The 57,671-nt window shown below is 54.1% G+C and carries 49 protein-coding genes, 8 tRNA genes, 3 rRNA genes and 1 pseudogene (2 of these 61 only partly in view); 49 read left to right on the forward strand and 12 right to left on the reverse strand.

All coding sequences use genetic code 11. The features are described 5' to 3' along the window. The 8 genes from murI to B1H58_RS08375 all read left to right on the forward strand — a co-directional run. Positions 1–524, forward strand: the 3' portion of a protein-coding gene (gene murI, locus B1H58_RS08340; protein WP_085069411.1) for a glutamate racemase. Its footprint begins 328 nt before the window's first position; only the last 524 of its 852 coding nucleotides appear in the window; its start codon lies off the left edge, out of view; it ends in the stop codon at positions 522–524. A gap of 328 nt (positions 525–852) precedes the next feature. Continuing rightward, a 16S ribosomal RNA gene (locus B1H58_RS08345) occupies positions 853–2,394 on the forward strand. A 72-nt stretch (positions 2,395–2,466) separates the two neighbouring features. Continuing rightward, positions 2,467–2,543 (forward strand) — tRNA-Ile (locus B1H58_RS08350). Between the two features lie 112 nt (positions 2,544–2,655). Beyond that, positions 2,656–2,731: transfer RNA gene (locus tag B1H58_RS08355), tRNA-Ala, on the forward strand. A 172-nt stretch (positions 2,732–2,903) separates the two neighbouring features. Then, a 23S ribosomal RNA gene (locus B1H58_RS08360) occupies positions 2,904–5,809 on the forward strand. A gap of 97 nt (positions 5,810–5,906) precedes the next feature. After that, positions 5,907–6,022, forward strand: a 5S ribosomal RNA gene (rrf, locus tag B1H58_RS08365). The 16S, 23S and 5S rRNA genes sit together here with 4 tRNA genes alongside, the layout of an rRNA operon. A 73-nt stretch (positions 6,023–6,095) precedes the next feature. Continuing rightward, positions 6,096–6,172 (forward strand) — tRNA-Asp (locus B1H58_RS08370). A 9-nt stretch (positions 6,173–6,181) separates the two neighbouring features. Next, a tRNA-Trp gene (locus tag B1H58_RS08375) sits at positions 6,182–6,257 on the forward strand. A gap of 139 nt (positions 6,258–6,396) precedes the next feature. Here the strand turns inward: B1H58_RS08375 and hdfR are convergent. Beyond that, positions 6,397–7,224, reverse strand: coding sequence for an HTH-type transcriptional regulator HdfR (hdfR, locus tag B1H58_RS08380; RefSeq protein WP_085069413.1), 828 nt, complete (start codon positions 7,222–7,224; stop codon positions 6,397–6,399). A 122-nt stretch (positions 7,225–7,346) separates the two neighbouring features. Between hdfR and B1H58_RS08385 the strand changes: the two genes are divergently transcribed. Beyond that, positions 7,347–7,685 (forward strand): MaoP family protein, encoded by a 339-nt coding sequence (locus tag B1H58_RS08385; protein WP_085069415.1) that lies wholly within the window; start codon positions 7,347–7,349, stop codon positions 7,683–7,685. Between the two features lie 63 nt (positions 7,686–7,748). Here the strand turns inward: B1H58_RS08385 and B1H58_RS08390 are convergent, their stop codons facing one another. Continuing rightward, a complete protein-coding gene (locus tag B1H58_RS08390; protein WP_085069417.1) occupies positions 7,749–9,269 on the reverse strand; it encodes a YifB family Mg chelatase-like AAA ATPase in 1,521 nt (506 codons plus the stop codon). Positions 9,270–9,607: 338 nt separating this feature from the next. Between B1H58_RS08390 and ilvL the strand changes: the two genes are divergently transcribed. The 6 genes from ilvL (at position 9,608) to ilvA (ending at position 16,165) form a co-directional block, all read left to right on the forward strand. Then, positions 9,608–9,706: an ilv operon leader peptide gene (gene ilvL / locus B1H58_RS08395; RefSeq protein ID WP_071883719.1), complete on the forward strand. Its 99-nt coding sequence runs from the start codon at positions 9,608–9,610 to the stop codon at positions 9,704–9,706. Between the two features lie 149 nt (positions 9,707–9,855). Further along, positions 9,856–11,502 carry an acetolactate synthase 2 catalytic subunit gene (gene ilvG / locus B1H58_RS08400; RefSeq protein ID WP_085069419.1) on the forward strand — a complete coding sequence of 549 codons (1,647 nt, stop codon included), beginning with the start codon at positions 9,856–9,858 and terminating at the stop codon, positions 11,500–11,502. Next, the gene (ilvM, locus tag B1H58_RS08405) at positions 11,499–11,756 is read left to right on the forward strand and encodes an acetolactate synthase 2 small subunit (RefSeq protein ID WP_085069421.1); all 258 of its coding nucleotides are present in this window, start codon (positions 11,499–11,501) and stop codon (positions 11,754–11,756) included. The genes ilvG and ilvM overlap by 4 nt, the downstream gene beginning before the upstream one ends. Positions 11,757–11,774: 18 nt before the next feature. Continuing rightward, positions 11,775–12,704, forward strand: coding sequence for a branched-chain-amino-acid transaminase (ilvE, locus tag B1H58_RS08410; RefSeq protein WP_085069423.1), 930 nt, complete (start codon positions 11,775–11,777; stop codon positions 12,702–12,704). 63 nt (positions 12,705–12,767) lie between these two features. Further along, positions 12,768–14,618: a dihydroxy-acid dehydratase gene (ilvD, locus tag B1H58_RS08415; RefSeq protein WP_085069426.1), complete on the forward strand. Its 1,851-nt coding sequence runs from the start codon at positions 12,768–12,770 to the stop codon at positions 14,616–14,618. Between the two features lie 2 nt (positions 14,619–14,620). Continuing rightward, on the forward strand, positions 14,621–16,165 hold the full coding sequence (gene ilvA, locus B1H58_RS08420) for a threonine ammonia-lyase, biosynthetic (RefSeq protein WP_085069428.1): 1,545 nt from the start codon (positions 14,621–14,623) through the stop codon (positions 16,163–16,165). Here the strand turns inward: ilvA and ilvY are convergent, their stop codons facing one another. Then, positions 16,166–17,047 (reverse strand): HTH-type transcriptional activator IlvY, encoded by an 882-nt coding sequence (gene ilvY, locus B1H58_RS08425; RefSeq protein WP_085069429.1) that lies wholly within the window; start codon positions 17,045–17,047, stop codon positions 16,166–16,168. Between the two features lie 165 nt (positions 17,048–17,212). Between ilvY and ilvC the strand changes: the two genes are divergently transcribed. Continuing rightward, the gene (gene ilvC, locus B1H58_RS08430) at positions 17,213–18,688 is read left to right on the forward strand and encodes a ketol-acid reductoisomerase (RefSeq protein WP_085069431.1); all 1,476 of its coding nucleotides are present in this window, start codon (positions 17,213–17,215) and stop codon (positions 18,686–18,688) included. A 189-nt stretch (positions 18,689–18,877) separates the two neighbouring features. Here ilvC and ppiC read toward each other — a convergent pair whose 3' ends face one another. Further along, the gene (ppiC, locus tag B1H58_RS08435; protein WP_038628993.1) at positions 18,878–19,159 is read right to left on the reverse strand and encodes a peptidylprolyl isomerase PpiC; all 282 of its coding nucleotides are present in this window, start codon (positions 19,157–19,159) and stop codon (positions 18,878–18,880) included. 83 nt (positions 19,160–19,242) lie between these two features. On the opposite strand from ppiC, the gene rep reads away from it, so the two are divergent. Next, positions 19,243–21,267: a DNA helicase Rep gene (gene rep / locus B1H58_RS08440; protein WP_085069433.1), complete on the forward strand. Its 2,025-nt coding sequence runs from the start codon at positions 19,243–19,245 to the stop codon at positions 21,265–21,267. 37 nt (positions 21,268–21,304) lie between these two features. On the opposite strand, the gene ppx is transcribed toward rep, so the two are convergent. Then, complete coding sequence (gene ppx, locus B1H58_RS08445) at positions 21,305–22,789, reverse strand: exopolyphosphatase (protein ID WP_085069434.1); 1,485 nt, start codon at positions 22,787–22,789, stop codon at positions 21,305–21,307. Positions 22,790–22,796: 7 nt separating this feature from the next. Continuing rightward, positions 22,797–24,089, reverse strand: coding sequence for an ATP-dependent RNA helicase RhlB (gene rhlB / locus B1H58_RS08450; protein ID WP_085069435.1), 1,293 nt, complete (start codon positions 24,087–24,089; stop codon positions 22,797–22,799). A 117-nt stretch (positions 24,090–24,206) separates the two neighbouring features. Here rhlB and trxA point away from each other — a divergent pair, with 117 nt between their 5' ends. The 18 genes from trxA to B1H58_RS08540 all read left to right on the forward strand — a co-directional run bounded on the left by trxA (position 24,207) and on the right by B1H58_RS08540 (position 39,822). Continuing rightward, positions 24,207–24,539, forward strand: coding sequence for a thioredoxin TrxA (trxA, locus tag B1H58_RS08455; protein ID WP_085069436.1), 333 nt, complete (start codon positions 24,207–24,209; stop codon positions 24,537–24,539). Positions 24,540–24,878: 339 nt separating this feature from the next. After that, the gene (rho, locus tag B1H58_RS08460; RefSeq protein WP_038628983.1) at positions 24,879–26,138 is read left to right on the forward strand and encodes a transcription termination factor Rho; all 1,260 of its coding nucleotides are present in this window, start codon (positions 24,879–24,881) and stop codon (positions 26,136–26,138) included. Between the two features lie 288 nt (positions 26,139–26,426). Continuing rightward, positions 26,427–27,509 carry a UDP-N-acetylglucosamine--undecaprenyl-phosphate N-acetylglucosaminephosphotransferase gene (wecA, locus tag B1H58_RS08465; RefSeq protein WP_085069437.1) on the forward strand — a complete coding sequence of 361 codons (1,083 nt, stop codon included), beginning with the start codon at positions 26,427–26,429 and terminating at the stop codon, positions 27,507–27,509. A gap of 28 nt (positions 27,510–27,537) precedes the next feature. After that, positions 27,538–28,569: an ECA polysaccharide chain length modulation protein gene (wzzE, locus tag B1H58_RS08470; RefSeq protein ID WP_085069438.1), complete on the forward strand. Its 1,032-nt coding sequence runs from the start codon at positions 27,538–27,540 to the stop codon at positions 28,567–28,569. A 57-nt stretch (positions 28,570–28,626) separates the two neighbouring features. Further along, positions 28,627–29,757 (forward strand): non-hydrolyzing UDP-N-acetylglucosamine 2-epimerase, encoded by a 1,131-nt coding sequence (gene wecB / locus B1H58_RS08475; RefSeq protein WP_085069439.1) that lies wholly within the window; start codon positions 28,627–28,629, stop codon positions 29,755–29,757. Beyond that, the gene (wecC, locus tag B1H58_RS08480; protein ID WP_085069440.1) at positions 29,754–31,016 is read left to right on the forward strand and encodes a UDP-N-acetyl-D-mannosamine dehydrogenase; all 1,263 of its coding nucleotides are present in this window, start codon (positions 29,754–29,756) and stop codon (positions 31,014–31,016) included. Before wecB ends, wecC begins: the two co-directional genes overlap by 4 nt. Next, entirely contained in the window at positions 31,013–32,086 is a 1,074-nt protein-coding gene (gene rfbB, locus B1H58_RS08485) for a dTDP-glucose 4,6-dehydratase (protein WP_085069441.1), read from the forward strand. Before wecC ends, rfbB begins: the two co-directional genes overlap by 4 nt. An 11-nt stretch (positions 32,087–32,097) precedes the next feature. After that, positions 32,098–32,979, forward strand: coding sequence for a glucose-1-phosphate thymidylyltransferase RfbA (gene rfbA / locus B1H58_RS08490; RefSeq protein ID WP_085069442.1), 882 nt, complete (start codon positions 32,098–32,100; stop codon positions 32,977–32,979). Continuing rightward, positions 32,957–33,649, forward strand: a complete 693-nt coding sequence (rffC, locus tag B1H58_RS08495; RefSeq protein ID WP_085069443.1) for a dTDP-4-amino-4,6-dideoxy-D-galactose acyltransferase — start codon at positions 32,957–32,959, stop codon at positions 33,647–33,649. The genes rfbA and rffC overlap by 23 nt, the downstream gene beginning before the upstream one ends. A gap of 4 nt (positions 33,650–33,653) precedes the next feature. Further along, positions 33,654–34,784, forward strand: a complete 1,131-nt coding sequence (rffA, locus tag B1H58_RS08500; RefSeq protein WP_085069444.1) for a dTDP-4-amino-4,6-dideoxygalactose transaminase — start codon at positions 33,654–33,656, stop codon at positions 34,782–34,784. A gap of 1 nt (position 34,785) precedes the next feature. Continuing rightward, positions 34,786–36,036 carry a lipid III flippase WzxE gene (wzxE, locus tag B1H58_RS08505; RefSeq protein ID WP_085069445.1) on the forward strand — a complete coding sequence of 417 codons (1,251 nt, stop codon included), beginning with the start codon at positions 34,786–34,788 and terminating at the stop codon, positions 36,034–36,036. After that, the gene (gene wecF / locus B1H58_RS08510; protein ID WP_085069447.1) at positions 36,033–37,106 is read left to right on the forward strand and encodes a TDP-N-acetylfucosamine:lipid II N-acetylfucosaminyltransferase; all 1,074 of its coding nucleotides are present in this window, start codon (positions 36,033–36,035) and stop codon (positions 37,104–37,106) included. Before wzxE ends, wecF begins: the two co-directional genes overlap by 4 nt. Then, a complete protein-coding gene (gene wzyE / locus B1H58_RS08515) occupies positions 37,103–38,479 on the forward strand; it encodes an ECA oligosaccharide polymerase (RefSeq protein WP_085069448.1) in 1,377 nt (458 codons plus the stop codon). Before wecF ends, wzyE begins: the two co-directional genes overlap by 4 nt. 1 nt (position 38,480) lies before the next feature. Then, the gene (gene wecG / locus B1H58_RS08520) at positions 38,481–39,221 is read left to right on the forward strand and encodes a lipopolysaccharide N-acetylmannosaminouronosyltransferase (RefSeq protein ID WP_085069449.1); all 741 of its coding nucleotides are present in this window, start codon (positions 38,481–38,483) and stop codon (positions 39,219–39,221) included. Positions 39,222–39,399: 178 nt separating this feature from the next. Continuing rightward, positions 39,400–39,476, forward strand: a tRNA-Arg gene (locus tag B1H58_RS08525). Positions 39,477–39,535: 59 nt separating this feature from the next. Next, positions 39,536–39,611: transfer RNA gene (locus B1H58_RS08530), tRNA-His, on the forward strand. Between the two features lie 16 nt (positions 39,612–39,627). Next, positions 39,628–39,714, forward strand: a tRNA-Leu gene (locus tag B1H58_RS08535). Positions 39,715–39,745: 31 nt separating this feature from the next. Further along, a tRNA-Pro gene (locus B1H58_RS08540) sits at positions 39,746–39,822 on the forward strand. A 929-nt stretch (positions 39,823–40,751) separates the two neighbouring features. On the opposite strand, the gene hemY is transcribed toward B1H58_RS08540, so the two are convergent. Genes hemY through hemC form a run of 4 tightly spaced genes read right to left on the reverse strand, consistent with a single transcriptional unit; the run spans position 40,752 to position 44,789 of the window. Then, entirely contained in the window at positions 40,752–41,942 is a 1,191-nt protein-coding gene (hemY, locus tag B1H58_RS08550) for a protoheme IX biogenesis protein HemY (protein WP_085069451.1), read from the reverse strand. A gap of 2 nt (positions 41,943–41,944) precedes the next feature. Next, a complete protein-coding gene (gene hemX, locus B1H58_RS08555) occupies positions 41,945–43,087 on the reverse strand; it encodes a uroporphyrinogen-III C-methyltransferase (protein ID WP_085069452.1) in 1,143 nt (380 codons plus the stop codon). Positions 43,088–43,104: 17 nt separating this feature from the next. Beyond that, positions 43,105–43,851 carry a uroporphyrinogen-III synthase gene (gene hemD, locus B1H58_RS08560; protein WP_085069453.1) on the reverse strand — a complete coding sequence of 249 codons (747 nt, stop codon included), beginning with the start codon at positions 43,849–43,851 and terminating at the stop codon, positions 43,105–43,107. Then, entirely contained in the window at positions 43,848–44,789 is a 942-nt protein-coding gene (gene hemC, locus B1H58_RS08565) for a hydroxymethylbilane synthase (RefSeq protein ID WP_085069454.1), read from the reverse strand. Before hemC ends, hemD begins: the two co-directional genes overlap by 4 nt. Positions 44,790–45,079: 290 nt before the next feature. On the opposite strand from hemC, the gene B1H58_RS08570 reads away from it, so the two are divergent. After that, entirely contained in the window at positions 45,080–47,632 is a 2,553-nt protein-coding gene (locus B1H58_RS08570) for a class I adenylate cyclase (protein WP_085069455.1), read from the forward strand. Here the strand turns inward: B1H58_RS08570 and B1H58_RS20590 are convergent. Next, positions 47,629–47,775: a hypothetical protein gene (locus B1H58_RS20590; RefSeq protein ID WP_157130158.1), complete on the reverse strand. Its 147-nt coding sequence runs from the start codon at positions 47,773–47,775 to the stop codon at positions 47,629–47,631. The two genes, B1H58_RS08570 and B1H58_RS20590, sit on opposite strands and share 4 nt — an antisense overlap. Positions 47,776–47,828: 53 nt before the next feature. Here B1H58_RS20590 and B1H58_RS08575 point away from each other — a divergent pair, with 53 nt between their 5' ends. From B1H58_RS08575 to B1H58_RS08590, 4 genes and pseudogenes are all read left to right on the forward strand, one after another. Then, entirely contained in the window at positions 47,829–48,521 is a 693-nt protein-coding gene (locus B1H58_RS08575; RefSeq protein ID WP_085069456.1) for a hypothetical protein, read from the forward strand. Then, complete coding sequence (locus B1H58_RS08580) at positions 48,518–48,946, forward strand: hypothetical protein (RefSeq protein ID WP_085069457.1); 429 nt, start codon at positions 48,518–48,520, stop codon at positions 48,944–48,946. The genes B1H58_RS08575 and B1H58_RS08580 overlap by 4 nt, the downstream gene beginning before the upstream one ends. A gap of 124 nt (positions 48,947–49,070) precedes the next feature. Continuing rightward, positions 49,071–49,481: pseudogene (locus tag B1H58_RS08585) on the forward strand (hypothetical protein); the annotation flags it as partial. A gap of 41 nt (positions 49,482–49,522) precedes the next feature. After that, positions 49,523–49,900, forward strand: a complete 378-nt coding sequence (locus B1H58_RS08590) for a hypothetical protein (protein ID WP_157130159.1) — start codon at positions 49,523–49,525, stop codon at positions 49,898–49,900. A 61-nt stretch (positions 49,901–49,961) separates the two neighbouring features. Here B1H58_RS08590 and cyaY read toward each other — a convergent pair whose 3' ends face one another. Further along, positions 49,962–50,282, reverse strand: coding sequence for an iron donor protein CyaY (gene cyaY, locus B1H58_RS08595; protein ID WP_085069461.1), 321 nt, complete (start codon positions 50,280–50,282; stop codon positions 49,962–49,964). Positions 50,283–50,450: 168 nt separating this feature from the next. On the opposite strand from cyaY, the gene lptM reads away from it, so the two are divergent. From lptM to B1H58_RS08635, 9 genes are all read left to right on the forward strand, one after another. Next, positions 50,451–50,675 carry an LPS translocon maturation chaperone LptM gene (lptM, locus tag B1H58_RS08600; protein ID WP_085069463.1) on the forward strand — a complete coding sequence of 75 codons (225 nt, stop codon included), beginning with the start codon at positions 50,451–50,453 and terminating at the stop codon, positions 50,673–50,675. 29 nt (positions 50,676–50,704) lie between these two features. After that, complete coding sequence (dapF, locus tag B1H58_RS08605) at positions 50,705–51,529, forward strand: diaminopimelate epimerase (RefSeq protein WP_085072262.1); 825 nt, start codon at positions 50,705–50,707, stop codon at positions 51,527–51,529. Then, positions 51,526–52,227 (forward strand): DUF484 domain-containing protein, encoded by a 702-nt coding sequence (locus B1H58_RS08610; RefSeq protein WP_085069465.1) that lies wholly within the window; start codon positions 51,526–51,528, stop codon positions 52,225–52,227. The genes dapF and B1H58_RS08610 overlap by 4 nt, the downstream gene beginning before the upstream one ends. After that, the gene (gene xerC, locus B1H58_RS08615) at positions 52,224–53,132 is read left to right on the forward strand and encodes a tyrosine recombinase XerC (protein WP_085069467.1); all 909 of its coding nucleotides are present in this window, start codon (positions 52,224–52,226) and stop codon (positions 53,130–53,132) included. The genes B1H58_RS08610 and xerC overlap by 4 nt, the downstream gene beginning before the upstream one ends. Beyond that, positions 53,132–53,848: a 5-amino-6-(5-phospho-D-ribitylamino)uracil phosphatase YigB gene (yigB, locus tag B1H58_RS08620; protein WP_085069469.1), complete on the forward strand. Its 717-nt coding sequence runs from the start codon at positions 53,132–53,134 to the stop codon at positions 53,846–53,848. The genes xerC and yigB overlap by 1 nt, the downstream gene beginning before the upstream one ends. Positions 53,849–53,906: 58 nt before the next feature. Next, positions 53,907–56,069: a DNA helicase II gene (gene uvrD / locus B1H58_RS08625; protein WP_085069471.1), complete on the forward strand. Its 2,163-nt coding sequence runs from the start codon at positions 53,907–53,909 to the stop codon at positions 56,067–56,069. 181 nt (positions 56,070–56,250) lie between these two features. After that, a complete protein-coding gene (ysgD, locus tag B1H58_RS21290) occupies positions 56,251–56,307 on the forward strand; it encodes a YsgD/CorL family protein (RefSeq protein ID WP_418304150.1) in 57 nt (18 codons plus the stop codon). A gap of 144 nt (positions 56,308–56,451) precedes the next feature. After that, positions 56,452–57,405, forward strand: a complete 954-nt coding sequence (corA, locus tag B1H58_RS08630; RefSeq protein ID WP_085069473.1) for a magnesium/cobalt transporter CorA — start codon at positions 56,452–56,454, stop codon at positions 57,403–57,405. Positions 57,406–57,506: 101 nt separating this feature from the next. Next, a protein-coding gene (locus B1H58_RS08635) for an AbrB family transcriptional regulator (RefSeq protein ID WP_085069475.1) crosses the window boundary here: on the forward strand, positions 57,507–57,671 show its beginning. Its footprint extends 882 nt past the window's final position; 165 of the gene's 1,047 nt are visible here — the first part of the coding sequence; it begins with the start codon at positions 57,507–57,509; its stop codon lies off the right edge, out of view.

Raw genomic sequence — 57,671 nt, forward strand, 5'->3', positions numbered from 1 at the left:
CGGTTGTCGGCGTCGTACCTGCCATCAAGCCTGCCGCCAGGCTAACCCGAAACGGTATTGTTGGGCTGTTGGCTACGCGTGCAACAGTACGCCGTTCTTATACGCGCGAGCTGGTTGCGCAGTTTGCCAGCGAGTGTAAAACCGAGATGCTGGGTTCAGCGGAGCTGGTGGAACTGGCAGAGATGAAACTCCACGGGCAAACCATCCCTCTTGAAACTATTCGTCGGATTTTACAGCCCTGGCTGCGTATGTCTGAACCGCCCGATACCGTTGTGCTGGGATGTACCCACTTTCCTTTGTTAGCGGAAGAGCTTCAGGCGGTATTGCCTGAAGGCACCCGACTGATTGATTCAGGGGCGGCTATTGCACGGCGTACCGTATGGCTGCTTGAGCATGAAGCGCCAAACGCCTGCTCTTCAGATGCCAATCTGGCTTTTTGCATGGAAATGAAGCCGGAAACTGTACAACTAACACCCGTTTTACAGCGTTACGGCTTCGAAAAGCTGGAAAAACTCGCACTTTGATGAAAAAAACAACATCCGAATTTATTTTTGAAATTAGTACTTGTCAGGCAAAAAGAACTCCCTATAATGCGCCTCCACTGACACGGAACAACGGCTTCTTAGTCGGCCTTGTCAGGAAGGGAAAAGAAAATAAACTCTTGACTCTTCAGCGGGAAAGCGTAGTATACGCAGCCCGCGCCACTGAAGAATGTGGCGCCGCTCTTTAACAATTTATCAGACAATCTGTGTGGGCACTCACGGACGGGATATCGCAAAAACTATTGCAGTATCAAGTCTCAGAGTGAACACGTAATTCATTACGACGTTTTTCTTTGAGCATCAGACTTTTAAATTGAAGAGTTTGATCATGGCTCAGATTGAACGCTGGCGGCAGGCCTAACACATGCAAGTCGAACGGTAACAGGGAGCAGCTTGCTGCTCTGCTGACGAGTGGCGGACGGGTGAGTAATGTCTGGGGATCTGCCCGATGGAGGGGGATAACCACTGGAAACGGTGGCTAATACCGCATAACGTCGCAAGACCAAAGTGGGGGACCTTCGGGCCTCACACCATCGGATGAACCCAGATGGGATTAGCTAGTAGGTGGGGTAACGGCTCACCTAGGCGACGATCCCTAGCTGGTCTGAGAGGATGACCAGCCACACTGGAACTGAGACACGGTCCAGACTCCTACGGGAGGCAGCAGTGGGGAATATTGCACAATGGGCGCAAGCCTGATGCAGCCATGCCGCGTGTATGAAGAAGGCCTTCGGGTTGTAAAGTACTTTCAGCGGGGAGGAAGGGAGCAAGGTTAATAACCTGGTTCATTGACGTTACCCGCAGAAGAAGCACCGGCTAACTCCGTGCCAGCAGCCGCGGTAATACGGAGGGTGCAAGCGTTAATCGGAATTACTGGGCGTAAAGCGCACGCAGGCGGTCTGTCAAGTCGGATGTGAAATCCCCGGGCTCAACCCGGGAACTGCATTCGAAACTGGCAGGCTAGAGTCTTGTAGAGGGGGGTAGAATTCCAGGTGTAGCGGTGAAATGCGTAGAGATCTGGAGGAATACCGGTGGCGAAGGCGGCCCCCTGGACAAAGACTGACGCTCAGGTGCGAAAGCGTGGGGAGCAAACAGGATTAGATACCCTGGTAGTCCACGCCGTAAACGATGTCGACTTGGAGGCTGTGAGCTTGACTCGTGGCTTCCGGAGCTAACGCGTTAAGTCGACCGCCTGGGGAGTACGGCCGCAAGGTTAAAACTCAAATGAATTGACGGGGGCCCGCACAAGCGGTGGAGCATGTGGTTTAATTCGATGCAACGCGAAGAACCTTACCTGGCCTTGACATCCACGGAATTCTGCAGAGATGCGGAAGTGCCTTCGGGAACCGTGAGACAGGTGCTGCATGGCTGTCGTCAGCTCGTGTTGTGAAATGTTGGGTTAAGTCCCGCAACGAGCGCAACCCTTATCCTTTGTTGCCAGCGATTCGGTCGGGAACTCAAGGGAGACTGCCGGTGATAAACCGGAGGAAGGTGGGGATGACGTCAAGTCATCATGGCCCTTACGGCCAGGGCTACACACGTGCTACAATGGCGCATACAAAGAGAAGCGACCTCGCGAGAGCAAGCGGACCTCATAAAGTGCGTCGTAGTCCGGATCGGAGTCTGCAACTCGACTCCGTGAAGTCGGAATCGCTAGTAATCGTGGATCAGAATGCCACGGTGAATACGTTCCCGGGCCTTGTACACACCGCCCGTCACACCATGGGAGTGGGTTGCAAAAGAAGTAGGTAGCTTAACCTTCGGGAGGGCGCTTACCACTTTGTGATTCATGACTGGGGTGAAGTCGTAACAAGGTAACCGTAGGGGAACCTGCGGTTGGATCACCTCCTTACCATGCTGAATCCTGCCCGTGAAGTGCTCACACAGATTGTCTGATAGAAGTAATGAGCAGTAAAACCCCGGCAGGCTTGTAGCTCAGGTGGTTAGAGCGCACCCCTGATAAGGGTGAGGTCGGTGGTTCAAGTCCACTCAGGCCTACCAAATTCTTTCTCAAGCTGCGTTATACGCCCGGTCGTTTACCACAGTAAACTTCCCGAACGTACGCCTTGCCTGAAAAAGAATTTCGGTTCTTCGCGGGTTTTACAACACATCTGGGGCTATAGCTCAGCTGGGAGAGCGCCTGCCTTGCACGCAGGAGGTCAGCGGTTCGATCCCGCTTAGCTCCACCATCAACCGCTGGTTGATGAACACTCCAGAGTGCATTTGCGAATGTACTGTGAAGTTTTGCTCTTTAACAATCCGGAAACAAGCTGAAAATTGAAAACGGAACAACTTTATTGTTGTTCACGATTCTCTCAATTCTCGCACTCACGAGTGTCGCAAGACGCTTGCGGGTTGTGAGGTTAAGCGAATAAGCGTACACGGTGGATGCCCTGGCAGTCAGAGGCGATGAAGGGCGTGCTAATCTGCGATAAGCGCCGGTAAGGTGATATGAACCGCTATTAACCGGCGATACCCGAATGGGGAAACCCAGTGCAATCCGTTGCACTATCATGTCATGAATACATAGTGGCATGAGGCGAACCGGGGGAACTGAAACATCTAAGTACCCCGAGGAAAAGAAATCAACCGAGATTCCCTGAGTAGCGGCGAGCGAACGGGGAACAGCCCAGAGCCTGAATCAGCATGTGTGTCAGTGGAAGCGTCTGGAAAGGCGCACGGTACAGGGTGACAGTCCCGTACACGAAGATGCATGTGCTGTGAGCTCGATGAGTAGGGCGGGACACGTGGTATCCTGTCTGAATATGGGGGGACCATCCTCCAAGGCTAAATACTCCTGACTGACCGATAGTGAACCAGTACCGTGAGGGAAAGGCGAAAAGAACCCCGGCGAGGGGAGTGAAACAGAACCTGAAACCGTGTACGTACAAGCAGTGGGAGCCTCTTTATGGGGTGACTGCGTACCTTTTGTATAATGGGTCAGCGACTTATATTCTGTAGCAAGGTTAACCGTATAGGGGAGCCGTAGGGAAACCGAGTCTTAACCGGGCGTTAAGTTGCAGGGTATAGACCCGAAACCCGGTGATCTAGCCATGGGCAGGTTGAAGGTTGGGTAACACTAACTGGAGGACCGAACCGACTAATGTTGAAAAATTAGCGGATGACCTGTGGCTGGGGGTGAAAGGCCAATCAAACCGGGAGATAGCTGGTTCTCCCCGAAAGCTATTTAGGTAGCGCCTCGTGAACTCATCTCCGGGGGTAGAGCACTGTTTCGGCTAGGGGGCCATCCCGGCTTACCAACCCGATGCAAACTGCGAATACCGGAGAATGTTATCACGGGAGACACACGGCGGGTGCTAACGTCCGTCGTGAAGAGGGAAACAACCCAGACCGCCAGCTAAGGTCCCAAAGTCATGGTTAAGTGGGAAACGATGTGGGAAGGCCCAGACAGCCAGGATGTTGGCTTAGAAGCAGCCATCATTTAAAGAAAGCGTAATAGCTCACTGGTCGAGTCGGCCTGCGCGGAAGATGTAACGGGGCTAAACCATGCACCGAAGCTGCGGCAGCGACACGTAAGTGTTGTTGGGTAGGGGAGCGTTCTGTAAGCCGCTGAAGGTGGACTGTGAGGTCTGCTGGAGGTATCAGAAGTGCGAATGCTGACATAAGTAACGATAAAGCGGGTGAAAAGCCCGCTCGCCGGAAGACCAAGGGTTCCTGTCCAACGTTAATCGGGGCAGGGTGAGTCGACCCCTAAGGCGAGGCCGAAAGGCGTAGTCGATGGGAAACGGGTTAATATTCCCGTACTCGGTGTTACTGCGAAGGGGGGACGGAGAAGGCTATGTTGGCCGGGCGACGGTTGTCCCGGTTTAAGCGTGTAGGCTGACTTTCCAGGCAAATCCGGAAAGTTAAGGCTGAGGCGTGATGACGAGGCACCACGGTGCTGAAGCAACAAATGCCCTGCTTCCAGGAAAAGCCTCTAAGCATCAGGTAACAACGAATCGTACCCCAAACCGACACAGGTGGTCAGGTAGAGAATACCAAGGCGCTTGAGAGAACTCGGGTGAAGGAACTAGGCAAAATGGTGCCGTAACTTCGGGAGAAGGCACGCTGGCGCGTAGGTGGAGGGACTTGCTCCCCGAGCCGAAGCCAGTCGAAGATACCAGCTGGCTGCAACTGTTTATTAAAAACACAGCACTGTGCAAACACGAAAGTGGACGTATACGGTGTGACGCCTGCCCGGTGCCGGAAGGTTAATTGATGGGGTTAAGGGCAACCTGAAGCTCCTGATCGAAGCCCCGGTAAACGGCGGCCGTAACTATAACGGTCCTAAGGTAGCGAAATTCCTTGTCGGGTAAGTTCCGACCTGCACGAATGGCGTAATGATGGCCAGGCTGTCTCCACCCGAGACTCAGTGAAATTGAACTCGCTGTGAAGATGCAGTGTACCCGCGGCAAGACGGAAAGACCCCGTGAACCTTTACTACAGCTTGACACTGAACATTGAGCCTTGATGTGCAGGATAGGTGGGAGGCAGTGAAGTGCGGACGCCAGTTCGCACGGAGCCATCCTTGAAATACCACCCTTTAATGTTTGATGTTCTAACCTGGCGCCATAATCTGGCGTGGGGACAGTGTCTGGTGGGTAGTTTGACTGGGGCGGTCTCCTCCCAAAGTGTAACGGAGGAGTACGAAGGTCAGCTAATCACGGTCGGACATCGTGAGGTTAGTGCAATGGCATAAGCTGGCTTGACTGCGAGAGTGACGGTTCGAGCAGGTGCGAAAGCAGGTCATAGTGATCCGGTGGTTCTGAATGGAAGGGCCATCGCTCAACGGATAAAAGGTACTCCGGGGATAACAGGCTGATACCGCCCAAGAGTTCATATCGACGGCGGTGTTTGGCACCTCGATGTCGGCTCATCACATCCTGGGGCTGAAGTAGGTCCCAAGGGTATGGCTGTTCGCCATTTAAAGTGGTACGCGAGCTGGGTTTAGAACGTCGTGAGACAGTTCGGTCCCTATCTGCCGTGGGCGCTGGAAGACTGAGAGGGGTTGCTCCTAGTACGAGAGGACCGGAGTGAACGCACCGCTGGTGTTCGGGTTGTCATGCCAATGGCACTGCCCGGTAGCTAAGTGCGGAAGAGATAAGTGCTGAAAGCATCTAAGCACGAAACTTGCCTCGAGATGAGTCTTCCCTGGGGCCCTGAGCCCCCTGAAGGGACGTTGAAGACGACGACGTTGATAGGCCGGGTGTGTAAGCGCAGCGATGCGTTGAGCTAACCGGTACTAATGACCCGTGAGGCTTAACCTTACAACGCCGGAAGCGTTTTGGGAACTGAGAGTATTTTCAGCCTTGTTGACGGATATGCGTGCGTGGCCCTGCGGGCGGCGTGCGGAAACAGAATTTGCCTGGCGGCGAGAGCGCGGTGGTCCCACCTGACCCCATGCCGAACTCAGAAGTGAAACGCCGCAGCGCCGATGGTAGTGTGGGGCCTCCCCATGCGAGAGTAGGGAACTGCCAGGCATCAAATTAAGGTAATACCTGAAAAGGTAACACCGGTTATCAGCGAGACCCCGCTGGTAATGCAGTATTCGGTGGTGCGGTAGTTCAGTCGGTTAGAATACCGGCCTGTCACGCCGGGGGTCGCGGGTTCGAGTCCCGTCCGCACCGCCACCCTTATTTAGGGGCGTAGTTCAATTGGTAGAGCACCGGTCTCCAAAACCGGGTGTTGGGGGTTCGAGTCCCTCCGCCCCTGCCAGATAAATAATCCTTTGCTAACGCAAAGGATTTTTTTTTGCTTTCCGTTAGCCAGTCACCGCTTTTATGATGGCAGGATGAACGGAATATTCCCCTCATCCCTCTTCTGTTATAACTTCCGCTTTACTGTTTTTAATAAATTATGCTGGCACCAGTACCGGAAACTTCAGTAACTGACGAATATGAGACTGCTGATCGCTGTTTTGTAGCCAAACCGCGTATAACGGCCTGACGGCCACGGGCGTGTCAGGGATAACCGTTAGATCAGGATACAGTTGTATCCAGTTATCCGGTAGAAAGGCGCAGGCGCCTGTAGTATGGAGTAACTGACGGGTTAAATGCGCTGATGTCGTTGTCAGTACGGGAACATCATCCGCACCGGCCAGATAGCTTTCATGCTGATGGAAATCCGCTCCCCACTCCAGTTTGATATAGTCATATTTTTCCCGCTTTTCACTTTTGCGCGAGCGAAATAGCGTTAGTGAAATATGTCCGATTTGCTGGCTGGTCAGCTCATCCATTTTAGGTGCTTCGGTGGTAATCAGTAGATCAAGTTGACGTTCGTGCAGTTGTTTAACCAGTAAGTGCCGCTGTGCAACGCGTGCCTCAAGGTGCAGGCTTTCACGGTTTTCGTACAGCGTTTGCAGCCATGGCGTAAGGTAAGCCTCCCAAAGGGATGCGCTGGCACCTATCGACAGCTCATGATGCTGCTGAGTGTGCGCGACTTCCTTTTTTGCCATCATCCAGGTACTCATCAGGCTTTCAGCATAGGGGAGCAGACGCTCGCCGGCAGAAGTGAGTCGAATATTATTACGATGACGGGTAAAAAGATTAACACCCAGCTGATTTTCCAGCTGTCTGATGCGAAAACTCACTGCAGATTGCGTAAGGTAGAGGGCTTCTGCTGCGCGGCCAAAATGGCGCGTTCTGCTTACCTCAAGAAAGGTCTTTAATAATTCCGTATCCACAGCCCACTCCCAAAAATTTGTTTGTCGTAATGATTTAAATGTTTTGTTTTACACTCTGTCAAGCCTAACTAATACTCCGCGCCATAAATCGCACGGCCATAGAAGAGTTAGGAGCGTGTAAAATGGCGGATAGCTTCGCAACAACTAATCGTTTTTTTGATAACAAACACTACCCGCGTGGGTTTTCGCGTCATGGTGACTTTACAATTAAAGAAGCTCAGCTTCTCGAAAGGCACGGTTACGCGTTTAATGAGCTTGATCTGTCCAGACGTGAGCCTGTGACAGAAGAAGAGCGTCAGTTCATAGAAGTATGTCGTGGTTTACGTGAACCACAAACTGAAGCTGAGCGCGTATGGAGTAAGTATATGACGCGTATCAAGCGTCCAAAACGCTTTCATACTCTTTCAGGTGGTAAGCCACAAATGGAAGGCGTTGAAGACTATAGCGATTCTGACGATTAAGCAAAACCTTCTTCAGAAGAGATGACAATCATCTGACGTTAAAATGGGGCTGCGGCCCCATTTCTATTCCAGGCTTTTATGCAAATGCGCCATCATACGATCCATGCCGCGATAGCTTAAAGCTTCCAACAGATGTGCACGACTAAGCTTTTTTTCCCCTGCTAAATCAGCGATGGTACGTGAGACCTTTAACAAGCGTTGCCAGGCTCTGACAGAAAGCCCCAGTTTAACCAATACTGATTCAAGCCATTCTGCATCGGCTTGTTGCAACCCACACCATTGCTGTACTTCTGCATTACTCATTAACGCATTCACTTTCCCCTGGCGCGCCAGCTGACGTTCACGCGCTTCCAGCACCCGTGACCGGACCTCATTACTGCCCTCGGCGTTTTTTTGCGGCTGGCTTAACATTCCTGGCGGCAACAGCGGTATCTCCAGAGAAAGGTCGAAACGATCGAGAAAGGGGCCTGATAAGCGGCTGAGATAACACAGCGTTTGCTGTGGCGTGCTGCGATTATGATTACCCTGATAATGTCCGGTTGGGCTGGGATTCATTGCGGCAACCAGTTGAAAGCGTGCAGGCCAGGTTACCCTGGCCCGTGCACGCGAAATGGTAATTTCACCGGTTTCTAACGGCTCACGTAACGCATCGAGCGTTTTCCGATTGAATTCAGGAAGTTCATCCAGAAACAGTACTCCGTTATGTGCCAGGGTAATTTCGCCGGGCTGCGGAATGCTACCACCGCCGATAAGCGCATAGAGCGTTGAACTATGATGGGGAAGCCGAAACGGTCGCCTGCGCCATTGTTTATGCACATCGCCGCTTTTTACGATACTGGCAATAATGGCGCACTCTAATGCTTCACGTTCGGTAAGGGGAGGTAATAGCCCGGTTAGCCGCATCGCCAGCATAGTTTTTCCTGTTCCCGGCGGGCCAATAAGCAGTAGGTTGTGTCCTCCTGCTGCGGCGATTTCCAGCGCTCGCTTTCCCTGCTGTTGACCGATGATATCGCACAAGTCCTCGCTTTTCTCTTCGTTAACCACCTCATCTGCTTTCCCAGGTGAGAGAGAGTGCTGCTGTAAGAGAAAAGCACAGATCTCCATCAGACTTTCAGCAACCAGTGATTCCCCCTGTTGGACTAAACCCACGTCGGCAGCATTTTCAGCAGGTAAAATTAATCTTCTGCCCGCTTCTTTGGCGGCCATTGCTGCGGGAATCGCGCCCTGTACGCCTCTGAGCGCACCGCTAAGCGCCAGCTCTCCCAGGAATTCAAACTGAGCCAGTTCTACGTCAGGAAGTTGCTCTGAAGCGGCAAGAATGGCAACAGCAATGGGGAGATCAAAGCGGCCGCCTTCTTTTGGCAAATCAGCAGGAGCCAGATTAACCGTGACACGCTTTGCCGGGAAATCAAAGCCGCTATTAATAATCGCGCTACGCACCCTGTCACGCGCTTCTTTCACCGTTTTTTCAGGTAACCCAACCAGCGAAAGGCCAGGTAAACCACGACTTATATGAACTTCCACCGTCACTAGCGGCGCTTCTACGCCCAGTGCCGCACGTGTAATAACGCGGGATAAAGACATACTCGCTCCTTGTGTCATGTTGACAGAAGTATGCAGAGGGTGCGGCAACAAGGCGATGCTGGTTAAATAAAGTTGCGTGCCTTGCCGAAAAGTTTTGCTTCTACGTTCATAAAATTAAAAACCTGCTCAAGCAGGAAAGGATTTCATCCTGGATAACTCATTGCGACAGGTTCGTAATGAATAACTTTCAATGTTAGCTACCCATTTGAAATGAAAGGCTATTTTTAAATATGGCTAAAGCAGATATAAAATTTTGTGATGAAAAAGGTTGTAGAGGCATGCCTGTCTGTGATAACTCTTTAGGCATTACTTCGAATAAGTGAAATTTTGAACAGCATATGAAAGCCCTTCTACGAGTGATTAGCCTAGTCGTGATTAGCGTGGTGGTGATTATTATCACACCGTGCGGGGCTGCGCTCGGAGGAAGAAAGGCTTAAAAATCAAGCCTGAATCTAAAAGAACCCCCGCACCGAAAGGTCCGGGGGTTTTTTTATGGTCAGGTATCGGGATAGTTAATGAAAGAGGAACAAACAATGTACAGTAGCATAAAATACTGTTGTTCCCGGGACCAGGCAGGGGAATAACGATGACAGGTGCTCAGTGGGTGGTTCAAGCGTTGCGTGCGCAAGGGGTAAAAACCGTGTTCGGTTATCCGGGTGGCGCGATTATGCCGGTTTACGATGCGCTGTATGATGGAGGCGTTGAACACCTACTGTGCCGTCATGAGCAGGGCGCTGCCATGGCCGCCATCGGCTATGCCCGTGCAACCGGTAACGTGGGCGTCTGTATAGCGACTTCCGGGCCGGGTGCCACCAATCTGATCACCGGCCTTGCCGATGCCATGATGGATTCTGTACCCGTTGTCGCTATCACCGGCCAGGTTGCCGCCCCGCTTATCGGCACCGATGCCTTCCAGGAAATTGACGTACTGGGTTTATCTCTGGCCTGCACTAAACACAGCTTTCTGGTTGAGTCGTTAGAGACGCTGCCTGAAGTAATGGCAGAAGCTTTTGCGATAGCGCAATCTGGTCGTCCCGGCCCGGTGCTGGTTGATATCCCCAAAAATATTCAGGTAGCCAGCGGCGAGTTAACGCCGCATTTGCTGCCCGTAGCCGAGACGGTTGCGCATCCTCATCATGAGTTACAGCAGGCACGCACGCTGATTGCGCAGGCGAAAAAGCCAGTTTTGTATGTCGGCGGCGGCGTAGGCATTGCCCAGGCCGTACCGGCGTTGCGCGCGTTCGTTCAGCAAACCGGTATTCCAACGGTAGCAACGCTGAAAGGTCTGGGCGCGCCGGATGCCAGCGATGCCTGTTACCTCGGAATGTTGGGGATGCATGGCACGAAAGCGGCGAACCTGGCCGTACAGCAGTGTGATTTGCTGATTGCCGTAGGCGCCCGTTTTGACGACCGGGTGACCGGCAAGCTTGATACTTTTGCACCGCATGCCAGCGTTATCCATATGGATATCGATCCGGCTGAGCTGAACAAGCTGCGTCGGGCGCACGTTGGCTTACAGGGTGATTTTAATGAGCTGTTGCCGGAGCTGGCGCAACCCTGTGATATCGATGAATGGCGCGCTGAGATTATTGCGCTGAAGAGTGAGCACCGCTGGCGTTACGATCATCCGGGCGAGGCCATCTACGCGCCTCTGTTTTTGCGCCAGCTGTCAGATCGCAAAGCTAAAAGCGCGATTGTCACAACTGACGTTGGTCAACATCAAATGTGGACGGCGCAGCATATGTCATTCAGCGCGCCGGAGAATTTTATCACTTCCAGCGGGCTGGGAACCATGGGGTTCGGTTTGCCAGCCGCGGTTGGCGCTCAGGTCGCCCGGCCTGAAGATTGTGTCATCTGCGTATCGGGCGATGGCTCTTTCATGATGAACGTGCAGGAGCTGGGCACCATTAAGCGTAAAAAGCTGCCGATAAAAATCGTACTGATGGATAACCAGCGTTTAGGCATGGTGCGCCAGTGGCAGCAGCTGTTTTTTTCCGAGCGCTACAGTGAAACCAATCTGTCCGATAATCCCGATTTTCTGATGCTGGCACGCGCTTTTGATATTCCTGGCCAGCGTATCACGCGTAAAGATCAGGTCGACGCCGCATTAGATGCGCTGCTGAACAGTGAAGGCCCTTATCTGTTGCATGTGGCTATTGATGAACTTGAGAACGTCTGGCCTCTGGTGCCCCCTGGCGCCAGCAACGCAAATATGATGGAGAAAACCGTATGAACCTGCACCAGTTGTCTATCGAAGCGCGTTTCCGGCCTGAAGTTCTGGAGCGTATTTTGCGCGTTGTTCGTCATCGCGGCTTTCAGGTCTGTGCTATGAATATGGCCAGCGTGGCTAACGCCGAGAATATTAATATCGAAATGACCGTTGCCAGCCAGCGCTCAGTCGATTTACTGTCAACACAGCTGAGCAAACTGATGGATGTCGCTTGCGTCCAGATTCAACAACAGACAACACAACAAATCCGCGCATAGTCGCGAAAGGAAATAAGAATGAGTACGAAGAAAGCAGACTTTATCTGGTTCAACGGTGAGATGGTGAAATGGGAAGAGGCGAAAGTCAGCGTTATGTCTCATGCCCTGCATTACGGCACGTCTGTTTTTGAAGGCGTCCGCTGCTACGACTCCCACAAGGGGCCTGTGGTTTTCCGCCACCGTGAACATATGCAGCGCCTGCACGACTCTGCCAAAATTTATCGATTCCCGCTGAAGCACAGCGTGGATGAGCTGATGGCAGCCTGTCGTGAAGTGCTGCGAGTGAACAAGCTGCAGAGTGCTTATATTCGTCCTTTGGCTTTTGTTGGTGATGTTGGTCTGGGCGTTAACCCACCGGATGGCTACAGCACTGATGTCATCATTGCCGCCTTTCCGTGGGGCGCTTACCTGGGCGCAGAAGCGCTGGAGCAGGGCATCGATGCGATGGTCTCTTCGTGGAATCGCGTAGCGCCTAACACGATCCCTACCGCGGCGAAAGCGGGCGGTAATTACCTCTCCTCACTGCTGGTGGGCAGCGAAGCGCGTCGCCATGGTTACCAGGAAGGCATTGCGCTGGATACCAACGGCTATATTTCTGAAGGTGCGGGCGAAAACCTGTTTGAAGTGAAAGATGGCATCCTGTTTACCCCGCCGTTTACCTCCTCCGCACTGCCTGGCATTACCCGCGATGCCATTATCAAACTGGCGAAAGACGCTGGCATTGAAGTGCGTGAGCAGGTGCTGTCACGTGAGTCTCTCTACCTGGCCGATGAAGTCTTTATGTCCGGCACCGCGGCTGAAATTACGCCAGTGCGTAGCGTCGATGGCATTAAAGTAGGCGAAGGTAAATGCGGTCCGGTGACGAAACGTATCCAGCAGGCCTTCTTTGGCCTGTTCACCGGCGAAACTGAAGATAAATGGGGCTGGCTGGATCCGGTAAACCCATAAATTCATGATTTTGCGGGCGCGATTATCGGCCCGCTTATATATCCAGACTGGAGTAAACAGAGCATGCCTAAGTACCGTTCCGCCACTACTACTCACGGCCGTAATATGGCCGGTGCCCGTGCCCTGTGGCGCGCCACAGGAATGACCGACGCCGATTTTGGCAAACCGATTATCGCTGTCGTTAACTCCTTTACCCAATTTGTGCCGGGCCACGTTCATTTACGCGATCTTGGTAAGCTGGTCGCAGAACAGATCGAAGCGGCGGGCGGCGTAGCAAAAGAATTCAATACCATTGCGGTAGATGATGGTATTGCCATGGGTCATGGCGGCATGCTCTATTCTCTGCCGTCGCGCGAACTCATTGCCGACTCGGTAGAGTACATGGTGAATGCACACTGCGCCGATGCGATGGTGTGTATTTCCAACTGCGATAAAATCACCCCGGGAATGATGATGGCAGCGCTGCGCCTGAATATTCCGGCTATTTTCGTCTCTGGCGGACCGATGGAAGCGGGCAAAACCAAACTGTCCGATAAAATCATCAAGCTGGATCTGGTTGATGCCATGATTCAGGGCGCGAACCCTAATGTCAGCGATGCTGAAAGCGATCAGATCGAACGTTCCGCCTGTCCTACCTGCGGCTCCTGCTCCGGCATGTTTACCGCTAACTCCATGAACTGCCTGACCGAAGCGCTGGGGCTGTCTCAGCCGGGCAATGGTTCATTGCTGGCTACGCATGCCGATCGCAAGGAGTTGTTCATTAATGCCGGTAAGCGCATCGTCAGTCTGGCGAAACGCTATTACGAACAGGATGATGAAACCGCGCTGCCGCGCAATATCGCCAATAAAGCCGCTTTTGAAAATGCGATGACGCTGGATATTGCCATGGGCGGTTCAACCAATACTGTTCTGCACCTGCTGGCAGCAGCGCAAGAGGGTGAAATCGATTTCAATATTTCTGATATTGACCGCCTGTCGCGTGTGGTGCCGCATTTATGCAAAGTGGCACCCAGCACTCCCAAATACCATATGGAAGATGTTCACCGTGCGGGTGGCGTTATCGGCATTCTGGGCGAGCTGGATCGCGCAGGCTTGCTGAATACCAACGTACATAACGTGTTGGGTACGACGCTGCGTGATGCGCTGGATAACTACGACATCATGCTGACGCAGGATGAGGCAGTGAAGAAAATGTTCCGCGCCGGACCGGCAGGTATCCGCACCACCCAGGCATTCTCGCAGAATTGCCGCTGGGACACGCTGGACGATGACCGTAAGGAAGGCTGTATCCGTTCACGCGAATATGCTTACAGTCAGGACGGAGGTCTGGCGGTACTGTACGGCAATATGGCGGAAGATGGCTGTATCGTTAAAACCGCAGGCGTAGACAAAGAGATCCTGACATTCCGTGGCCCGGCGAAAGTGTATGAAAGTCAGGATGATGCGGTTGAGGCGATCCTTGGCGGCAAAGTCGTGGCCGGAGATGTGGTGGTGATTCGCTACGAGGGGCCGAAAGGCGGACCGGGCATGCAAGAGATGCTCTATCCGACCACTTACCTGAAATCCATGGGGCTGGGTAAAAGCTGCGCACTGATCACCGATGGACGTTTTTCTGGTGGTACGTCAGGTCTCTCAATCGGCCATGCCTCGCCGGAAGCGGCCAGCGGCGGCACAATCGCCCTGGTGCGTGATGGCGACATGATTGAAATCGATATTCCAAACCGTGGCATCAGGCTTGATGTACCGGACAATGAATTACATGCGCGTCGTGAACAGGAAGAGGCGCGTGGGGAAGCCGCATATACACCGCATTCGCGTCAGCGTCAGGTTTCGCTGGCCCTGCGCGCCTATGCCTCGCTGGCAACCAGCGCGGATAAAGGTGCAGTACGTGATAAATCGAAGCTTGGAGGCTAAGGATGGCTGAGTCTCAACCGTTACCCGACGCGCCCTGCGGCGCTGAATATCTGCGTGCCGTTCTGCGCTCGCCGGTTTACGAAGTGGCACAGGTGACGCCGCTGCAAAAGATGGAAAAGCTCTCTGCCCGTCTTGGCAATACGGTGCTGGTTAAGCGCGAAGATCGTCAGCCGGTACACAGTTTTAAACTGCGCGGTGCCTACGCGATGATTGCCGGTCTGGATGAAGAGCAAAAGGCGCGAGGCGTGGTCACCGCCTCTGCGGGGAATCATGCGCAGGGCGTTGCGCTTTCTGCCAGCAAACTGGGCATTAAGTCACTGATCGTGATGCCCGTTACCACAGCAGATATTAAAGTTGAGGCGGTACGCGCGTTTGGCGGTGAGGCTTATCTGTTCGGCGCCAACTTTGACGAGGCGAAAGCGAAAGCGATCGAGCTGTCGGAGCGGCAGGGCTATACCTTTGTTCCCCCTTTCGATCATCCTGCGGTCATTGCCGGTCAGGGAACGCTGGCGATGGAGCTGTTGCAGCAGGATGCGCATCTTGATCGTATCTTTGTTCCGGTGGGCGGCGGTGGGTTGGCTGCTGGCGTGGCGGTATTGATTAAACAATTAATGCCACAAATCAAAGTAATAGCGGTAGAGGCAGCCGAGTCAGCCTGTCTGCAGGCTGCGCTGGAAGCGGGTGAGCCGGTAGATTTACCGCGTGTCGGGCTGTTTGCTGAAGGCGTGGCGGTAAGGCGTATTGGCAGCGAAACCTTCCGTCTGTGCCAGGCCTATCTGGATGATATCGTTACCGTTGATAGCGATGCCATCTGTGCGGCGATGAAAGATCTGTTTGAAGATGTGCGCGCCGTAGCGGAACCTTCCGGAGCATTAGCGCTGGCCGGCATGAAAAAGTATATCCAGCAGCATAACCTGCAGGGTGAGCGACTGGCGCATATTCTCTCTGGCGCTAACGTTAACTTTCACGGGCTACGCTATGTTTCCGAGCGTTGTGAGCTTGGCGAGCAGCGCGAGGCGTTGCTGGCTGTCACCATCCCGGAACAGCAGGGTAGTTTCCTGAAGTTCTGTCAGACGCTGGGCGGACGCGCGGTAACAGAATTTAACTATCGCTACGCGGATGCCAGAGATGCCTGCATTTTTGTTGGCGTCCGTTTGACGCGCGGTCGGGAAGAACGGCGGGAAATTATCGACGAGTTAACGGCGGGCGGCTATCAGGTGGTCGATCTTTCTGATGACGAAATGGCCAAACTGCATGTTCGTTACATGGTTGGCGGTCGTCCCTCCAAGCCGCTTCGTGAACGCTTATTCAGTTTTGAATTTCCGGAGGCGCCAGGCGCGCTGTTGAAGTTCCTGCAAACGCTGGGCACTTACTGGAATATTTCACTGTTCCATTATCGTAGCCACGGCACCGATTACGGTCGGGTGCTGGCGGCGTTTGAGCTGGGTGAGAATGAACCCCGTTTCGAAGAGCATCTCACCGCGCTCGGCTACGATTTCCATGATGAAAGCCAGAACCCGGCGTTTCGTTTTTTCCTGGCTGGCTAGTTACAACAGCTGCCAGAACGCTTTGATCAGCGGCTCGCCGAGCCGCTTTTTTTGAACGCAGACGCCCAGTTCAAAAGGCGCGACTGAGTCAATGTCTTCCAGTACCAGAACACGGTTGCGTACCGGTTCCGGGCTATTCTCCAGCACCACGTCCGGCAGCAGGGCGATGCCACAACCCAGCGCCACCATGGAAACAATGGCTTCATGACCGGAAACGGTCGCGTAAATAAGCGGATTGGCAATACGCAGGCGGCGAAACCAGAGGTCGATCCGCCGTCGCGCCGGGCCCTGTTCCGGCAGGATGAAGGGGATCTGCGTCCAGTCGGGTTCAGGCTGCGTCGCCTGGTTGCGTACCGGACAGGGTAAGGCTGGCGCAATCAATACCAGAGGGATATGGCCCAGCGGCGTGAAGTCAATACTGGCATGCAGCGTTTCGGGGCGACCGGCAATGGCCAGCTCGGCTTCGCCAGTCTGGACTTTCTCCACGGCGTCGGCAGCATCACCGGTGGTGAGTTTAATTTCCACCTGCGGATGTTCTGCGCGAAAGCGGTCAAGTATCGGCGGCAGATGACTGTAGGCGGCAGTAACGGAACAGAAGAGTTTCAGCTCGCCACTCAGTGAAGGGCCATGTTGACCCATAGCATGACGCATCTGCTGATATTGCAATAGGGTTTGCTGTGCGAACTGGCGCAGTTGTTCTCCAGCGTCGGTCAACGTAACGGTGCGGTTATCACGCAGAAACAGGGTATGGCCGAGATCCTCTTCCAGTCGCTGTATTTGGCGCGAAAGCGTAGAGGGCGAAACATGCATGGCGCGGGCAGTGCGGCCAAAATGGCGGCTTTCCGCCAGATGTAAAAAAAGCTTCAGGTCTCGTAAATCCATGCGATTCAGGCCTCATTTCTACGTTGCAGTTATTGCAATACGACGTTGTTAATATATCAATTTAAGCAACAGATTTCCTGTCATATGATGGGGCTATAGAAGGCGAGGCTGTAACCGGCTTCGCGTAAAAAATAACGGTAAACACAACCTCAAAACGGAGTGCCCATGGCTAACTATTTCAACACTTTGAACCTGCGTCAGCAGCTGGCGCAATTAGGTAAATGTCGCTTTATGACGCGTGATGAGTTTGCTGACGAAGCAAGTTACCTGAAGGGCAAAAAAGTCGTCATTGTTGGCTGTGGTGCTCAGGGCCTTAACCAGGGCCTTAACATGCGTGATTCTGGTCTTGATGTCTCTTACGCGCTGCGTGCCGAAGCCATTGCTGAAAAGCGTGCTTCCTGGCGCAAGGCCACCGAGAACGGTTTTAAGGTCGGAACTTATGAAGAGCTGATCCCGCAGGCCGATCTGGTGGTTAACCTGACGCCAGACAAACAGCATTCAGCCGTGGTGCAGGCTGTGCAGCCGCTGATGAAAGAAGGGGCGGCGCTGGGATATTCCCACGGTTTTAACATTGTTGAGGTGGGTGAAGAGATCCGTAAAGACATTACCGTGGTGATGGTTGCGCCGAAATGTCCGGGTACTGAAGTGCGTGAAGAGTATAAGCGTGGCTTTGGCGTACCGACGCTGATTGCGGTACACCCGGAAAACGATCCAAAAGGTGAAGGTATGGCGATTGCCAAAGCCTGGGCCGCAGCGACCGGCGGTCACCGTGCGGGCGTGCTGGAATCCTCCTTCGTTGCCGAAGTAAAATCTGACCTGATGGGCGAGCAGACCATTCTCTGCGGCATGCTGCAGGCAGGTTCTATCCTGTGCTACGACAAGCTGGTGGCCGATGGCACCGATCCAGCTTATGCAGGCAAGCTGCTGCAGTACGGCTGGGAGACCATTACCGAATCGCTGAAACATGGCGGTATAACGCTGATGATGGATCGCCTTTCCAACACCGCTAAGCTGCGCGCTTTTGCGCTTTCTGAGCAGCTGAAGACCATTATGGCACCGCTGTTCCAGAAGCATATGGATGACATCATTTCGGGCGAATTCTCTTCCGGCATGATGGCTGACTGGGCAAATGATGATAAGAAACTGCTGACCTGGCGTGAAGAGACGGGCCAGACCGCTTTTGAAAACTCGCCGCAGTATGAGGGTAAGATTTCCGAGCAGGAATATTACGATCGTGGCGTAATCATGGTTGCGATGGTCAAAGCGGGCGTTGAGCTGGCGTTCGAAACCATGGTGGATTCCGGCATTATTGAAGAATCCGCTTATTATGAATCACTGCATGAACTGCCGCTGATCGCCAATACCATTGCCCGTAAGCGTCTGTATGAAATGAACGTGGTAATCTCTGATACCGCTGAATATGGCAATTACCTGTTTGCTAACGCCGCCGTGCCGTTGCTGAAAGAGTTCATGACCACGCTTCAGGCGGGTGACTTAGGCAAAGAGGTTGCGCCAGCCGCAGTAGATAACGCTCAGCTGCGTGACGTTAACGAAGCGGTACGTAATCACCCGATCGAGGCGGTGGGACGTAAACTGCGTGGTTATATGACCGATATGAAACGTATTTCTGTCGCGGGCTGATAGCGTCTTTTAGCTTGCCGCTGTTTTGACCATGTTTGCACGCCCCAGCACACCGTTATCTGTGCTGCTGGGGCTGTTCTTGCCTGCCGCCTTGCTGCAGGACGAACGCCATAGCGGAGGCCCTGTGGCCCGGACTTGATAAGCAAAGTGGAAACAGACAAAAACCGGTGTGTTCAACACCGGTTTTTTTTAATTGCGGTACAGCACCTTGATGATGTGATAGCCAAACTGGGTGTGCAGAGGTCCGTAAGGTGTCAGCAGAGGGCAGGAAAAAACGACTTTATCGAAAGCCGGCACCATTGCCCCTTTTTTAAACTCGCCCAGGTGTCCACCTTTACGTCCGCTCGGACAGGTTGAGTGTTTCTTCGCCAGTTTTTCAAAGTCTGCGCCTTTTTCCAGCTGCGCTAACAACTCCTGAGCCAGTTTCTCTTCTTTTACAAGGATATGCATTGCCGCTGCGGTTTTTGCCATGATCGTGCCTTGAGTCGTATGGATGCTGCTGGATATACTACCACGCTGTTAGTTAACCCTCCTTATTTTCACTGAGTACTTCTATGCGTCTGAATCCCAGCCAACAACAAGCCGTCGAATATGTCACCGGCCCGTGCCTGGTGCTGGCGGGCGCGGGTTCCGGCAAGACGCGCGTCATTACCAATAAAATTGCCCATCTGATCCGTGAGTGCGGCTATCAGGCTCGCCATATTGCGGCGGTCACCTTTACCAATAAAGCCTCACGCGAAATGAAAGAGCGCGTGGCGCAAACCCTGGGCCGAAAAGAAGCGCGCGGGCTGATGATCTCCACCTTCCACACGCTGGGACTGGAAATTATCAAACGCGAATATGCCGCGCTGGGAATGAAATCCAACTTTTCCCTGTTTGATGACCAGGATCAGCTGGCGCTGCTAAAAGATTTAACCGAGCAGTGGCTGGAAAATGATAAAAATCTGCTGCAGCTGCTGGTTTCTACCATTTCCAACTGGAAAAACGATCTGATTGATCCCGCGCATGCTCAGGCGCGGGCGCAGTCAGAGCGGGATCGTATCTTTGCTCACTGTTATGAACTGTACGATCGTCATCTTAAATCCTGTAACGTGCTGGACTTCGATGACTTAATCCTGTTGCCGACGCTATTGTTGCAACGCAATCAGGAGGTACGTGAACGCTGGCAGCAGCGCATTCGCTATCTGCTGGTGGATGAGTATCAGGATACTAACACCAGCCAGTATGAGCTGGTAAAGCTGTTGGTCGGTGCGCGTGCGCGCTTTACCGTGGTCGGTGACGACGATCAGTCGATCTACTCCTGGCGCGGCGCGCGGCCGCAAAACCTGGTGCTGCTGAAAGAGGACTTTCCGGCGCTGCAGGTGATTAAGCTGGAGCAGAACTATCGCTCCACCGAGCGCATCCTGAAAGCGGCGAATATTTTGATCGCCAATAATCCGCACGTGTTTGAAAAGCGTCTGTTTTCACAGCTGGGCTACGGCGCCGAGCTTAAAGTGCTGAGCGCGAATCATGAAGATCATGAGGCGGAGCGCGTGACCGGCGAGCTTATTGCGCACCATTTTATTAACAAAACGCAGTACAAAGATTACGCCATTCTTTATCGCGGCAACCATCAGTCGCGCGTATTTGAAAAGATGCTGATGCAAAATCGCATTCCCTACCGTATTTCGGGCGGGACATCCTTCTTTTCACGTCCTGAAATCAAGGATCTGCTGGCCTACCTGCGCGTATTAACCAATCCGGATGATGACAGCGCTTTTTTACGTATTATCAATACGCCGCGTCGTGAGATTGGCCCGGCAACGCTGCAAAAGCTGGGCGAATGGGCGAATCAGCGTAACAAAAGCCTGTTCAGCGCCAGCTTTGATTTAGGACTCGGCCAAACGCTGACCGGGCGCAACCTGGAAAATCTGCAGCGTTTTACCGGCTGGCTACGGGAAATTGCCCAGCTGGCGGAGCGGGAGCCGATAAATGCGGTACGCGATCTCATTCGCGGCATCGACTACGAAAGCTGGCTGTTTGAAACGTCCGCCAGCCCGAAAGCCGCTGAAATGCGCATGAAAAACGTCAATACACTCTTTCAGTGGATGACGGAAATGCTGGAAGGCAGCGAACTGGATGAGCCAATGACGCTGACGCAGGTGGTAACCCGTTTTACACTGCGCGACATGATGGAGCGCGGCGAAAGCGATGAGGAGTTAGATCAGGTTCAGCTAATGACGCTGCACGCGTCGAAAGGTCTGGAGTTTCCTTATGTCTACCTGGTCGGCATGGAAGAGGGACTGTTGCCGCATCAAAGCAGCATCGATGAAGATAACATCGAGGAAGAGCGGCGGCTGGCCTACGTTGGCATTACCCGCGCGCAAAAAGAGCTTACGTTCACGCTGTGCCGTGAGCGTCGGCAATATGGCGAACTGGTACGTCCGCAGCCCAGCCGTTTTTTGCTGGAATTGCCGCAGGATGATCTGATGTGGGAAACCGAACGTAAAGTTGTCAGTGCGGAAGAGCGCATGAAAACCGGGCAAAGTCGGGTTGCCGGTTTGCGTGCGATGCTGGATAAAGCCAGGAAAGGAACCTGACAGAGACGGCTGCGTCTGTAATGACGCAGCCCAACCGCTAAATTATCCTGAGCGGCCAGTGCACATAGGATTGCCAGCGGCTCTCCTGCTCCAGCATCTCCGCGCCCAGCGGGTGAGCCTGCAACCAGCCTGACGGCAACAGCACCTGTAGCGCCTCGTCTTCACTGTGCAACTGCACCGTTGGCAAGCTGTCATCACGACGACGGCTGGCGAAAATCACCGCCAGACGCAGCAGCCGACACATCCGTTCCGCCATGCGGGGCGGCACAGCGTTTTGCTGGTTCAGCAGCGCCAGGTCGATACCGTTACTTTGATTCTGCAACAGCGTGGCCAACAGCTTTTTCTGCGCGGGCGTAAATCCGGGCAGATCAAGATGGCGCACCAGATAAGCGGCGTGCTGGGTGGCAAGACGGAAATCCACGCTCAGACCGATTTCATGGATCAGACAGGCGTTTTCCAGCAGTTCACGACAGTAAGCATCCAGCTTCCAGTGCGGGCTTACCTGCTGGACAAAGCTCATCGCCAGCTGACGTACGCGCTCCGCCTGTTCAACGTCAATGATAAAACGACGCTGAATATTGTGGATGGTTCGGCTACGAATATCCCGATCGACCGGGTAGTGCAGCATACCGTACAGCAAGCCTTCACGCAGAGCGCCGCCTGCCAAGGTCATGCTTTCAATATTTAATTCTTCAAAGATAGCAATCAGAATAGAGAGGCCGCTGGGGAAAACCAGTGCCCGCTCCAGCGTCAGGCCTTCGATCTCCAGCTCTTCGAGCTTGCCGCATTTGATCGCACGCTGTTTAAGCTGCTGTAGTTTATCCAGCGTAATACGCTCATCCATGCCCTGCGCTACCATGATTTCCTGTAGCGCCTGCACGGTGCCAGAAGCGCCCACGCAAATTTGCCAGCCCTGATCGCGTAATCGTCCCGCGACAGGCTGAATCATGGCGCGAGCGGCCTGTTCCGCCTGCTCAAAGTTCTTTTTACCTAAATGCCGGTCAGCGAAATAACGCTCCAGCCAGGTGACGCAGCCCATAGACAGGCTAAACAGCGCGGTTGTTTGCGCGCCGGTTCCGGTAACCAGTTCGGTGCTACCGCCGCCGATATCTACCACCAGGCGTTCATCAGAACCACCGGTTGTATGCGCTACGCCCTGGTAAATCAGCCGCGCTTCTTCTTCGCCGCTAATAACGTTAACTAAACAGCCAAGAATCGCTTCGGCCTGGGCAAGGAAATGTTTCGCGTTAGTCGCCAGACGCAGCGTTGCGGTGGCAACCACACGAATCTGATCGGCAGGGATATCCTGTAGCTGCTCTGAAAACAGCCTCAGGCACTGTAAGCCTCGCTCCATCGCTTCTTCAGAAAGCTCTCCGGCGCTGTTAAGGCCGGCGGCGAGGCGCACTTTACGCTTGATGCGGGCAACGGTCTGAATATTTCCCGCCACCTCGCGCACCACTAACATATGAAAGCTGTTAGAGCCCAAATCAATCGCAGCATAAAGTGACGACGCGCTGAACATGGTGTGATTAACCTGAACGTTTACGGTTATTGTTACGCGGTGCACCGCTGCGACGGTTGTTGCCCGCAGCACGGCGCGGACCGCTACCCGGACGGTTACGCGTCAGGCGTTTCGGCGGCGGAAGATCGGTCATCAACGCGTCGCTGTTATATTTACTCACCGGGATGCCGTGACCGATATACTCTTCGATGGCAGGCAGGTTCAGCGCGTACTCTTCACAGGCGAGGCTGATAGAGTGACCGCTGGCGCCGGCACGTCCGGTACGACCGATACGGTGAACGTAATCTTCGCAGTCGTCAGGCAGATCGTAGTTAAAGACGTGCGTCACTGCCGGAATATGCAGACCACGTGCGGCAACATCGGTCGCGACCAGAATGTCTACGTCGCCACGGGTAAAGTCTTCCAGGATACGCAGGCGTTTTTTCTGCGCTACGTCGCCGGTCAACAGGCCTACACGATGTCCATCTGCTGCCAGATGGCCCCAGATATCTTCGCAACGATGTTTGGTATTGGCGAAAATAATGGCGCGGTCCGGCCACTCTTCTTCAATAAGCGTTTGCAGCAGGCGCATCTTTTCTTTATTAGAAGGGTAGAACAGCTCCTCCTGAATGCGGTGGCCCGTTTTCTGATCCGGCTCGATTTCGATATGTTCGACGTTGTTCATATGCTCAAACGCCAGCTCGCGTACGCGATAAGAAAGCGTGGCGGAGAACAACATGCTCAGACGCTGATTTGCCGCAGGCATACGGCGGAACAGCCAGCGAATATCTTTAATGAAGCCCAGATCAAACATGCGATCGGCCTCATCCAGCACCACCACCTGAATTGCGCCCAGGTTAATGTGGTTCTGCTTAGCGTAATCGATCAGGCGACCGGTGGTGCCCACCAGGATATCGACGCCTTTTTCCAGCACTTTTAGCTGTTTGTCATAGCCATCGCCGCCATAGGCGAGACCCAGCTTCAGGCCGGTAGACTGCGCCAGTGGTTCAGCATCAGCATGAATCTGTACCGCCAGTTCGCGCGTCGGAGCCATAATCAGCGCGCGTGGCTGATTGATCTGACGGCCTTCGGCTGCAGGGTGAGAAAGCAAATAATGGAACGTTGACGTTAAAAACGCCATCGTTTTGCCGGTTCCGGTTTGCGCCTGGCCCGCGACATCGCGCCCTTCCAGTGTAAGGGGCAATGCTAACGCCTGGATAGGCGTACAATTATGGAAGCCTTTCTTTTCAAGGGCTTCGATAACCTGTGGGTGCAGGGCGAAGTCGGAAAACTTCTGTTCGGTTAAGTGTGTTTTGCTCATAGTGTGGTAGAATATCAGCTTACTATTGCTTTACGAAAGCGTATCCGGTGAAATAAAGTCAACCTACGTTGGCAGATTTTACGCCAACCAGCCAGGCATAATCTTGTGGAGTAAGACATGAGCAGCGATAAAATCGTTCATCTAACCGACAATAGCTTTGAAACCGACGTGCTGAAAGCCGAAGGTTTAACGCTGGTGGACTTCTGGGCAGAATGGTGTGGTCCGTGCAAAATGATCGCCCCGATCCTCGACGAAGTAGCAGAAGAGTATGACGGTAAGCTGACCATTGCCAAACTGAATATCGATGAGAACCCGGAAACGGCGCCGAAATACGGTATTCGCGGCATCCCGACGCTGCTGCTGTTTAAAAATGGTGAAGTTGCAGCGACCAAAGTTGGCGCGCTGTCGAAAGGCCAGCTCAAAGAGTTCCTGAACGCGAACCTGAGCTGATTCATTGCCGGCGCTGGCGGTCAGAGTAATTTTTGTCAGACCGCTAGACGCCCGGCATGAAGCGTGCTAAGTTAAATCTACTGCATTACGAACTTACCTGTAGTTTGTTTCCCTTGTTGAACGCTGGCGTTATCTTCCCAGTGCCTCAACAATCTGACGGTTAGCATCACAATTTCCGGCATCTGTTTTCAACCGTCTCCTCGTTTTCAGATCGGCATTCACGCATAAGATCATCGAGCAGACACGGAAACGGAGCCATTAACGGGCATGGACCTTCTTTTGCCATACCATTCACGACAACCTTTTCGAGATATACCCCGAGTTTAAGAACCCACCATTATGAATCTTACCGAACTAAAAAATACGCCGGTTTCAGAGCTGATTACTCTTGGCGAGAACATGGGGCTGGAAAACCTGGCGCGCATGCGTAAGCAGGACATCATTTTTGCTATCCTCAAACAACACGCGAAAAGCGGTGAGGATATCTTCGGTGATGGCGTACTGGAGATACTGCAGGACGGATTTGGTTTCCTCCGCTCCGCAGACAGCTCCTACCTCGCCGGTCCTGACGACATCTATGTTTCCCCCAGCCAAATTCGCCGCTTTAACCTTCGCACTGGTGATACCATTTCAGGCAAAATTCGTCCGCCGAAAGAGGGCGAGCGTTACTTTGCACTGCTGAAGGTTAACGAGGTCAACTACGACAAACCGGAAAATGCGCGCAGTAAGATTCTGTTTGAAAACCTGACGCCGCTGCATGCGAACTCTCGTTTACGTATGGAGCGCGGTAACGGCTCAACAGAAGACCTGACCGCACGCGTGCTGGATCTGGCTTCACCGATTGGCCGTGGCCAGCGTGGTCTGATTGTTGCACCGCCGAAAGCGGGTAAAACCATGCTGCTGCAGAATATCGCGCAGAGCATTGCCTACAACCATCCTGACTGCGTGCTGATGGTACTGCTGATTGACGAACGTCCTGAAGAAGTGACCGAGATGCAGCGTCTGGTCAAAGGCGAAGTGGTTGCTTCTACCTTTGATGAGCCAGCATCTCGTCACGTTCAGGTTGCCGAAATGGTGATCGAAAAGGCCAAGCGCCTGGTTGAGCATAAAAAAGACGTTATTATTCTGCTCGACTCCATCACGCGTCTGGCGCGTGCTTACAACACCGTCGTGCCGGCTTCCGGTAAGGTTCTGACCGGTGGTGTGGATGCAAACGCCCTGCATCGTCCGAAACGCTTCTTTGGTGCGGCGCGTAACGTGGAAGAGGGCGGCAGCCTGACCATCATCGCTACCGCGCTGGTAGACACCGGTTCGAAGATGGACGAAGTGATTTACGAAGAGTTCAAAGGCACCGGTAACATGGAACTGCATCTCGCACGTAAAATCGCTGAAAAACGCGTCTTCCCGGCTATCGACTACAACCGTTCCGGTACGCGTAAAGAAGAACTGCTCACTTCCCAGGAAGAGCTGCAGAAGATGTGGATCCTGCGCAAGATTATTCACCCGATGGGCGAAATCGACGCGATGGAATTCCTCATCAATAAGTTGGCCATGACCAAGACCAACGATGAATTCTTCGACATGATGAAACGCTCATAATTTTTTAGCCGTTGCGTCAGGGTGAGTTCAAAGCCCTTTAGCACGGTAAGAAAACTCGGGTAACGCCACGCTCAGACGTGGCGTTTTTTATTTTTGGGCTATAGGATAAAGCGACTGTCGGACGTCACCGGTCGCTAAGTGTAATAAAAGCAGGCTCTTTTGCTTAAATAACCAGCGGTCGTGCGGCCAAATCGCATTATCAGGACGTCAGTCAGGGTGGCAGGCATAATTATTGCTTATATTTACCCGGTGTCTTAGCTGAGAGTTGTTAATGTGAATTTACTCACCATGAGTACCGAGCTTGGTCTAATTTTTCTGTTTTCACTGGCATTTATTTTCTTTGCCCGCAAAGCAGCTAAAAAAGTCGGCCTGGTTGACCGCCCGAATTATCGTAAACGTCATCAGGGACTGATTCCGCTGGTTGGCGGCATCTCCGTTTATGCAGGCATCTGCTTTACTTTTGTTATCACCAATTATTATTTGCCCCATGCGATACTCTATCTGGCCTGTGCTGGTGTGCTGGTATTGGTTGGGGCGCTGGATGACCGTTTTGACATTAGCGTCAAAATCCGTGCGGTCGTGCAGGCTGCTATCGCGATAGTGATGATGGTGGTGGGCAAACTCTACTTGCTCAGTCTTGGCTATATTATCGGGCCAATGGAACTGGTTGTCGGGCCATTTGGCTATGTGCTGACGCTGTTTGCCGTTTGGGCGGCAATCAATGCCTTCAATATGGTTGACGGCATCGATGGTCTGCTGGGCGGTTTGTCCTGCGTGACCTTTGGCGCAATGGGCATCATCCTCTTTTTCGACGGCCAGCACAGCCTGGCGATGTGGTGCTTTGCCATGATTGCCGCCACGCTTCCCTATATTCTCCTTAATCTGGGCGTTTTCGGTAAACGCTATAAAGTGTTTATGGGCGATGCGGGCAGTACGCTGATTGGCTTTACCATTATCTGGATCCTGCTGGAAACTACCCAGGGCGTTACGCACCCCATTACGCCGGTTACGGCGCTGTGGCTGATTGCCATTCCGCTGATGGATATGGTGGCGATCATGTATCGCCGACTGCGTAAAGGAATGAGTCCTTTCTCTGCCGATCGTCAGCATATTCATCATTTGATCATGCGCGCCGGGTTTACTTCACGACAGGCGTTTGTGCTGATCACGCTTGCCGCCGCGCTACTGGCTGGCGTAGGCGTATTGGGTGAGTACCTGGCGTTTATCCCTGAGTGGGTGATGCTGCTGCTGTTTCTGTTTGCTTTCGTCCTCTATGGCTACTGCATCAAGCGCGCCTGGCGTGTTGCCCGCATGATCAAACGTCTCAAGCGCCGCCTGCGTCGCGCTAATAAAAATAAGCACCTGGGCTAAGCGCCCTCTGGACAAGGATACCCTGCATATGACCTCAGACTTCGTGGATAACGAATTGGATATTCGTGGCCTGTTTTGCGCGCTGTGGCGCGGCAAGCGCTGGATTATTGGGCTGGCGCTGTTGGGCATGCTACTGGCGTTTATCTGGTCTCTGCTGGTTAAACAGGAGTGGAGCACCACGGCGATCACCGATCGTCCCACAGTGAATATGATTGGCGGCTACTACTCGCAGCAGCAATTCTTACGCAACCTGGATAACCGTAATGGCGTCACCGCGCTGACGGTACCGCAGCCCTCGGTAATGGACGATGCCTACCAGGAATTTATTATGCAACTCTCTTCATGGGACACGCGGCGCGAATTCTGGCTACAAACTGATTACTATAAGCACCGCAAAAGCGGCAACGTCCATAAAGATGCCGCGCTGCTGGACGAAATGGTCAGCAATATTCAGTTCAGCCCTGCGGACAGCGCGAAAAACCTGAGCGATAGCGTCAGGCTGGTAGCGGAAACCGCAGTAGATGCCAACAATCTGCTGCGTCAGTATGTCGCTTTCGCCAGCGAACGCGCGGCGCGTCATTTAAATCAGGAGCTGACGGCGGCCTGGGCGGCGCGTACCGTTCAGCTGAAAGCGCAGGTAAAACGGCAGGAAAAGGTGGCCAATGCGGTGTATCAACGGCAGTTACGCAGCGTAGAGCAGGCGCTAAAAATTGCGCAACAGCAGGGGATCGACCAGGCGAAAACCAGTACGCCATCGGAGCAGCTGCCCGATTCAGAACTCTTTTTGCTTGGCAGGCCGATGCTGCAGGCGCGCCTGGAAAACCTGCAGGCGAATGGGCCGACCTACGATCTGGACTATGATCAAAATCGGGCCATGCTCGATACGTTGAACGTTGGGCCTACGCTTGAGCAGAAGTTTCAGACCTACCGCTATTTACGCACCCCGGAAGAGCCAGTGAAGCGCGACAGTCCGCGCCGGACTTTCGTTATGATTATGTGGGGCGCCATTGGCGCGTTGGTGGGTGCAGGCGTTGCCCTTATTCGCCGTCCTCGTGCCTGATACGCGCGTTGCAGGTGTCGCTGTGACTGACACGGCTAACGAACGAAGAGAAAAACAGTGAAAGTACTTACCGTTTTTGGCACGAGGCCGGAAGCCATCAAAATGGCTCCGCTGGTGCATGCGCTGGCGAACGATGCCGCATTTGATGCCCGCCTGTGTGTGACGGCCCAGCATCGCGAGATGCTCGATCAGGTTCTGCGCCTTTTCACGCTAAAGCCGGACTATGATCTGGATATTATGCGTCCGGAGCAGGGACTGACGGAAATCACCAGCCGGATACTGGAGGGGCTAAAAGGCGTATTTGCCTCTTTCCGTCCTGATGTCGTGCTGGTTCATGGCGATACCACCACAACGCTGGCAGCCAGCCTGGCCGCTTTTTATCATCGCATCCCGGTGGGGCATGTTGAGGCCGGACTGCGTACCGGCGATCTCTATTCGCCATGGCCTGAGGAAGCGAACCGTAAACTGACCGGCCATCTGGCTACGTGGCATTTTACCCCTACTGAATATTCACGGCAGAACCTGTTGCGGGAAAACCTGTCGGATAAGCAGATATTTGTTACCGGCAATACGGTTATTGATGCGCTGTTCTGGGTGCGCGATCGCATTCTCTCCGATCGCCAGCACCACGAGAGCCTGGCCGCGCATTATCCTTTTCTTGATGCGGCGAAAAAGCTAATTCTGGTTACCGGACACCGCCGTGAAAGCTTTGGCGACGGTTTTGAGCGCATTTGCAGCGCGCTGGCGACGCTGGCGCGTCAGCATCCTGATATCCAGATTGTTTACCCGGTGCACCTGAACCCCAACGTCAGCGAGCCCGTTAAACGTATCCTGAGCGGCATCGACAATATTATTCTTATTGAGCCGCAGGAGTATTTACCCTTTGTCTGGCTGATGAATCGGGCCTGGCTCATTCTGACCGACTCCGGCGGCATTCAGGAAGAAGCGCCTTCGCTGGGTAAACCGGTTCTGGTCATGCGCGAAACCACGGAGCGTCCCGAGGCGATTGAGGCCGGAACGGTGCGCCTGGTTGGAACCCGCGAAGAGAAGATTGTGGCAGAGGTTACCCATCTGCTCACCCATGAAGAAGCCTGGCAGGCGATGAGCCATGCGCATAATCCGTATGGCGATGGTCATGCCTGCGCCCGCATTCTGCAGGCGTTAAAAAATCACAGAGTAACATTATGAGTTTTAGAACGATTTCGGTTATTGGCCTGGGCTATATCGGGCTGCCTACCGCCGCCGCGTTTGCATCGCGCCAGCAGCATGTTGTGGGAATTGATATCAACGCACACGCTGTTGAGACCATAAACCGTGGCGAAATTCATATCGTCGAACCAGATCTGGATACGGTAGTTAAGCAGGCCGTACAGCAGGGGTTTCTTCGTGCCGCCACGCAGCCGGTAGCGGCCGATGCGTTTTTGATCGCTGTCCCCACGCCGTTTAAAGGCGACCATCAGCCTGATATGACCTATGTTCAGGCGGCCGCGCTGTCGCTTGCACCGGTGTTAAAGCCGGGCGATTTAGTGATCCTGGAATCCACCTCGCCGGTCGGTGCTACGGAACAGATGGCGGACTGGCTGGCTGAAGCGCGTCCTGATTTATCGTTTCCACAGCAGCAGCCGAATAGCCCCGATATTCACATCGCCTACTGTCCTGAGCGGGTGCTGCCCGGTCAGGTAATGGTTGAGCTGATTAAAAACGATCGCGTGATCGGCGGCATGACGCCAGCCTGCTCTGAGCGCGCCAGCGAGCTGTACCGCATTTTTCTTGAGGGCGAATGCGTAGTAACCAATGCCCGCACCGCTGAGATGTGCAAGCTGACCGAAAACAGCTTCCGTGACGTCAATATCGCTTTTGCCAACGAATTGTCGCTGATTTGCGCGCAGCAGGGCATCAACGTGTGGGAACTGATAGCGCTGGCCAACCGTCACCCGCGCGTCAATATTCTGCAGCCGGGGCCGGGCGTCGGCGGTCACTGTATTGCGGTCGATCCCTGGTTTATCGTCGCGCAGAATCCAGAGCTGGCGCGTCTTATCCGCACCGCGCGTGAAGTGAACGACGCCAAGCCGCACTGGGTGCTGGATCAAGTGAAAGCAGCGGTTGCCGACTGCCTGAGCGAGAGCGGCAAGCGCGCCAGCGAATTAACCATTGCCTGCTTTGGCCTGGCCTTTAAACCTAACATTGACGATTTACGGGAAAGCCCGGCGATGGAAGTCGCGCATCTGGTCGCCTCCTGGCATAGCGGTACGACCTGGGTGGTGGAGCCTAACGTGCAGCAGATCCCGGCGGTGCTGGCTAGTGAAGCGACACTGGTAACGCTGGATCAGGCGCTTACGCAGGCGGATGTTCTGGTGATGCTGGTTGATCACCACGCCTTTAAAGCGGTAAGCGGCGAGCAGGTCTCCCAGCGTTGGGTAGTGGACACGAAAGGAGTATGGCGATGAAACAATTTCTGGTTACCGGCGGCGCAGGCTTTATCGGTTCGGCGGTGGTTCGCCATCTTATCCAGCATACCGGACACCGGGTGGTGGTGGTCGATAAGCTGACCTACGCGGGCAATCTCTCTTCGTTGGCTCCGGTTGCGGATAGCGATCGCTTTGCTTTTGAGCAAGTCGATATTTGCGATCGCGCCGCGCTGGATCGCCTGCTGACGCGCTATCAGCCCGACTGCATTATGCATCTGGCGGCGGAAAGCCACGTTGATCGCTCTATCGACAGCTCCTGGCCATTTATTGAAACCAATATTGTCGGCACCTGGCAGTTGCTGGAAGCGGCGCGTCATTACTGGCGCGGCCTGTCAGCTGAAAAGCAGGCGGCGTTTGTTTTCCATCATATTTCCACCGATGAAGTGTTTGGCGATCTGCACGGCAGCGATGACTTCTTTACCGAAACCACGCCTTACGCGCCCAGCAGCCCTTATTCCGCCAGTAAAGCCAGCAGCGACCACCTGGTTCGGGCCTGGATGCGCACCTACGGCCTGCCGGTTATCGTGACCAACTGTTCTAACAACTATGGTCCTTACCATTTTCCCGAAAAGCTTATTCCGCTGATGATTATCAATGCGCTGGCAGGCAAACCGCTGCCGGTTTATGGCGATGGTGGACAGATTCGCGACTGGCTATATGTGGAAGATCACGCGCGTGCGCTGGTAACCGTAGTGAGCACTGGCCAGGCCGGAGAAACCTATAATATTGGCGGTCATAACGAACAGCGTAATATCGACGTTGTAAATATGCTTTGCGACCTGCTGGAAGAGCTGACGCCGACCAAACCGGCGGGCATTGCGCACTTCCGCGATCTGATTACCTTTGTTACCGACCGCCCTGGTCATGATCAGCGCTACGCGATTGATGCCGGAAAAATCGAGCGCGAGCTGGGCTGGCGTCCGCAGGAGACGTTTGAAAGCGGTCTGCGTAAAACGGTGCAGTGGTATTTGAGTCATGAGAAATGGTGGCGCAGCATTCTTGATGGCAGCTATCAGGGCGAGCGGCTCGGGCTTTCTTCCCCTCACTGAGGCGAATCACCATGAAAGGCATTATTCTGGCCGGTGGATCCGGTACGCGGCTGCATCCTATCACGCGAGGGATCTCGAAACAGCTGCTGCCCATCTATGACAAGCCGATGATCTACTATCCCCTGTCGGTATTAATGCTGGCAGGCATCCGCGAAATTCTAATTATTACCACGCCGGATGATATGCCGCACTTCCAGCGCCTGTTGGGCGACGGCAGCGAATTCGGTATCCGGCTGGCCTATGCGACCCAGCCCAGCCCGGACGGCCTGGCGCAGGCTTTTATCATTGGCGAAACGTTTCTTAACGGCGAGCCGAGCTGCCTGGCGCTGGGCGATAATATCTGGTTCGGTCAGGGCTTCAGTCCCAAACTGAAAAAAGTGGCGGCGCGCACTCAGGGCGCGACAGTTTTTGGCTATCAGGTTATGGATCCTGAGCGCTTTGGCGTGGTGGAGTTTGACGACGATTTCCGCGCGATTTCACTGGAAGAAAAACCTGTTAAACCCCGATCTAACTGGGCGATTACCGGCCTTTATTTTTACGATAGTCAGGTCGTGGAGTTCGCACGTCAGGTGAAGCCTTCGTCACGCGGCGAACTGGAAATCACCTCTATTAACCAGCGTTATCTGGAACAGGGCGAACTCAGCGTTGAACTGCTGGGTCGTGGTTTTGCCTGGCTGGATACCGGTACGCATGACAGCCTGATTGAAGCCAGCACCTTTGTGCAAACGGTTGAAAAAAGGCAGGGTTTTAAAATCGCCTGCCTGGAGGAGATCGCCTGGCGCAACGGCTGGCTGGATGATGATGGCCTGCGCCGTGCGGCTCAGGCGCTGCAAAAAACCGGCTACGGTCAGTATCTACTGGATATCTTACATGCGCGTCCACGCCAGTATTAAAACGCTCGACTGGGAAAACGCCTTTTTCCAACGCAACAGCGCTCAGCTGACATGGGATGCCTCCGCCACGCTCGATTTGGCGCAGCTCGACGTGTTTGATGTGGTGCAGGCAAAAGTCGACAGCCAGCAGACCACACAGCTGGATACGCTACAACAGCTGGGGTTCCGCCTGGTGGAAGGAGAGGCGGATCTGCTGCTTGCCGTCACCGTCGGAGAGCGTCAATCCGGTATACGTATCGCGCGACCGGAACATATTCCGGCATTGCGTACCGCCGCTGGCGCCGCTTTCGCTTACAGCCGCTTTCGCGCGCCCTGGTATCAGCCGCACGACAGCGCCCGCTTCTATGCGCAATGGATTGAAAACGCAGTGCGCGGCACGTTCGATAACCAGTGTCTGATCGCGCATGATGAACAGGGCAAGCTGCAGGGATTCGTTTCGCTGCGCGAGTTGGGCGTTGATGAGGCGCGTATCGGCCTGCTGGCAACCCTGCCGACAGCGCAGGGCCAGGGGGTTGGCACCCGACTGATGCTGGCAGCGCTTGACTGGTGCCGGGCGCGGCGGCGTAACAAATTGCGTGTTGCGACGCAGCTCAGCAATCTGGCCGCAATGCGGCTCTATCTTCGTTGTGGTGCCACTCTTGAGAGCACCGCCTACTGGTTATACAGGTAACGTCATGATTCCATTTAATGCGCCACCGGTGGTGGGAACCGAAGTTGAATATATGCAGTCCGCCATGAGTAGCGGCAAGCTGTGCGGCGACGGCGGCTTTACGCGTCGCTGTCAGCAGTGGCTGGAGCAGCGTTTCGGCAGCAAAAAGGTTTTGCTGACGCCCTCCTGCACCGCATCGCTGGAAATGGCCGCGTTGCTGATCAATATTCAGCCCGGCGATGAAGTGATTATGCCGAGCTACACCTTTGTTTCTACTGCCAATGCGTTTGTGCTGCGCGGTGCGAAGATTGTGTTTGTGGATGTGCGTCCTGATACGCTAAATATTGATGAAACCCGTATCGAAGCGGCCATCACTGAAAAAACGCGGGCTATTGTGCCGGTTCACTATGCGGGCGTTGCCTGTGACATGGACGCTATTATGGCGCTGGCGCGCAAGTATCAACTGTATGTTATCGAGGACGCGGCGCAGGGCGTCATGTCTACATACAAAGGGCGGGCGCTGGGCAGCATCGGCCACATCGGCTGTTTCAGCTTTCACGAAACGAAAAACTACACCGCAGGCGGTGAGGGCGGTGCCACGCTGATCAATGACAGCGCGCTGGTGGAGCGGGCAGAAATCATTCGTGAGAAAGGCACTAACCGGAGCCAGTTTTTCCGTGGGCAGGTGGATAAATATACCTGGCGCGATATCGGCTCCAGCTATCTTATGTCCGATCTGCAGGCGGCCTATCTGTGGGCGCAACTGGAAGCGGCAACGCGGATTAATCAGCAAAGATTGCATCTCTGGCAGCGTTATCATGATGCTCTGAAGCCGGTTGCGGCTCGGGGCCGTATTGAACTGCCGGGCATCCCCTCGGATTGCGAACACAATGCCCATATGTTTTACATTAAACTGCGCGATGCGGACGATCGGGCGGCGCTGATTAACTGGCTAAAAGAGGCGGAGATCCTGGCGGTCTTTCATTACATTCCGCTGCATAGCTCGCCTGCCGGTGAGCAGTTTGGCCGCTTTGCGGGCGAGGATCGCTATACCACCGTTGAAAGCGAACGCCTGCTGCGTCTGCCGCTGTTCTATAACCTGTCAGATAACAATCAAAGTACCGTTATCAACTCTCTGCTGAGCTTCTTCTCCTGATATGTCATTAGCTAAAGCCTCGGTGTGGACCGCAGCGTCCACGCTGGTAAAAATTGCTGCCGGCTTGCTGGTGGTAAAGCTGCTGGCAGTCAGCTTTGGGCCGGAAGGGGTAGGGCAGGCAGGCAACTTCCGCCAGCTGATCACCGTGCTGGGTGTGCTGGCGGGTGCCGGTATCTTTAATGGCGTCACTAAGTATGTCGCGCAGTATCAACAGCAGCCGCAGCAACTGGCCGCCGTTACCGGTACAGCCTCCACCATGGTGCTGGGCTTTTCCACGCTGTTGGCGGTGATTTTTCTGCTGGCTGCCGCGCCCATTAGCCAGCTGCTGTTTGGTCACGACCGCTATCAGCAGGTGATTCGCATCGTGGCATTTTTGCAGATGGGTATCGCCTGGGCCAATCTGGCGCTGGCAATAATGAAAGGGTTCCGCGATGCGATGGGCAATGCGCTGTCGCTGATGGCGGGCAGCCTCATCGGCGTAATCGGTTATGTCATCTGTTACTGGCTGGGCGGTTATAGCGGCGCACTGGTCGGGCTGGCTCTGGTGCCAGCGCTGATCGCCATTCCGGCGCTGCTGCTGCTGATAAAGCGCGACCACCTGCCGTTGCGCGCGCTGGCCCCGCGCTGGCGGAGTGAGCTGGCGCGTCAGCTGGCTAAGTTTACGCTGATGGCGCTCATTACCTCCGCTACGCTTCCCATTGCCTGGATGATGATGCGTAACCTGCTGGCAGCGCGCTATAGCTGGGAAGAGGTCGGGCTATGGCAGGGCGTTACCACCATATCCGATGCCTGGCTGCAGTTTATTACCGCCACCTTTAGCGTTTGGCTACTGCCGACGCTTTCACGCCTGAATACAAAAGCGGAAATCTCACGCGAGATTTTCCGCACGCTGCGCTTTGTGCTGCCGGCGGTGGCTGCCGTAGGTTTTTGCGTCTGGCTGCTGCGCGATGTAGCGATCTGGCTGCTGTTTTCCAGCCAGTTCACCGGCATGCGCGACCTTTTTATCTGGCAGCTTATTGGCGATGTACTGAAGGTCGGAGCCTACGTTTTCGGCTATTTGGTGATTGCGAAAGCCTCGCTGCGTTTTTATATTGCCGCCGAGCTTAGCCAGTTTGTTTTGCTGACCGCTTTTTCGCGCTGGTTAATACCGTCTTATGGTGCCATCGGCGCCGCGCAGGCGTATATGGCTACCTATATTGTCTATTTTGCGCTCTGTTTATGCGCTTTTTTGATTTATCGCCGAAGAGTATGACGACATTGATTCATGTACTGGGTTCGGATATTCCGCATCATAACCAGACTATCCTGCGTTTTTTTAATGATGTCATGCGGGAAGCGCAGCCGTGCCGCACGCCGCGCACCTTTATGGTCGTCAGCCAGGATATGACGCTGGCCGCCGCCTGGCCGGCATTGCAGGTGCAAATTTTTGCCAGTAAAAAAGCGCTGGCGCAGGCGGTGCTACAACGCGCACGCGATCGGCAAACCCGCTTCTTCCTGCACGGGCAGTTTAATCCCTGGCTGTGGCTGGCATTACTGAGCGGCGGTCTGCGGCGTAATCAGGTTTACTGGCATGTCTGGGGGTCAGATCTGTATGAAGAGTCACGCAGCCTGAAGTTCCGCCTGTTTTATCCGCTGCGTCGACTGGCGCAGGGGCGAGTCGCGCACCTGTTCGCTACCCGTGGTGATATCAGCCATTATCAGCAGCGCCATCGGCGCGTGCCAGCTTCGCTGCTCTATTTTCCTACGCGTATGCATCAGGCGATGCCAGCGCGTCAGCGTCAGGATAAAACCTTTACGCTGCTGTTAGGTAATTCCGGCGATCCCAGCAATCGCCATATTCCGGCGCTACAGGCTATCCGGCAACAGTTTGGCGAACAGGTCAGGGTGATAGTGCCGCTCGGTTATCCGCCCAATAATCAGGCTTATATCGATCAGGTAAGCGCTGCTGCACGCGATCTCTTTCCCCACGGGCAGGTTGCGCTGCTGACCGATAAAATGGCGTTTGACGACTATCTGCAGCTGATCGCTGACTGCGACCTGGGCTATTTTGTTTTTGAGCGTCAGCAGGGTATCGGGACGCTTTGTCTGCTGATGCAGGCCAACGTGCCAGTGGTACTGAACCGGAAAAACCCGTTCTGGCAGGATATGGTGGAGCAACAGCTTCCCGTATTGTTTGATACTGATGCGCTGAGTCTGGACATTGTTGCTCAGGCTCGTCAGCAGCTCTCTGGCATAGATAAAAACGACATCGCCTTCTTTGATCCAGCCTTTGTTACCGGCTGGCAGCAGGCGCTAACGCTGGCAGAAGGAGGATTGCAATGAGTCTCGCGCAGTTTGGTGGCCTGTTGCTGATCTGGCTGGTGTCGCTGGGCTTTATTCTGACCCTGACGTGGCGCGAATTCCGGCGGGTACGCTTTAACTTTAACGTCTTTTTTTCGCTACTGTTTTTGCTGACCTTCTATTTCGGCTTTCCCTTAACCAGTTTCCTGGTCTTCCGGTTTGATGTCACGGTAGTACCGCCGACGTTCTTATTGCAGGCGTTGCTGGCGGCTGGCAGTTTTTACGCCATTTATTATGTCAGCTACAAAACGCGTCTGCGAGCGCGACGGACTGATAGCGGACGCAGCTTGTTGAGTGTGAATCGGGTAGAGGCGCATCTGATTTGGGGCATTCTGGCGCTGCTGGCGCTGGTAACCGTGGCGATATTCTTTATGCGTAACGGTTTTCTGCTGTTTCGCCTGCATGCCTACAGCGAGATATTTTCCAGTGAAGTGTCCGGCGTAGCGCTCAAGCGCTTCTTCTATTTCTTTATTCCGGCAATGCTGGTGGTTTACTTCCTGAAACCAGGACGACGCGCCTGGCTATTCTTCCTTGCCAGCACCGTTGCCTTTGGCCTGCTGACCTATGCCATTGTTGGCGGCACGCGCGCTAACATCATTATTGCGTTTGCCCTGTTTCTGTTCATCGGCATTATTCGCGGCTGGATCACGTTGTGGATGCTGGCGGCCGCCGGCGCGTTCGGTATTGTAGGGATGTTCTGGCTGGCGCTGCGGCGCTATAACCTTGACGTCAGCGGCGCCGAGGCGCTGTACACATTTCTTTATCTGACGCGTGACACTTTCTCGCCGTGGGAAAACCTGGCGCTGCTGTTACAAAACTACGACAACATTCACTTTCAGGGACTGGCGCCGATTGTTCGTGATTTCTATGTCTATATTCCCGGCTGGCTGTGGCCTGGCCGACCTTCGCTGGTGCTGAACAGCGCGAACTACTTCACCTGGGAAGTGCTGAACAACCACTCAGGCCTGGCGATCTCTCCCACTTTGCTGGGATCGCTGATCGTGATGGGTGGCGTAGCCGCTATTCCGGTGGGGGCGGTTGCGGTGGGCCTGATTATTAAATGGTTCGACTGGCTTTATGAACGTGGCAAACAACACGCTAACCGCTATACCTCAGCAATCTTGCAAAGCTTCTGTTTTGGTGCGGTGTTCAACATGATTGTGCTGGCACGTGAAGGGCTGGACGCCTTCGTCAGCCGCGTGGTTTTCTTCTGCCTGATTTTTGCCGCCTGCGTGATGATAGCTAAGTTACTTTTCTGGCTGCTGGACAGCGCTGGTTTGATTCGTCCGCGTCGACGCGCTGGCATATTGGCGGAAACGCCCGCCGCGACGCCGGAAAGATGTGAGGATTATTAAAATGGATGTCACGCCGAAAGCGCCTCAGTACCAGATTCGTGGCATCAGGCTGCACGCTTTTTCCGGTATGGCTGAATGCCTGGACTATCTTTGCCCGGATGGCAAGGCACGTAGCGGCACTCTGGTCGCCATTAATGCGGAAAAGGTGCTGGCCTATGAGGAAAACCCGGCGCTGCATCAGCTGATTGATGCAGCGGAGATCAAATATCCGGACGGCATTAGCATTGTGCGCGCGATCCGCAGAAAGTATCCGCAGGCGCAGGTCACGCGCATCGCCGGGGCCGATTTGTGGGAAGCGCTGATGGCGCGTGCCGGGCAGCAAGGCATTCCGGTATTTCTGATCGGCGGCAAGCCGCAGGTAATGGAAGAGACGGTAGCGAAGCTGCGCCAGCAGTGGCGGGTTAATATTGTGGGCACCCAGCACGGCTATTTCAATGCAGACGACAGCGACGCGCTTTTTAAACGCGTAGCACAGAGCGGGGCGCAGATCGTTACGGTGGCAATGGGGTCACCGAAGCAGGAACTGCTGATGCAGGCATGTCGAAAGGTTTGTCCGCAGGCGCTCTATATGGGCGTAGGCGGCACTTATGATGTCTTTACCGGACACGTGAAGCGCGCGCCGGTTATCTGGCAGCGTTTGGGGCTGGAATGGCTTTATCGCTTGTTAAGCCAGCCCAGCCGTCTGCGTCGTCAGCTGCGTCTGATAAAATTCCTGCGTTATTACTATCGTGGTCAGCTATAAAGATCGGCTATTTCAGGGCGACAAACGGCTAAATGAAGGATTTTTATTCGTTTGCCGACCTGAACTGGCGTTTGTTTAGACGGAATGCACAAAGCGTAATCAAACGCGATTTTTTCTTAAAAAAGCACTGGACAGCTTGGGTGCAAATCCGTAGTATCCCCATCCGCAACGGCGCTACGCGCCCGTAGCTCAGCTGGATAGAGCGCTGCCCTCCGGAGGCAGAGGTCTCAGGTTCGAATCCTGTCGGGCGCGCCATTAATCGGGCGCAAGAGCTGCGGTGGTAACATTTACCGCGTTAGTAGTAAGAAGTAATGGTGGCTATAGCTCAGTTGGTAGAGCCCTGGATTGTGATTCCAGTTGTCGTGGGTTCGAGTCCCATTAGCCACCCCAACTTTTGCTGGAACATGCGAAGGTGGCGGAATTGGTAGACGCGCTAGCTTCAGGTGTTAGTGTCTTAACGGACGTGAGGGTTCAAGTCCCTCTCTTCGCACCAGGCAAAAGAAAGTAAGATAAGAGCATTATGTCGGCGAGTAGCGCAGCTTGGTAGCGCAACTGGTTTGGGACCAGTGGGTCGGAGGTTCGAATCCTCTCTCGCCGACCATCTTATTAACCTGCTTATGCAGGTTTTTTTGTATCTGATATTCTGCTTCTGCTTCTGCTTCTGCTTCTGCTTTATTTATTATCCCCAATGACCTTATCACAACCCGCCTGACGCTACTGTTTTCAGCAACCGTTGCCGTGAGTATGGATAGCGTGCATCCAGCATCTGCACAAAACCGAGCCGGTTTATATCAAAATGACGAAAATCGTTACGCAGCTCGCACCAGGCGGTCAACAGGCTTCGTTGAGGGTTGGCTGAGAACCGGCTGAAGGCAAAAAGGCAGGACAGAGGCAGCATTACTCAAAGTTTTATCTGCCGCCTGGCTTAAAGCCGCATCGCTGTTGCGTTTGTTAACACGCATGTCTCTGGCTGGAGACATATAATCTATTGATTATAAATAAATTCTTTCTGTGGGTTGTGGGTTGTCTCAAAATGGAGACAGATTATTGGCAAGCTGTCGCCTGTTTATGACAGCGCTATAACGCTTAAAACAGGGCGTTAAAATATTTTTTGTCGATTCAAAGAGATAGGCAATAACGGAAAAGATAAGCGCAGACTGGCATAGCTTGTGCAATACTATCTGCGTAGATGCTCATTCCACCTCTTATGTTCGCTTCGGCTTCATAAACCAGGAATGATGCAGAGCCAAATTAGGGTACCCGTTGTCCAGCCAGCCAATATCGTTCGCCTTATTGGATTTAAGGGCACTACGTTGAGTCGGGTACCAATCCGGTTGTCTTACCGACCTGATCTTTACACCTGCCTGCTTTAGGCAGGTGTTTTTTTATCTGCGTACTGCATCGCTTATGCTGTTCCGGCAACAAGAAGGCAATCGTCACCTCAGGAAAAACAGCTTTGCTGAATTTTTATCGCGGATTACAGCACACATAAAAAAGCCGGGTTTTATCCCGGCTTTTTTTACGCTGCTATTAACGGTTATTTTTTAACGTCAGCAACAGACCTTCGCGACGCATCTGGGCGGCCTCTTCCGGATGATGAAGCTTATCCAGCGTATCGGCCAGCCAGGCGTAATCAAAACCATCCGGGCGCTGTTTCAGGGCTTCTCTGAACGCTTCACTTGCCTGCTGCCATTCGCCATGTTTCATTAACAGCTGACCCAGGGTGCTATAGAGCAACGGCGTAGCGCCGTGCTGTTTAATCTGCTGGCGCAGCGCTTTTTCCAGCTGTTCCGGATTGCCGGTTTTCAGTCGAGGCATCAGCAGGATCAGGCGCTCATCATAATGACGCTTCAGACCATCCAGCACGATCTGTTGAGCGGTATCATGATCGTCGCAGGCAATTAAATGATCCGCCATCGCCACCTGCAGCGCCGTTTCGTGGCGCGTTTTACGGGTCAGGCTCTGCCACCAGCGCTTCAGACCTTCGCTACCCTGTTCCGCCATCGCCTGGTTCATCAAACCCAGCCAGGCCTGCTGACGCAGCGCTTTAATATGCTCGTCATCTGCCACCTGCGTTTTTTCCATCGTCGGCAGGATATCGATCAGCGCGCTCCAGCCGCCGGTACGTACATAAGCCTGTTCCGCCAGGCGCAGCACTTCGGGATGACGCGGGGCCACGTCCAGCAGACGATCGATGCCATGACGGGCAGCATGATCTTCATTACGTGCCAGCTGAAGACGAACGCGGGTAATTTCCACCGGGATAGGATCGTTATGCGCCAGCTCTGCAGCTCTTTCCAGATGCTGGTTCGCCCGCATCTCATCGCCGCGTTGCTGTGCCGCCTCCGCCGCCAACAGGTAGTTGACCACTGGCTGTTCAGCATGATCGGCATTGCGTGAAAGCAATTTTTCCACCTGACGATAGTCGCCTTCCGCCAGCTTAAGCAGCGCTTCGTGCGTTTGGCGACGGGCGCGATTACGTTTGCGCCCCATAAACCAGCCGCGGGTTTTAGCGCCGGTACGGAACAGGCGACGCAGCAACCATTCCACGGCCAGGATCACCAGTAGCGAGATAATGAGCATGATCGCCAGGCCGGTTACGCTGGTTTCTATATTCCAGTTGTCGGTCTGGATCAGCACATAGCCCTGATGACCTGCAATCATGGGACCGATAACCACACCGGCAATCAGCAGCAGAAACAGTATAAAAACTTTTAGCATTGTTACTCTCCCTGCTGCGGCTGTGCTGCCGGTTCAGCGGGCTGCGCCAGCAGGTTACGCACCCGCGTTTGCATCAGCTTGTCCAGCAACGGCTGGCTTTCCAGCGACTCCGGAATTTCCATTGAAACCGTCTGCTGGCTTAAATCATCAAGCTGCGCCAGGAAAGATTTGGTGCTGGCATCGCTGGTATCAAACCAGGCGCGTACCCAGGTCGATACCGTATCCACCGACTGCCGATAGATCTCATCCTGATGGCGCGGCACTGCCTGGGCGGCAATAAGCAGGCGGGAGCGAATATTTTCACGCAGATAAACGTCCTGATTCGGCGCTAACAGCGGCTCCGCAGTATTGTCGCGGCGGCGGATGGTAATAAAATCATCCATAAAGTTGTGCCAGCTTTTTACCAGGTTCTGGCGCCATTCACGCAGCGAAGAGCTAAGTTCATTACTGTCAGCATCCATGGGCGCATCATCGCTGTCGTTATCTGCCAGACGCAGATTATCGACGCCGTTAGAGAGCTGATTCAGTTTTAAAATAATGCCGTCATAGTCAACCTGGCTCACCGCCGAAAGGTTGCTGATATCCTGGGTAATAGCCCGACGCACCGGCACCAGACTGGGATCGTTCATATCCGCAAGGCTGGCATCAGCGCTTTTCAACAGCGCCGCTGCGGTAGTCACATCCTGATCGCTCCACAGCTTACGTCCGGCCAGTTTTACCAGATAATCGGCCTGCGCCAGCAGCCAGGTTCGGGAATCGTTACCTGAAATGGTGGCCACTTTTTCTTTCAATTCATCCAGCTGTTGGCTCAGGGCTGCCTGTTGAGCCTGGGCGGTATGCAGTTCGTTGCTCTGCGTGCTCAGCTGTTGTTTCAGCTGCGCTTTTTCGCGTTCGCTTTGCTGCGTCAGCGCGGAGATCTGTTCGCTTAACGTCTGGCTGACCTGCGCCTGTTGCTGCGCCTGATGACGCCCATTGACCCATAGCCCAGCCCCAATCGCCAACGCAATTACAATCGCCAGAGCACCCAGCGCGGTGCCGGTTTGGCCTGATGATTTACGCGTCGGTTTTTTTGCAGGCGGAGTCGTGGTTTCTACCGCAGGCGTTGTCTCTTCAACCATGGCGGAGGAATCTTTTTGTTCCGTCATTGTGGCACATCCCATTTTCAAGTTGTTTGTAACGCGCGCACCAGCGCGTCGTTATCAGCACCATCAGCTACCTTGATATTACGCCAGCCAAGTTCCTGGGCCAGGGTAGCCAAACGTTCGCTGACGACCAGTAGCCGACAGCCCAGCAGCCATTCCTCACGATCGATCGCAGGGAATAGCCGATGAAGTTGTTGCAGCATCTCGCCGCTGGTGACCACCAGCGTATCAATACCGCGGTCACGCCAGCGTTTTCCTTCGCTGGGGCCATGATAAAACTTTTCACAACGCTGGTAGCATTCCAGGAAGCGAACCTCTGCTCCGCGCTGTGCCAGCGTGGTGCCAAGCAGTTCGCGACCGCCGTTGCCGCGTAGGATCAACGCTTTTTTACCCTTCAGCCGCCGCAGCGTGGGCAATTGCAACAGCATTTCGCTGGTTTCATGCTCTGGCGGCCAGAGTACGTTCTGCCCGCACGCACGATGCAACGCCAGTGCGGTAGTGCGCCCTATAGCATAATAGTCCAGCGCAGCGGGCCATGTTAAACCCGTCTGCTGCAAACAGGGCTGCGCGTAATGCATAACATGCTGAGAAAGGACAAAAACCAGATCGCCAGGTGCCAGGGCGGTAAGCTGCTGCGCCAGCTGCGCCAGTTCACGGCCAGGGGAAAACTCAATTAATGGAAAGCTCCAGGCCGTATGACCCAGCGCACACAGGCGCGTCACCAGCTCATCGCCTGAGGGGGAAGGGCGGGTGACAAGAATGCTCATGCTGGAGGATTTCCCTGATAAACCTCGCGCAGGATCTCTCGTGCGCCGTTCTGAAGCAGTTCATCCGCCAGAGAGATACCCAACTGCTCCGCCTGAGTGCGCGGGCCGCGACGTTCGCCACGGATCATCGATGTACCATCTGGCGAGCCCACCAGGCCGCGTAGCCAAATATCATCGCCTTCAAGCACGGCATAGCTACCGATCGGAACCTGACAGCCGCCTTCCAGCCGCGTATTCATAGCGCGTTCCGCTTTTACACGCGTCGCGGTATCGTCATCATTTAATGCCGCCAGCAGCATAATGGTCTGTTCATCGTCCAGGCGACACTCAATCCCCACGGCGCCCTGACCCACAGCAGGCAAAGAAACTTCGGCGGGGATGGCATAACGAATGCGATCCTGCAGGCCGAGGCGTTTCAGACCGGCGGCAGCCAGAATAATGGCGTCATATTCTCCGGCGTCCAGCTTTGAGAGTCGCGTACCAACGTTGCCGCGCAGCGAGCGAATCGTCAGATCGGGCCGTAGCTCCGCCAACTGACACTGACGACGCAGGCTGGAGGTGCCGACTACAGCGCCCTGCGGTAACGCATCCAGCGTGGCGTAGTGATTCGAGACGAAGGCGTCCAGCGGATCTTCGCGCTCACAAATGGTCACCAGGCCCAAACCTTGCGGAAATTCTACCGGCACATCTTTCATAGAGTGCACCGCGATATCGGCCCGGTTTTCAAGCATCGCCAGTTCGAGCTCTTTGACGAAAAGCCCCTTGCCGCCCACTTTTGCCAGTGGCGTGTCGAGAATAATGTCGCCGCGCGTTACCATCGGCACCAGCTCCACCTGCAGCCCCGGATGACAGGCCATCAGGCGCTGCTGAACATATTGTGCCTGCCATAACGCCAGTGGACTTTGTCTGGTGGCAATTCTTAAAATTTTATCTAACATGCTTGATACCGTTTTGATCGTTCACTGATTATCCTATCATTGATACAGGAAGGCTGTCAGTTTCCACGATTTTTAGACGAGTAAAGGAAAGCGTAAAAGGGACAGGACAGATCGATCGGTGGATAAAGCGTGCTAAACTGTTAGGTAGCGCAACTTTCTTTACGGTCAATCTGCCAGGTGTTAGATTGATCACGTTTCCAGCAGTAATCTGCCCGAAAAATTTTTTAATGAAGCGGCGGAGCACGGAAACAGGGTTATTTATAAGCACTGGGACAATCAGGCGAGACGTCTTGTACCTCTACATTGAGACACTGAAACAGAGACTGGATGCCATCAACCAACTGCGTGTCGATCGCGCACTGGCTGCAATGGGCCCTGCTTTCCAGCAGGTATACGGTCTGCTGCCGACCCTATTACATCATCATCATCCTTTGATGCCGGGCTACCTTGAAGGTAACGTTCCCTACGGTATCAGCTTCTACACGTCTGATGAAAGCCAACTGCATTATCTGCGGGAAATTGAGCGCAAGTCGAACCAGCCTGTTGCGATACCGCCCAAAGGAGAGATGCCGATTACCGGCCTCTATTCTATGGGCAGTACCTCTTCCGTCGGTCAGAACAGCACCTCTGACCTGGATATTTGGGTTTGCCATCAGTCATGGCTGGATGGCGAAGAACGTCTGGCGCTGCAGAAAAAATGTCAGCTGCTGCAGAAGTGGTGCGCGGCGATGGGCGTTGAAGTCAGCTTCTTTCTGATCGACGAGAATCGCTTTCGCCATAATGAAAGCGGTAGCCTGGGCGGCGAAGATTGCGGCTCAACGCAGCATATATTACTGCTGGATGAGTTTTACCGTACTGCCGTGCGTATGGCGGGCAAGCGCATCCTGTGGAATATGGTGCCGGGCGAAGAAGAAGAGCATTACGACGACTACGTGATGTCGCTTTATGCGCAAGGGGTACTGACGCCAAATGAATGGCTCGACCTGGGCGGGCTGAGTACGCTTTCTGCCGAAGAATATTTTGGCGCCAGTTTGTGGCAGCTCTATAAAAGCATCGACTCACCCTATAAAGCCGTATTGAAAACTCTGCTGCTGGAGGCTTACTCCTGGGAGTATCCCCAGACTCGCCTGCTGGCTATGGATATCAAACAGCGCCTGCACGACGGCGAAATCGTGTCGTTCGGTCTTGATCCCTACTGCATGATGCTGGAGCGCGTAACGCACTATCTGACCAGCATCGACGATCATGCCCGACTCGATCTGGTACGGCGCTGCTTTTACCTGAAAGTCTGTGAAAAACTGTCGCAGGATGAAAGCGCGCATCGCTCCGGCTGGCGGCGCGAGATTCTGGCGCAGCTGGTCAGCGAATGGGGTTGGGACGAGGCGCGTCTTACAGTGCTCGACAGCCGGGCCGACTGGAAAATCGAACGCGTGCGTGAAGCGCATAATGAACTGCTGGATGCGATGATGCAGAGCTATCGCAATCTGATTCGTTTTGCGCGCCGTAACAACTTAAGCGTCAGCGCCAGCCCACAGGATATTGGCGTGCTGACGCGTAAGCTGTATGCCGCTTTTGAAGCGCTGCCGGGCAAAGTAACGCTGGTTAATCCGCAGATTTCACCCGATCTGTCCGAAACGCATTTAACCTTTATTCATGTTCCGGCCGGGCGTGCTAACCGGTCGGGCTGGTATCTGTATAACCAGGCGCCGGATATGAGTTCGATTATCAGCCATCAGCCGCTGGAGTATAACCGCTACCTGAATAAGCTGGTAGCCTGGGCCTGGTTTAACGGCTTACTGACGGAAAGAACCCGTCTGCATATTAAAGGCAACGAAATCTGCGATCTGGCGCGGTTGCAAGAGCTGGTGGCGGATGTTTCGCACCATTTCCCGCTGCGGCTGCCGGCACCTACAGCGAAAGCGCTTTACAGTCCGTGCGAAATTCGTCATCTGGCGTTGATCGTTAATCTGGAATATGACCCGACCGCCGCCTTCCGTAATCAGGTAGTGCATTTTGATTTCCGTAAGCTGGACGTATTCAGCTTTGGCCAGCAGCAGCAATGCCTGATCGGCAGCATCGACCTCCTTTACCGTAATTCGTGGAATGAAGTGCGTACGCTGCACTTTAGCGGCGAGCAGGCGATGCTGGATGCGTTGAAAACCATTCTCGGTAAGATGCATCAGGATGCAGCACCGCCCGATGCGGTTGAAGTGTTCTGCTATAGTCAGCATCTGCGCGGGCTGATCCGTACGCGTGTCCAGCAACTGGTTTCCGAATGCATTGAGCTGCGTCTCTCCAGCACGCGTCAGGATCCGGGCCGCTTTAAAGCTCTGCGCGTCGCCGGTCAGACATGGGGACTCTTTTTTGAACGCCTGGGCGTTTCGGTACAGAAGCTGGAAAACGCGGTGGAATTTTACGGCGCGATCTCCAACAACAAGCTGCACGGCCTGTCGATTAAAGTTGAGACCGAGCAGGTACAGCTACCGCCGGTGGTTAATGGCTACGCCAGCGAAGGTATCATTCAGTTCTTTTTTGAGGACACCAATAACGATAGCGGCTTCAATATTTATATTCTGGATGAGGCTAATCGTATTGAGGTTTACCACCACTGCGAAGGCAGCAAAGAGGAGTTGGTGCGCGACGTCAGCCGTTTCTACTCCTCTTCGCACGATCGCTTCACCTACGGCTCCAGCTTCGTTAATTTCAACCTGCCGCAGTTTTACCAACTTGTCAGCGTAGATAACCGCACCCAGGTCATTCCCTTCCGTAGCCAGACCCTCACCCAGCTGTGCGCTAACCAGCCGGACAGCAACGACTATCCGCAGCGCTTCCAGGTTTACTAAGCCAGTAGCATCACGCCGTTCCAGTTACCCAGATTACTGGCGCCCGCCAGGCGATAACCTGATCTCTGGTCATCCTCTTTTTCCGGCACGTTTTCGAGACAGGTCTTAAATGCGCGGCTGCGTTTCACCCTTATTTTGCTCATGGCGCGGGCTGTTTTTTCGCCAAAACCTTGTTGTTAACTGTGCAGGGATGGCTATGAGCAAACGTGACGATATTATTGATCCCCAGGCACCAGGGATAAAAGATACTGGGCTGGTTTATTCAGAAGTTTTAGGCTGGATAGATTTAGGGCATGCACGTGGGGGTGATATAACGGATTGCCTTGGGCAAATGGAAAGGGGCGAGGCCAGCGGGCAGCCTTACTATCTGGTTGAGTATCAGCAAACAATGACGTACCAGCCATTTAGCACCGGCCGCTGTTCGCGCTGGAATATCAAACGAGGACGAACGCTTGCTGAAAGGCACAGCATTACGCTGGCGATGATGATGGAAACGGCGATTGCGTTCGAGAACTGGCAGTCGATGCCGTTTTTTAGCTGGTACACCGACAGCGGCTTCAGCGCTGAGGATTTGGTTTCAGATCTGTTGGGCTTTTATAAAGTTGTACGACCGCAAAATTACTGGCCCTGGCTGAAAATAGTCAGCAAAGAGGCGGCGCTCAGGCGCTGGGACTACTATGGCGCGCTGGGCAGTTTTAAAAACCGAGGATTTAACCCGCTGCTGTTCCCGGATCCTACTGATACACGCATTCCTCATATTCCTTATAAAGGCAGGCTACCGAATTTTATGATGTCGATTAGGCCATTTACCCGGTTTGATTCTGATATTGTCCGTCGCATTGATGCCGGAGCGCAGGTCACCGTTGGATGGGACGTTAAGAAAAAATGAAATGGCTTAAGTGGGCGCTGATGCTACTGCTGGCGGTGCTGGTAATTAACGTTGTCGACTTTTTTTACATCAATACCAGCCTGATAAATAAGGCAGAGCGGAATCCCGGCTTCAAACAGAGCGAGCGGAGGCTTTATCGCCTTTTCGTCGATGAAGATATTAAAAATGCGCCGCGTATAACTGATGATTATTACTTTCGCTTTCGCCGGATGGACGGCCCTTCTCCTGAAATTAGCGGTATTGTCTTTAATGGCACAACGGAAACGGCGGCATTAGAAAAGTATCTGACGGCTTTGGGATATCAGCATGTCTCTGACGATGAGTTTGGTCAACGCTGGGAAAAGGATGGCCGTACCGCTCCCAACATTTATATATGGCGCGATACAGAGAGCAGTATCATCTTTCTGACCAAATATTCTCTATAGAACAAAGCCCCGCTGGGGCTTTGTCGTTTGAACCATCTTAAATTCAGCCAGGCAGTTAGCGCAAAGTAACCGGCTCGCTACGGCTTCCGATAGCAGCTGCACGGCGTGTCGATTAACGTTCAGCATTACGCTGGCGATGATGATGGAAACGGCGATTGCGTTCGAGAACTGGCAGTCAATGCCGTTTTTTAGCTGGTACACCGACAGCGGCTTTAGCGCAGAAGATTTGGTTTCCGATCTGTTGGGCTTTTATAAAGCTGTGCGGTCGCAAAATTACTGGCCCTGGCTAAAAATAGTCAGCAAAGAGGCAGCGCTCAGGCGCTGGGATTACTATGGCGCGCTGGGCAGTTTTAAAAACCGAGGATTTAACCCGCTGCTGTTTCCGGATCCCGCTGATACACGTATTCCGCATATTCCTTATAAAGGCAGGCTACCGAATTTTATGATGTCGATTAGGCCGTTTACCCGGTTTGATTCTGATATTGTTCGTCGTATCGATGCCGGAGCGCAGGTTACTGTGGGATGGGTAAGTTAATAAAAAATATGAAATGGCTAACGCGCACGCTGGGGTTAACGGTGGTGATGGTTATCGCCCTGGTTTTAGCCGACTGTAAAATGATGGGGTTAGCTGAAGAGGGCTTTAAACAGAGCGACCGATGGCTTTATTACTCTTATGTTGATAAAGAGATCAAAGATGCGCCGCGTATTTCGGATGATTATTACTTTCGCTATGGGATGATGGACGGCCCTTCGCCAGAAATGAGCAGGATTGTTTTTAATGGTGCAACGGATACCGCTGCGTTAGAAAACTATCTGGTGGCTTTAGGATATCAATATGTCCCTGACGATGAGGGGGGCGGGCACTGGGAAAGAGAGGGGCAGCGGAAAACTGAATTTTATATATGGCAAAGTAAAGAGCAGCAGGTTATCCACTTAACAAAATACAGCTTCTAGAACAAAGCCCCCGCTGGGGCTTTGCCTCTTAAACCGTCCCAGGCTCAGACCCGGCAAGCGCTTAACTCAACGTGATCTTTTCGCCCGCCTGCGCGCTACAGGCTTCCGACAGCAGCTGCCAGAATTCAGCGCCGCTGCGGTTGCAAATCCAGCTGCCGTTTTGATAATCGAAATGGTAGCCGCCACCTTTGGTCGCCAGCCATACCTGGTGCAGCGGCTCCTGTTTATTGATAATAATTTTGCTGCCGTTCTCAAACGTAAGCGTCATAATTCCGGCATGGAGTTCATAATCGATATCGCTGTCGCCCTCGTAAGCGTCAAGCTGCTCTTCCAGCGTTAACATCAGGTCGTCGACTAACTGGTGAAATTCACTGTCTTTCATCGTTGCTTCCTTTATGTTTTGGTCGAGTATAACGCGCCGGGAGCCGTTGCAACATCGTCTGATAAGAGCGAGATGCAGCACATCACGTCACCTTTTCCTGTTGCTTTTCCAAAGTCAGCTGCGATGATAAGCAACCATGAACATGCATCAATCATAAGCAGGAATACCATGAAGAAAATCCTTTGTCGGCTGGCAATGGCGCTGGCGTTAACCAGCCTGGCCGGCTGCGGACTGAAAGGGCCGCTCTATTTTCCGCCGCAGGATAAGCCGAAACAGAGTTCACCACAGCCATCGGCCGGGCAGTCTACTTCTTCTTCAACGGCGACCCAGCCGGATGGCCAACAGGACACTAACCTGACCAGCCCGGATGCGGATATGCAAGCGACGCAGTAATCATGATGGCCCAGCCGGCGGAGCAGAAAATGCAGTTCTCGAAAATGCACGGTCTTGGTAATGACTTTATGGTCGTTGATGCCGTCACGCAAAATGTCTATTTCTCGCCGGAGCTGATCCGCCGCCTGGCGGATCGTCATCTGGGCGTAGGCTTCGATCAATTATTGATCGTTGAGCCGCCGTACGATCCCGATCTTGATTTTCACTACCGGATTTTTAACGCCGACGGCAGCGAAGTGGCGCAGTGCGGCAACGGTGCGCGTTGTTTTGCCCGCTTTGTGCGGCTCAAAGGGCTGACGAATAAAAGCGATATCCGGGTCAGCACGCAAACGGGACGTATGGTGCTGAGCGTCAACAGTGACGAGCTGGTGCGTGTAAATATGGGCGAACCGAATTTTGAGCCTCAGCAGGTGCCGTTTCGCGCCAATAAGGCGGAAAACCTTTACCTGCTGCGCGTCGCTGAGCAGACGCTGATGTTTGGCGTAGTTTCTATGGGCAATCCGCATTGCGTTATCCAGGTTGCCAGCGTCAAAACGGCGGCGGTAGAGACGCTGGGACCGATACTGGAAAGCCATGAGCGTTTCCCGGAGCGGGTAAACGTCGGCTTCATGGAAGTGGTTAGCCCGGAACATATCCGTCTGCGCGTTTACGAGCGCGGCGCGGGAGAGACGCAGGCCTGCGGCAGCGGGGCCTGTGCGGCAGTTGCCAGCGGCATACAGCAGGGATTACTGGCGGAAAAAGTGCGTGTCGATCTGCCCGGCGGCACGCTGCACATCGCCTGGAAAGGGCCGGGGAATCCGCTCTATATGACCGGACCGGCCACGCATGTCTACGATGGGTTTATTCATTTATGAAAAATGTCGAAGAGACAGCCTCAGAGCTGATGCTAAACGACGAAGCGGTAGGTGACTACCTGCGGCAAAATCCGGACTTTTTTATTCGCAATGCGCGCCAGGTGGAACAAATAGCGGTGCCGCATCCGGTGCGCGGCACCGTATCGCTGGTGGAATGGCATATGGCGCGGCAGCGTAACCATATTCAACAGCTGGAAGAAGAGATTACTCAGCTGATGGAGCAGGCATCTGCGAATCACCAGTTATTTGATCGCCTGCTTAGCCTGCAAAGCCACCTGGCCTCCGCGCCGTCGTTACAGGATATGCTGAACCGCCTGCAACGCTGGGCGCGTGATTTAGGCCTGGCCGGGGCGGATGTACGGCTATTCAGCGACCGCTGGCAGTTGGGCGCACCGTCGAGCTTTACGCAACTGGCGCTATCGCGGCAGGCGTTTGAACCCGTGCGTATTCAGCTGCTGGGTAAAGAGCAGCACTATCTGGGCAGCCTGAACGGGCCGGAGCTGTTGCTGTTGTTGCCGCAGGCGCGCTCGGTGGGTTCGGTGGCGATGTCGCTGTTTGGCGAACGTGGCGACCTGGGCGTATTGATCTTCAGCAGTCGCGATATGCATCACTATCAGCCCGGACAGGGCACGCTGCTGCTGCATTATCTGGCGCTGATGCTGCCGGAACTGTTGAACCGCTGGATAGCGCGCGCATGAATACGATCGTGCCGCTGCAGGCCGCCGTGGACGGTTTCTTGCGTTATGTTCAGGTAGAGCGCCAGCTCAGCCCGTTAACGCATGAAAACTATGCGCGCCAGCTTGCGGTGCTGACGGAACAGGTCAGTGAAATGAACATCACTGACTGGACGCAGCTGGAACCGATGCATGTGCGGTCGCTGGCGGCAAAAGGGCGTCGTGCAGGTTTACAGCCGGCGAGCCTGGCGCTGCGGCTTTCCGCCCTGCGCAGTTTTTTAGACTGGCTGGTCAGCCAGGGCGTGCTGAAGGCCAATCCGGCCAAAGGTATTGCCACGCCGCGCGCGCCGCGACATCTGCCGAAGAATATTGATGTCGATGAAGTTAATCAGTTATTGAGCATTGACCAAAATGATCCACTGGCGGTGCGTGACCGCGCCATGATGGAAGTGATGTATGGCGCAGGGCTGCGTCTTTCCGAGCTGGTTGGTATCGATCTGCGCCATCTCGATCTGGAAGCGGGTGAAGTCTGGGTTACCGGCAAAGGCAGCAAAGAACGACGCTTGCCCATTGGGCGCACGGCGGTTGAATGGATCGAAAAGTGGCTAACGCTGCGTGCAGGCTTCGCGCCTGACGGCGATGCGCTGTTCATCTCAAAAGAAGGCAAGCGTATTTCGGTGCGCAATGTGCAGAAGCGCTTCGCCGAATGGGGTGTTAAGCAAGGCGTCAGCAGCCACGTTCATCCTCACAAGCTGCGCCACTCTTTTGCCACGCATATGCTGGAATCCAGCGGTGATTTACGTGCGGTACAGGAGCTACTGGGTCATGCCAGCCTCTCGACAACGCAAATCTACACCCATCTCGACTTTCAGCACCTGGCGTCAGTGTATGATGAGGCGCATCCACGCGCCAAACGAGGAAAATCCTGATGCATTTTTACCGTCGGCTGCAGCCGATCAAAGCGATTACTTTCGATCTGGATGACACGCTGTATGACAACCATCCGGTGATCCTGAAAACCACGCGAGAATCGCACCGCTTTTTGCAGTCATGGCATCCCGATCTGCATGATTTTTCAGTGGAAGCCTATCAGCAGCTGCGCAATCAACTGCTGACGCAGGAACCTGATATCTGTCATGACGTCACGGAATGGCGACGACGCACCGTGGAACTGGCGATGCTGAATATCGGCCTGACGCCTGCCGAGGCGCAGGAAGGCGCGGATAAGGTTATGGAAGTGTTCGCCCACTGGCGTAGCCAGGTTGATGTCCCGCCGGAAACGCACGTGGCGCTGGCGGCGCTGGCGGAGCGGGTTCCGCTGGTGGCGATAACCAACGGCAACGCCGAACCTCATCTGTTCGGTCTTGACCGCTATTTTCAGTTTGTGCTGCGTGCCGGCCCGCACGGGCGCGCGAAACCGTATCAGGATATGTATCATCTGGCGGCGCAGCGATTAAAACTCGCGCCGGAAAATATCCTGCACGTGGGTGACGATCTCACGACCGACGTGGCTGGCGCGGTGCGCTACGGCATGCAGGCCTGCTGGATCAATCTGCGTGAGGGCAACCTGATGCAGATTGACGATGCGCGGCTATTGCCGCATGTAGAAATTACGCAGTTGGCATCGCTGACGGCGCTGATATAATCTTCTGTACAAATATCCAGTGATTTTGCTGGAGCGATTCTCCTGACTGACGGTGCTTATGGACGTTTCTGACCTGCTAAACAGCCTGAATGATAAACAGCGCGAAGCCGTGGCGGCTCCACGCAATAACCTGCTGGTGCTGGCAGGCGCGGGCAGTGGCAAGACACGCGTGCTGGTGCATCGTATCGCCTGGCTACTGACGGTAGAGAACTGCTCGCCCTACTCGATTATGGCGGTGACCTTTACCAATAAAGCCGCCGCAGAGATGCGTCATCGTATTGAGCAGCTGATCGGCACCAGTCAGGGCGGCATGTGGATCGGCACGTTCCACGGTCTGGCGCATCGCCTGTTGCGCGCCCATCACCTTGACGCTCGCCTGCCGCAGGACTTTCAAATTCTCGACAGCGAAGATCAGCTGCGCCTGCTGAAGCGGCTGATCAAGGCAATGAATCTGGATGAAAAACAGTGGCCGCCGCGTCAGGCAATGTGGTACATCAACGGCAAAAAAGATGAGGGTTTGCGTCCTCAGAATATTGAAAGCTACGGCAATCCGGTGGAGCAAACCTGGCTGCGCATTTATCAGGCCTATCAGGAATCGTGCGATCGTGCCGGGCTGGTTGATTTTGCCGAGCTGCTGCTGCGCGCCCATGAGCTGTGGCTGAATAAGCCGCACATTCTTAACCACTATCGTGAACGCTTCACCAACATCATGGTGGATGAATTCCAGGATACCAACAATATCCAGTACGCCTGGATTCGGATGCTGGCTGGCGACAGCAGCCGGGTGATGATCGTTGGCGATGACGATCAGTCCATTTATGGATGGCGCGGCGCGCAGGTGGAAAACATTCAGCGTTTCCTGAACGATTTTCGCGGCGCAGAAACCATCCGTCTGGAGCAAAACTATCGCTCCACCAATAATATCCTGAAGGCCGCCAACGCCCTGATTGCCAACAACCATGGCCGACTGGGAAAAGAGCTGTGGACCGACGGCAGCGACGGTGAACCGATCTCGCTCTATTGCGCTTTTAACGAGCTGGATGAAGCGCGCTTTGTGGTGAACCGTATCAAAGTGTGGCAGGAGAACGGCGGCGCGCTCAGCGATTGTGCGATTCTTTATCGCAGCAACGCCCAGTCGCGTGTGCTGGAAGAGGCGCTGCTGCAGGCCAGTATGCCGTATCGTATTTACGGCGGCATGCGCTTCTTTGAGCGTCAGGAGATCAAAGATGCGCTGGCCTACCTGCGCCTGATCGCCAACCGTAACGATGATGCCGCCTTTGAGCGTGTGGTGAATACGCCAACGCGTGGCATTGGCGATCGCACGCTGGACGTGGTGCGTCAGGCGTCGCGTGACCGTCAGCTAACGTTATGGCAGGCGAGCCGCGAGTTGCTGCAGGAAAAGGCGCTGGCCGGCCGCGCCGCTTCGGCGCTGCAGCGTTTTACCGAACTGGTGGATTCGCTGGCGCAGGAAACGGCGGAGCTGCCTCTGCATATTCAAACCGACCGGGTGATCAAAGATTCCGGCCTGTGGCTGATGTATGAGCAGGAAAAAGGCGAGAAGGGCCAGGCGCGCATCGAAAACTTAGAAGAGCTGGTGAACGCTACGCGTCAGTACAGCTATCAGGACGAAGATGAAGATTTGATGCCGTTGCAGGCGTTTCTGTCGCACGCGGCGCTGGAAGCGGGCGAAGGTCAGGCTGATAAATGGCAGGATGCGGCCCAGCTGATGACTATGCATGCCGCCAAGGGGCTGGAGTTCAGCCAGGTCTTTATTGTCGGGATGGAAGAGGGGATGTTCCCCAGCCAGATGGCGCTCGACGAGGGCGGCAGGCTGGAAGAGGAGCGCCGTCTCGCCTACGTTGGCGTTACCCGCGCAATGAAAAAGCTGACGTTAACCTATGCGGAAACGCGTCGGCTCTACGGGAAGGAAGTTTATCATCGCCCGTCGCGCTTTATCGGTGAACTGCCGGAAGAGTGTGTGGATGAGGTACGCCTGCGCGCCAGCATTAGCCGCCCGGTCAACCATCAGCGGATGGGCACACCCGTGGCGCAGAATGACAGCGGCTTTACGCTGGGGCAGCGCGTGCGCCATGCCAAGTTTGGCGAAGGCACCATCATCAACCTTGAAGGCAGCGGCGATCACAGCCGTCTGCAGGTCGCATTTCAGGGACAGGGCATTAAATGGCTGGTGGCCGCCTATGCACGGCTTGAAGCGGTATAGCATTTGCCGCCGCGCTAATCTGGCGCAGCCTGCTCTTGTCTGGCCGCATGCGCGCCAGACGACAATTTTCTCCCGTTGCTGAAAAGTCCGGACGCTGCCGCTGGCGGCGTCCTGCTTCGCTTGACGCCTTTTTCGTCTCAGCGTAACATGCGCGCACCATCACCCTAAGAGGACTTTCGCCTTGGACACTCCCAGTCGATGCTGGCTCACCTACCTTATTAACAGGTACAACCCCTAAGGCCATCCTCTTATGCTGATAGCCTTTGTGGTTGTCAGCGACCGCATTTCCCGTCGCACGAGTTAGCGTTTACCACCGACTGAAACTCAGGTTTCTGTGTTCTGGCGTATTGTCCCGTTTGAATGACCCATTGGGAGTACTGCTATGCTGAGCGCTTTTAAACTGGATCACAGCCGCCTTACACGCCTGGAGCTGGAAGATACGCCAGAAGATCTGGTTTCTTCGGTTTGGGTCGATTTGATCGAGCCCGAAGAAGCAGAACGCGAGCGCGTACAAAATGAATTGGGTCAAAGCCTGGCGACCCGTCCCGAACTGGAAGATATCGAAGCCTCCGCGCGTTTTTTTGAAGACGAAGATGGCCTGCATATTCACTCCTTCTTTTTCTATGAAGATGCCAAAGATCACGCAGGCAACGCCACTGTCGCCTTTACGATTCGCGAAGGGCGTCTCTATACGCTGCGCGAGCGCGAGCTGCCGGCGTTTCGTCTCTATCGTATGCGCGCCCGCAGTCAGACGCTGATTGACGGCAACGCCTATGAACTGTTGCTGGATCTGTTTGAAACCAAAATTGAACAGCTGGCGGATGAGATTGAAAATATCTACAGCGATCTGGAAAAGCTAAGCCGGGTGATTATGGAAGGGCAGCAGGGCGATGAGTTCGATCAGGCGCTCTCTACGCTGGCGGAGCTGGAAGATATTGGCTGGAAAGTTCGCCTTTGTCTGATGGATACCCAGCGTGCGCTGAATTTCCTGGTGCGTAAGGCGCGCTTGCCTAATAACCAGCTGGAACAGGCACGGGAAATCCTGCGCGATATCGAATCCCTGCTGCCGCACAATGAATCCTTGTTCCAGAAGGTTAACTTTCTGATGCAGGCGGCAATGGGTTTTATCAACATCGAGCAGAACCGCATTATCAAAATCTTCTCGGTGGTATCGGTGGTGTTCCTGCCGCCGACGCTGGTGGCCTCAAGTTACGGCATGAACTTTGAGTTTATGCCGGAGCTGAAATGGAGTTTTGGTTATCCTGCCGCCATCGGCCTGATGATCCTCGCCGGACTGGCACCCTACCTCTACTTCAAACGTAAAAACTGGCTTTAACGCTGCCGGCCGGAGATCTTCGCCGGCCTGTTGTTGCTGGTATTCCCGATGGGTTGGACGTAACCTTACGTTTTTCAAGCCTCTAAGATCGTTCCTTATCTATGGAAAAGCTCTCGCGCAATCAGCAGTGGTTAACGCTTATCGGCGTTTCCCTGCTGCTGGGTTTTATACTGCAATATTTTCATGTACCGGCCGCGCTGCTGCTGGGTCCGATGATCGTCGGCGTAGCCATGGGGCTGCTGGGCGCGACGCTGCGTATTGATAAG

The sequence above is a fragment of the Pantoea alhagi genome (assembly GCF_002101395.1).
GTDB lineage: Bacteria > Pseudomonadota > Gammaproteobacteria > Enterobacterales > Enterobacteriaceae > Mixta > Mixta alhagi.

Coding starts and splice junctions, on each gene's coding strand:
- B1H58_RS08385 (WP_085069415.1), top strand. CDS start 7,347: ATGGCGGATAGCTTCGCAACAACTAATCGTTTTTTTGATAACAAACAC.
- B1H58_RS08390 (WP_085069417.1), bottom strand. CDS start 9,269: ATGTCTTTATCCCGCGTTATTACACGTGCGGCACTGGGCGTAGAAGCG.
- ilvL (WP_071883719.1), top strand. CDS start 9,608: ATGAAAGCCCTTCTACGAGTGATTAGCCTAGTCGTGATTAGCGTGGTG.
- ilvG (WP_085069419.1), top strand. CDS start 9,856: ATGACAGGTGCTCAGTGGGTGGTTCAAGCGTTGCGTGCGCAAGGGGTA.
- ilvM (WP_085069421.1), top strand. CDS start 11,499: ATGAACCTGCACCAGTTGTCTATCGAAGCGCGTTTCCGGCCTGAAGTT.
- ilvE (WP_085069423.1), top strand. CDS start 11,775: ATGAGTACGAAGAAAGCAGACTTTATCTGGTTCAACGGTGAGATGGTG.
- ilvD (WP_085069426.1), top strand. CDS start 12,768: ATGCCTAAGTACCGTTCCGCCACTACTACTCACGGCCGTAATATGGCC.
- ilvA (WP_085069428.1), top strand. CDS start 14,621: ATGGCTGAGTCTCAACCGTTACCCGACGCGCCCTGCGGCGCTGAATAT.
- ilvY (WP_085069429.1), bottom strand. CDS start 17,047: ATGGATTTACGAGACCTGAAGCTTTTTTTACATCTGGCGGAAAGCCGC.
- ilvC (WP_085069431.1), top strand. CDS start 17,213: ATGGCTAACTATTTCAACACTTTGAACCTGCGTCAGCAGCTGGCGCAA.
- ppiC (WP_038628993.1), bottom strand. CDS start 19,159: ATGGCAAAAACCGCAGCGGCAATGCATATCCTTGTAAAAGAAGAGAAA.
- rep (WP_085069433.1), top strand. CDS start 19,243: ATGCGTCTGAATCCCAGCCAACAACAAGCCGTCGAATATGTCACCGGC.
- ppx (WP_085069434.1), bottom strand. CDS start 22,789: ATGTTCAGCGCGTCGTCACTTTATGCTGCGATTGATTTGGGCTCTAAC.
- rhlB (WP_085069435.1), bottom strand. CDS start 24,089: ATGAGCAAAACACACTTAACCGAACAGAAGTTTTCCGACTTCGCCCTG.
- trxA (WP_085069436.1), top strand. CDS start 24,207: ATGAGCAGCGATAAAATCGTTCATCTAACCGACAATAGCTTTGAAACC.
- rho (WP_038628983.1), top strand. CDS start 24,879: ATGAATCTTACCGAACTAAAAAATACGCCGGTTTCAGAGCTGATTACT.
- wecA (WP_085069437.1), top strand. CDS start 26,427: ATGAGTACCGAGCTTGGTCTAATTTTTCTGTTTTCACTGGCATTTATT.
- wzzE (WP_085069438.1), top strand. CDS start 27,538: ATGACCTCAGACTTCGTGGATAACGAATTGGATATTCGTGGCCTGTTT.
- wecC (WP_085069440.1), top strand. CDS start 29,754: ATGAGTTTTAGAACGATTTCGGTTATTGGCCTGGGCTATATCGGGCTG.
- rfbB (WP_085069441.1), top strand. CDS start 31,013: ATGAAACAATTTCTGGTTACCGGCGGCGCAGGCTTTATCGGTTCGGCG.
- rfbA (WP_085069442.1), top strand. CDS start 32,098: ATGAAAGGCATTATTCTGGCCGGTGGATCCGGTACGCGGCTGCATCCT.
- rffC (WP_085069443.1), top strand. CDS start 32,957: ATGCGCGTCCACGCCAGTATTAAAACGCTCGACTGGGAAAACGCCTTT.
- rffA (WP_085069444.1), top strand. CDS start 33,654: ATGATTCCATTTAATGCGCCACCGGTGGTGGGAACCGAAGTTGAATAT.
- wzxE (WP_085069445.1), top strand. CDS start 34,786: ATGTCATTAGCTAAAGCCTCGGTGTGGACCGCAGCGTCCACGCTGGTA.
- wecF (WP_085069447.1), top strand. CDS start 36,033: ATGACGACATTGATTCATGTACTGGGTTCGGATATTCCGCATCATAAC.
- wzyE (WP_085069448.1), top strand. CDS start 37,103: ATGAGTCTCGCGCAGTTTGGTGGCCTGTTGCTGATCTGGCTGGTGTCG.
- wecG (WP_085069449.1), top strand. CDS start 38,481: ATGGATGTCACGCCGAAAGCGCCTCAGTACCAGATTCGTGGCATCAGG.
- hemY (WP_085069451.1), bottom strand. CDS start 41,942: ATGCTAAAAGTTTTTATACTGTTTCTGCTGCTGATTGCCGGTGTGGTT.
- hemX (WP_085069452.1), bottom strand. CDS start 43,087: ATGACGGAACAAAAAGATTCCTCCGCCATGGTTGAAGAGACAACGCCT.
- hemD (WP_085069453.1), bottom strand. CDS start 43,851: ATGAGCATTCTTGTCACCCGCCCTTCCCCCTCAGGCGATGAGCTGGTG.
- hemC (WP_085069454.1), bottom strand. CDS start 44,789: ATGTTAGATAAAATTTTAAGAATTGCCACCAGACAAAGTCCACTGGCG.
- B1H58_RS20590 (WP_157130158.1), bottom strand. CDS start 47,775: ATGAGCAAAATAAGGGTGAAACGCAGCCGCGCATTTAAGACCTGTCTC.
- B1H58_RS08575 (WP_085069456.1), top strand. CDS start 47,829: ATGAGCAAACGTGACGATATTATTGATCCCCAGGCACCAGGGATAAAA.
- B1H58_RS08580 (WP_085069457.1), top strand. CDS start 48,518: ATGAAATGGCTTAAGTGGGCGCTGATGCTACTGCTGGCGGTGCTGGTA.
- cyaY (WP_085069461.1), bottom strand. CDS start 50,282: ATGAAAGACAGTGAATTTCACCAGTTAGTCGACGACCTGATGTTAACG.
- lptM (WP_085069463.1), top strand. CDS start 50,451: ATGAAGAAAATCCTTTGTCGGCTGGCAATGGCGCTGGCGTTAACCAGC.
- dapF (WP_085072262.1), top strand. CDS start 50,705: ATGCAGTTCTCGAAAATGCACGGTCTTGGTAATGACTTTATGGTCGTT.
- B1H58_RS08610 (WP_085069465.1), top strand. CDS start 51,526: ATGAAAAATGTCGAAGAGACAGCCTCAGAGCTGATGCTAAACGACGAA.
- xerC (WP_085069467.1), top strand. CDS start 52,224: ATGAATACGATCGTGCCGCTGCAGGCCGCCGTGGACGGTTTCTTGCGT.
- yigB (WP_085069469.1), top strand. CDS start 53,132: ATGCATTTTTACCGTCGGCTGCAGCCGATCAAAGCGATTACTTTCGAT.
- uvrD (WP_085069471.1), top strand. CDS start 53,907: ATGGACGTTTCTGACCTGCTAAACAGCCTGAATGATAAACAGCGCGAA.
- corA (WP_085069473.1), top strand. CDS start 56,452: ATGCTGAGCGCTTTTAAACTGGATCACAGCCGCCTTACACGCCTGGAG.